General features: G+C 63.9%; 52 protein-coding genes (2 of these 52 running past the window's edge). 22 read left to right on the forward strand and 30 right to left on the reverse strand.

Translation table 11 applies throughout. From position 1 onward, the window contains the following. Positions 1 to 53, reverse strand: partial view of a DUF748 domain-containing protein gene (locus tag KU43P_RS06930; RefSeq protein ID WP_317661780.1) — the beginning only. Its footprint begins 1,021 nt before the window's first position; only the first 53 of its 1,074 coding nucleotides appear in the window; the start codon lies at positions 51 to 53; its stop codon lies off the left edge, out of view. Between the two features lie 131 nt (positions 54 to 184). Here KU43P_RS06930 and cysK point away from each other — a divergent pair, with 131 nt between their 5' ends. The 4 genes from cysK to KU43P_RS06950 all read left to right on the forward strand — a co-directional run bounded on the left by cysK (position 185) and on the right by KU43P_RS06950 (position 3,587). Next, positions 185 to 1,159 (forward strand): cysteine synthase A, encoded by a 975-nt coding sequence (cysK, locus tag KU43P_RS06935; RefSeq protein WP_317661782.1) that lies wholly within the window; start codon positions 185 to 187, stop codon positions 1,157 to 1,159. A gap of 172 nt (positions 1,160 to 1,331) precedes the next feature. Then, positions 1,332 to 2,267, forward strand: coding sequence for an aspartyl/asparaginyl beta-hydroxylase domain-containing protein (locus KU43P_RS06940; protein WP_317661783.1), 936 nt, complete (start codon positions 1,332 to 1,334; stop codon positions 2,265 to 2,267). 162 nt (positions 2,268 to 2,429) lie between these two features. Next, positions 2,430 to 2,591: a hypothetical protein gene (locus tag KU43P_RS06945; protein ID WP_317661784.1), complete on the forward strand. Its 162-nt coding sequence runs from the start codon at positions 2,430 to 2,432 to the stop codon at positions 2,589 to 2,591. 114 nt (positions 2,592 to 2,705) lie between these two features. Continuing rightward, entirely contained in the window at positions 2,706 to 3,587 is an 882-nt protein-coding gene (locus KU43P_RS06950; RefSeq protein ID WP_317661786.1) for a DMT family transporter, read from the forward strand. 6 nt (positions 3,588 to 3,593) lie between these two features. On the opposite strand, the gene KU43P_RS06955 is transcribed toward KU43P_RS06950, so the two are convergent. The 17 genes from KU43P_RS06955 to KU43P_RS07035 all read right to left on the reverse strand — a co-directional run bounded on the left by KU43P_RS06955 (position 3,594) and on the right by KU43P_RS07035 (position 19,556). After that, entirely contained in the window at positions 3,594 to 4,064 is a 471-nt protein-coding gene (locus KU43P_RS06955; RefSeq protein WP_317661787.1) for a DUF4265 domain-containing protein, read from the reverse strand. 160 nt (positions 4,065 to 4,224) lie between these two features. Continuing rightward, complete coding sequence (locus tag KU43P_RS06960; RefSeq protein WP_317661789.1) at positions 4,225 to 5,454, reverse strand: hypothetical protein; 1,230 nt, start codon at positions 5,452 to 5,454, stop codon at positions 4,225 to 4,227. Positions 5,455 to 5,875: 421 nt separating this feature from the next. Then, entirely contained in the window at positions 5,876 to 6,835 is a 960-nt protein-coding gene (locus KU43P_RS06965; RefSeq protein WP_317661790.1) for a PDR/VanB family oxidoreductase, read from the reverse strand. A gap of 14 nt (positions 6,836 to 6,849) precedes the next feature. After that, positions 6,850 to 7,884, reverse strand: a complete 1,035-nt coding sequence (locus KU43P_RS06970; RefSeq protein WP_317661792.1) for an aromatic ring-hydroxylating oxygenase subunit alpha — start codon at positions 7,882 to 7,884, stop codon at positions 6,850 to 6,852. 20 nt (positions 7,885 to 7,904) lie between these two features. Beyond that, a complete protein-coding gene (locus tag KU43P_RS06975) occupies positions 7,905 to 8,132 on the reverse strand; it encodes a recombinase-like helix-turn-helix domain-containing protein (protein ID WP_317661793.1) in 228 nt (75 codons plus the stop codon). Positions 8,133 to 8,142: 10 nt separating this feature from the next. Continuing rightward, positions 8,143 to 9,111 carry a VOC family protein gene (locus tag KU43P_RS06980; protein WP_317661795.1) on the reverse strand — a complete coding sequence of 323 codons (969 nt, stop codon included), beginning with the start codon at positions 9,109 to 9,111 and terminating at the stop codon, positions 8,143 to 8,145. Further along, positions 9,108 to 10,586 (reverse strand): aldehyde dehydrogenase, encoded by a 1,479-nt coding sequence (locus KU43P_RS06985; protein ID WP_317661796.1) that lies wholly within the window; start codon positions 10,584 to 10,586, stop codon positions 9,108 to 9,110. The genes KU43P_RS06980 and KU43P_RS06985 overlap by 4 nt, the downstream gene beginning before the upstream one ends. 10 nt (positions 10,587 to 10,596) lie before the next feature. Beyond that, positions 10,597 to 11,400, reverse strand: a complete 804-nt coding sequence (locus tag KU43P_RS06990; protein WP_317661797.1) for an aspartate dehydrogenase — start codon at positions 11,398 to 11,400, stop codon at positions 10,597 to 10,599. 10 nt (positions 11,401 to 11,410) lie between these two features. Beyond that, a complete protein-coding gene (locus tag KU43P_RS06995) occupies positions 11,411 to 13,093 on the reverse strand; it encodes a thiamine pyrophosphate-binding protein (RefSeq protein WP_317661798.1) in 1,683 nt (560 codons plus the stop codon). Next, the gene (locus tag KU43P_RS07000) at positions 13,086 to 13,883 is read right to left on the reverse strand and encodes an SDR family oxidoreductase (protein ID WP_317661799.1); all 798 of its coding nucleotides are present in this window, start codon (positions 13,881 to 13,883) and stop codon (positions 13,086 to 13,088) included. Before KU43P_RS07000 ends, KU43P_RS06995 begins: the two co-directional genes overlap by 8 nt. Position 13,884: 1 nt before the next feature. Beyond that, on the reverse strand, positions 13,885 to 14,703 hold the full coding sequence (locus tag KU43P_RS07005) for an IclR family transcriptional regulator (RefSeq protein WP_317663755.1): 819 nt from the start codon (positions 14,701 to 14,703) through the stop codon (positions 13,885 to 13,887). Positions 14,704 to 14,708: 5 nt separating this feature from the next. After that, a complete protein-coding gene (locus tag KU43P_RS07010) occupies positions 14,709 to 15,557 on the reverse strand; it encodes an alpha/beta fold hydrolase (RefSeq protein WP_317661801.1) in 849 nt (282 codons plus the stop codon). Positions 15,558 to 15,561: 4 nt separating this feature from the next. Next, positions 15,562 to 16,101 (reverse strand): cupin domain-containing protein, encoded by a 540-nt coding sequence (locus KU43P_RS07015; protein ID WP_317661802.1) that lies wholly within the window; start codon positions 16,099 to 16,101, stop codon positions 15,562 to 15,564. Between the two features lie 15 nt (positions 16,102 to 16,116). After that, on the reverse strand, positions 16,117 to 16,884 hold the full coding sequence (locus KU43P_RS07020) for an SDR family oxidoreductase (RefSeq protein WP_317661803.1): 768 nt from the start codon (positions 16,882 to 16,884) through the stop codon (positions 16,117 to 16,119). Next, entirely contained in the window at positions 16,881 to 17,657 is a 777-nt protein-coding gene (locus KU43P_RS07025; protein ID WP_317661804.1) for an ABC transporter permease, read from the reverse strand. Before KU43P_RS07025 ends, KU43P_RS07020 begins: the two co-directional genes overlap by 4 nt. Before the next feature lie 29 nt (positions 17,658 to 17,686). After that, positions 17,687 to 18,688 (reverse strand): ABC transporter substrate-binding protein, encoded by a 1,002-nt coding sequence (locus KU43P_RS07030; protein ID WP_317661806.1) that lies wholly within the window; start codon positions 18,686 to 18,688, stop codon positions 17,687 to 17,689. A 31-nt stretch (positions 18,689 to 18,719) separates the two neighbouring features. After that, a complete protein-coding gene (locus tag KU43P_RS07035; RefSeq protein WP_317663757.1) occupies positions 18,720 to 19,556 on the reverse strand; it encodes an ABC transporter ATP-binding protein in 837 nt (278 codons plus the stop codon). Positions 19,557 to 19,837: 281 nt separating this feature from the next. On the opposite strand from KU43P_RS07035, the gene KU43P_RS07040 reads away from it, so the two are divergent. Further along, the gene (locus tag KU43P_RS07040) at positions 19,838 to 20,389 is read left to right on the forward strand and encodes a hypothetical protein (RefSeq protein WP_317661807.1); all 552 of its coding nucleotides are present in this window, start codon (positions 19,838 to 19,840) and stop codon (positions 20,387 to 20,389) included. Between the two features lie 84 nt (positions 20,390 to 20,473). Here the strand turns inward: KU43P_RS07040 and KU43P_RS07045 are convergent, their stop codons facing one another. After that, the gene (locus tag KU43P_RS07045; RefSeq protein WP_317661808.1) at positions 20,474 to 21,355 is read right to left on the reverse strand and encodes a DMT family transporter; all 882 of its coding nucleotides are present in this window, start codon (positions 21,353 to 21,355) and stop codon (positions 20,474 to 20,476) included. Positions 21,356 to 21,577: 222 nt separating this feature from the next. On the opposite strand from KU43P_RS07045, the gene aceK reads away from it, so the two are divergent. Further along, entirely contained in the window at positions 21,578 to 23,287 is a 1,710-nt protein-coding gene (gene aceK / locus KU43P_RS07050) for a bifunctional isocitrate dehydrogenase kinase/phosphatase (protein ID WP_317661810.1), read from the forward strand. A 74-nt stretch (positions 23,288 to 23,361) separates the two neighbouring features. Here the strand turns inward: aceK and KU43P_RS07055 are convergent, their stop codons facing one another. Next, complete coding sequence (locus tag KU43P_RS07055) at positions 23,362 to 24,222, reverse strand: DUF6279 family lipoprotein (RefSeq protein WP_317661812.1); 861 nt, start codon at positions 24,220 to 24,222, stop codon at positions 23,362 to 23,364. Between the two features lie 130 nt (positions 24,223 to 24,352). Here KU43P_RS07055 and KU43P_RS07060 point away from each other — a divergent pair, with 130 nt between their 5' ends. Next, positions 24,353 to 25,189: a S1 RNA-binding domain-containing protein gene (locus tag KU43P_RS07060; RefSeq protein ID WP_317661814.1), complete on the forward strand. Its 837-nt coding sequence runs from the start codon at positions 24,353 to 24,355 to the stop codon at positions 25,187 to 25,189. A 2-nt stretch (positions 25,190 to 25,191) separates the two neighbouring features. Here the strand turns inward: KU43P_RS07060 and KU43P_RS07065 are convergent, their stop codons facing one another. Next, positions 25,192 to 25,572, reverse strand: coding sequence for a hypothetical protein (locus tag KU43P_RS07065; protein ID WP_317661816.1), 381 nt, complete (start codon positions 25,570 to 25,572; stop codon positions 25,192 to 25,194). A 174-nt stretch (positions 25,573 to 25,746) separates the two neighbouring features. Continuing rightward, the gene (locus KU43P_RS07070; protein ID WP_317661817.1) at positions 25,747 to 27,216 is read right to left on the reverse strand and encodes a nitrous oxide reductase family maturation protein NosD; all 1,470 of its coding nucleotides are present in this window, start codon (positions 27,214 to 27,216) and stop codon (positions 25,747 to 25,749) included. A 242-nt stretch (positions 27,217 to 27,458) separates the two neighbouring features. On the opposite strand from KU43P_RS07070, the gene KU43P_RS07075 reads away from it, so the two are divergent. The 3 genes from KU43P_RS07075 (at position 27,459) to def (ending at position 29,272) form a co-directional block, all read left to right on the forward strand. Then, positions 27,459 to 27,638, forward strand: coding sequence for a CsbD family protein (locus KU43P_RS07075; RefSeq protein ID WP_016711918.1), 180 nt, complete (start codon positions 27,459 to 27,461; stop codon positions 27,636 to 27,638). A gap of 147 nt (positions 27,639 to 27,785) precedes the next feature. Next, positions 27,786 to 28,739, forward strand: coding sequence for a YihY/virulence factor BrkB family protein (locus KU43P_RS07080; RefSeq protein WP_317661820.1), 954 nt, complete (start codon positions 27,786 to 27,788; stop codon positions 28,737 to 28,739). Further along, positions 28,736 to 29,272: a peptide deformylase gene (gene def / locus KU43P_RS07085; RefSeq protein ID WP_317661822.1), complete on the forward strand. Its 537-nt coding sequence runs from the start codon at positions 28,736 to 28,738 to the stop codon at positions 29,270 to 29,272. The genes KU43P_RS07080 and def overlap by 4 nt, the downstream gene beginning before the upstream one ends. Here def and KU43P_RS07090 read toward each other — a convergent pair. Further along, positions 29,227 to 29,676 (reverse strand): GNAT family N-acetyltransferase, encoded by a 450-nt coding sequence (locus KU43P_RS07090; RefSeq protein ID WP_317661824.1) that lies wholly within the window; start codon positions 29,674 to 29,676, stop codon positions 29,227 to 29,229. The two genes, def and KU43P_RS07090, sit on opposite strands and share 46 nt — an antisense overlap. 270 nt (positions 29,677 to 29,946) lie before the next feature. On the opposite strand from KU43P_RS07090, the gene KU43P_RS07095 reads away from it, so the two are divergent. Continuing rightward, the gene (locus KU43P_RS07095) at positions 29,947 to 30,204 is read left to right on the forward strand and encodes a DUF2790 domain-containing protein (RefSeq protein ID WP_317661826.1); all 258 of its coding nucleotides are present in this window, start codon (positions 29,947 to 29,949) and stop codon (positions 30,202 to 30,204) included. Positions 30,205 to 30,352: 148 nt separating this feature from the next. Here KU43P_RS07095 and KU43P_RS07100 read toward each other — a convergent pair whose 3' ends face one another. Further along, positions 30,353 to 31,720: a PLP-dependent aminotransferase family protein gene (locus KU43P_RS07100; protein WP_317661828.1), complete on the reverse strand. Its 1,368-nt coding sequence runs from the start codon at positions 31,718 to 31,720 to the stop codon at positions 30,353 to 30,355. 91 nt (positions 31,721 to 31,811) lie between these two features. Here KU43P_RS07100 and KU43P_RS07105 point away from each other — a divergent pair, with 91 nt between their 5' ends. The 6 genes from KU43P_RS07105 (at position 31,812) to KU43P_RS07130 (ending at position 36,424) form a co-directional block, all read left to right on the forward strand. Beyond that, entirely contained in the window at positions 31,812 to 32,777 is a 966-nt protein-coding gene (locus KU43P_RS07105) for a threonine dehydratase (protein WP_317661830.1), read from the forward strand. A 242-nt stretch (positions 32,778 to 33,019) separates the two neighbouring features. After that, the gene (locus KU43P_RS07110) at positions 33,020 to 33,664 is read left to right on the forward strand and encodes a LysE family translocator (RefSeq protein WP_317661831.1); all 645 of its coding nucleotides are present in this window, start codon (positions 33,020 to 33,022) and stop codon (positions 33,662 to 33,664) included. Positions 33,665 to 33,864: 200 nt separating this feature from the next. After that, a complete protein-coding gene (locus tag KU43P_RS07115) occupies positions 33,865 to 34,290 on the forward strand; it encodes a YybH family protein (RefSeq protein ID WP_317661832.1) in 426 nt (141 codons plus the stop codon). Positions 34,291 to 34,334: 44 nt separating this feature from the next. After that, positions 34,335 to 34,679, forward strand: coding sequence for a YciI family protein (locus KU43P_RS07120; RefSeq protein ID WP_317661834.1), 345 nt, complete (start codon positions 34,335 to 34,337; stop codon positions 34,677 to 34,679). A gap of 21 nt (positions 34,680 to 34,700) precedes the next feature. Continuing rightward, a complete protein-coding gene (locus KU43P_RS07125) occupies positions 34,701 to 35,186 on the forward strand; it encodes an SRPBCC family protein (RefSeq protein WP_317661836.1) in 486 nt (161 codons plus the stop codon). Continuing rightward, complete coding sequence (locus KU43P_RS07130) at positions 35,186 to 36,424, forward strand: RNA polymerase sigma factor (RefSeq protein WP_317661838.1); 1,239 nt, start codon at positions 35,186 to 35,188, stop codon at positions 36,422 to 36,424. Before KU43P_RS07125 ends, KU43P_RS07130 begins: the two co-directional genes overlap by 1 nt. A gap of 112 nt (positions 36,425 to 36,536) precedes the next feature. Here KU43P_RS07130 and KU43P_RS07135 read toward each other — a convergent pair whose 3' ends face one another. Both KU43P_RS07135 and KU43P_RS07140 read right to left on the reverse strand, forming a co-directional pair. After that, positions 36,537 to 37,007, reverse strand: coding sequence for a MaoC family dehydratase (locus tag KU43P_RS07135; RefSeq protein WP_008098003.1), 471 nt, complete (start codon positions 37,005 to 37,007; stop codon positions 36,537 to 36,539). Between the two features lie 33 nt (positions 37,008 to 37,040). Continuing rightward, a complete protein-coding gene (locus KU43P_RS07140; RefSeq protein ID WP_317661841.1) occupies positions 37,041 to 37,985 on the reverse strand; it encodes an alpha/beta hydrolase in 945 nt (314 codons plus the stop codon). Between the two features lie 208 nt (positions 37,986 to 38,193). Here KU43P_RS07140 and fadD2 point away from each other — a divergent pair, with 208 nt between their 5' ends. Then, entirely contained in the window at positions 38,194 to 39,882 is a 1,689-nt protein-coding gene (fadD2, locus tag KU43P_RS07145) for a long-chain-fatty-acid--CoA ligase FadD2 (RefSeq protein WP_317661843.1), read from the forward strand. A 370-nt stretch (positions 39,883 to 40,252) separates the two neighbouring features. Continuing rightward, positions 40,253 to 41,950 carry a long-chain-fatty-acid--CoA ligase FadD1 gene (gene fadD1 / locus KU43P_RS07150; RefSeq protein WP_317661845.1) on the forward strand — a complete coding sequence of 566 codons (1,698 nt, stop codon included), beginning with the start codon at positions 40,253 to 40,255 and terminating at the stop codon, positions 41,948 to 41,950. Between the two features lie 98 nt (positions 41,951 to 42,048). Here fadD1 and KU43P_RS07155 read toward each other — a convergent pair whose 3' ends face one another. Further along, positions 42,049 to 43,356 (reverse strand): NAD(P)/FAD-dependent oxidoreductase, encoded by a 1,308-nt coding sequence (locus KU43P_RS07155; protein ID WP_317661847.1) that lies wholly within the window; start codon positions 43,354 to 43,356, stop codon positions 42,049 to 42,051. A 30-nt stretch (positions 43,357 to 43,386) separates the two neighbouring features. Then, entirely contained in the window at positions 43,387 to 44,751 is a 1,365-nt protein-coding gene (locus KU43P_RS07160) for a glutamine synthetase family protein (protein WP_317661849.1), read from the reverse strand. Between the two features lie 532 nt (positions 44,752 to 45,283). On the opposite strand from KU43P_RS07160, the gene hrpA reads away from it, so the two are divergent. Together hrpA and KU43P_RS07170 are read left to right on the forward strand one after the other, a co-directional pair. Beyond that, positions 45,284 to 49,189 carry an ATP-dependent RNA helicase HrpA gene (hrpA, locus tag KU43P_RS07165; RefSeq protein WP_317661851.1) on the forward strand — a complete coding sequence of 1,302 codons (3,906 nt, stop codon included), beginning with the start codon at positions 45,284 to 45,286 and terminating at the stop codon, positions 49,187 to 49,189. Between the two features lie 195 nt (positions 49,190 to 49,384). After that, positions 49,385 to 50,506 (forward strand): beta-ketoacyl-ACP synthase III, encoded by a 1,122-nt coding sequence (locus KU43P_RS07170; RefSeq protein ID WP_317661852.1) that lies wholly within the window; start codon positions 49,385 to 49,387, stop codon positions 50,504 to 50,506. A gap of 172 nt (positions 50,507 to 50,678) precedes the next feature. Here the strand turns inward: KU43P_RS07170 and KU43P_RS07175 are convergent, their stop codons facing one another. Continuing rightward, complete coding sequence (locus KU43P_RS07175) at positions 50,679 to 51,923, reverse strand: putative porin (RefSeq protein ID WP_317661853.1); 1,245 nt, start codon at positions 51,921 to 51,923, stop codon at positions 50,679 to 50,681. Positions 51,924 to 52,150: 227 nt separating this feature from the next. On the opposite strand from KU43P_RS07175, the gene KU43P_RS07180 reads away from it, so the two are divergent. Next, positions 52,151 to 53,278 (forward strand): GNAT family N-acetyltransferase, encoded by a 1,128-nt coding sequence (locus KU43P_RS07180; protein WP_317661855.1) that lies wholly within the window; start codon positions 52,151 to 52,153, stop codon positions 53,276 to 53,278. 113 nt (positions 53,279 to 53,391) lie between these two features. Here KU43P_RS07180 and KU43P_RS07185 read toward each other — a convergent pair whose 3' ends face one another. Beyond that, positions 53,392 to 55,074, reverse strand: partial view of an ABC transporter ATP-binding protein gene (locus KU43P_RS07185; protein WP_317661856.1) — the 3' portion only. It continues 150 nt past the right edge of the window; only the last 1,683 of its 1,833 coding nucleotides appear in the window; the start codon falls outside the window, past its right edge; its stop codon occupies positions 53,392 to 53,394.

A 55,074-nucleotide genomic window follows, 5' to 3' on the forward strand; every position in this document is an offset into this window, starting at 1 on the left:
AGCACGACCAGGCCGGCGAGGCCGAGCAGCGGCCAGCGGTAGCGAGCATTCATCGCAGGCTCTCCAAGGCAGGATGCTCGGTTGACCGCACACGCTGGCGTGGAGTTCGAACAGGCTTTACTGGCTTCGGGGGCAGGCTTACCCTTTAAGTCTTTCCCTGCTCATTCATGTCAAGGATCCTGCCATGAGCCGTATCTACGCAGACAACGCCCATTCCATCGGCAATACGCCGCTGGTGCAGATCAACCGTCTCGCCCCGCGTGGTGTGACCATCCTGGCCAAGATCGAGGGGCGCAACCCGGGTTACTCGGTGAAGTGCCGGATCGGCGCGAACATGGTCTGGGACGCCGAGAGCAGCGGCAAGCTCAAGCCGGGCATGACCATCGTCGAGCCGACCTCGGGCAACACCGGCATCGGCCTGGCCTTTGTCGCCGCTGCCCGCGGTTACAAGCTGATCCTGACCATGCCGGCCTCGATGAGCCTGGAACGGCGCAAGGTGCTCAAGGCCCTGGGCGCCGAGCTGGTGCTGACCGAACCTGCCAAGGGCATGAAGGGCGCTATCGAGAAAGCCAACGAGATCGTCGCCTCCGACCCTGCCCAGTACTTCCTCCCGGGGCAGTTCGACAACCCGGCCAACCCGGCCATCCACGAGAAGACCACCGGGCCGGAAATCTGGAACGACACCGACGGTGCGGTCGATGTGCTGGTGGCGGGTGTGGGTACCGGCGGCACCATCACCGGTGTGTCGCGCTACATCAAGCACACCCAGGGCAAGTCGATCCTGTCGGTGGCGGTCGAACCGGTTGCTTCGCCGCTGATCACCCAGACCCTGGCCGGCGAGGAGCTCAAGCCCAGCCCGCACAAGATCCAGGGCATTGGTGCGGGCTTCGTGCCGAAGAACCTCGACCTGTCGATCGTCGATCAGGTCGAAACCGTGACCGACGAAGAATCCAAGGCCATGGCCATTCGCCTGATGCAGGAGGAGGGCATCCTCTGTGGTATTTCCTGTGGTGCGGCCATGGCGGCCGCAGTGCGCCTGGCGGAGAAACCAGAGATGCAGGGTAAGACCATCGTCGTAATCCTGCCTGATTCCGGCGAGCGTTACCTGTCGAGCATGCTGTTCAGCGACATGTTCAGCGAGCAGGAAAACCAGCAGTAATCCGCCCGGCCGCTGATCCGGCGCAATACTCGGCGGCCTGGTTTATTGCAAAATCTTCATGACTGAGATCCTGCCCAGGTTGTTTTTACCTGGGCGGGATGGGTTTATGATGGCCGGATGATTTTTTTGGCAGCAGGCAGCGCTGGCCTGTTTCCATTCCAAGGAGTGTTGCATGACCTTATCCTTCCTCGCCAAGGCGGGTGTCCTGCTGGTGTTCTTCGCCAGTGTGCTGTTCGTGCACCTGCGCGGCAAGGCACGCCTGCCGGTGTTGCGCCAGTTCGTCAACCATTCGGCGCTGTTCGCGCCCTATAACACCCTGATGTACCTGTTCTCTGGCGTGCCGTCCAAGCCCTACCTGGACCGCCAGCGTTTCCCGGAACTGGATGTGCTCAAGGACAACTGGCAGGTCATCCGCGAAGAGGCCATGCGCCTGTTCGACGAGGGCTACATCCGCGCCGCCGAGAAGGACAACGACGCCGGTTTCGGTTCGTTCTTCAAGAAAGGCTGGAAGCGCTTCTACCTGAAGTGGTACGACAAACCGCTGCCGTCCGCCGAGGCGCTGTGCCCGAAGACCGTCGAACTGGTCAGTAGCATCCCCAACGTCAAGGGGGCGATGTTCGCCTTGTTGCCCGGCGGCAGTCACCTCAACCCGCACCGCGACCCGTTCGCCGGCTCCCTGCGCTATCACCTGGGCCTGTCGACGCCGAACTCCGACGACTGCCGCATCTACGTCGACGGCCAGGTCTATGCCTGGCGCGATGGCGAAGATGTGATGTTCGACGAAACCTACGTGCACTGGGTCAAGAACGAAACCGACGTGACGCGGGTGATTCTGTTCTGCGACATCGAGCGCCCACTGAGCAGCCCGTTGATGACCCGCATCAACCGCAAGGTCAGCGCCTTCCTCGGCCGCGCCACCGCGCCGCAGAACACCGATGATGAGCGCGTGGGCGGGATCAACCAGGCGTATGCCTGGAGCAAGCGCTTCAGCAACAAGATCAGCACCCGGGTGAAGCAGTTCAAGCGCGCCAACCCCAAGGCCTATCGCATTCTGCGGCCGGTACTGGCGGTGGTGGTCGCTTACCTGCTGTATCGCTGGTTGTTCTGATTGTCTGTTGCGCCCTATCGCCGGCAAGCCGGCTCCTACATGACCTGTAGGAGCCGGCTTGCCGGCGATAGGGCCCGGTCAGGCAACCCAAGGTGCAGCTATTGCCCACCACCCGATACACCGCTATAGTCCGGTGCATTCACTTCCTCGAAGACCCTGTTCATGCCAGCCATCCCTTCCACCACAAGCTTTGCCATCGCGCCAGTCGCGGGCATTGTCGTGCGTGGCAGCCAGCAGCCGGCCATGGTCAGTCATTACCCACCACCTGTCAGTGGCGTCGTAGGCGGCGTAGCTCCGCCTCTCTGCGTGGTCGTGCTGGGCTGATCGGCTTCTGGCCGCATCCCTTCGCACACGCAACCTACTGAACACGGTCGGCTACTTCCCTTACTGAAGCACACGCCCACCGTTCGGCTCATTTGCCCGAATACAGGTGCATACATGTCTGTCTTTTCCAAAGCATCCGTGGCCTCGGCGGCCACCACCAGCCTGTTCGTCCTGCTGTGGGGCAGCGGCGCAATCGTCTCCAAGCTCGGCCTGGCCCACGCCAGCCCCTTCGCCTTCCTGCTGTTGCGCTCGGCGCTGGCACTCACCGGGCTGTTGCTGATCGGCCCCTTGCTGGGCCTGCGCTGGCCGCGTAGCCGGGGGGCGATCCTGCGCGCCCTGGGTACCGGCTGCGTGCTGCTCGGTGCCTACCAGATCTTCTACCTGCTGGCGCTCGATACCCATGTCACCCCCGGCGTCATGGCCACGGTGATGGGCGTGCAACCCATCCTCACCGTGGTGCTGATGGAGCGGCAGCGCTCGTGGAGCCGGCTGTTCGGCCTTGGCCTGGGGCTGGGTGGGCTGGTGATGGTGGTCTACCAAGGCATCAACCTGGGCGGCGTGTCCCTGCTTGGCATGCTGTTCGCCTTGCTGGCACTGGCCAGTATGACCTTCGGTTCGATCCTGCAGAAACGCATCACCGACAACCCCATGGGCACGCTGCCGCTTCAGTATCTCGCAGGCTTTGCCATGTGCGCGGTGTTCGCGCCGCTGCAACCGCTGCATGTGGAGTGGAACGCCAGCTTCATCGGCGCGCTGCTGTGGATGGGCCTGGTGGTTTCGCTGCTGGCGACCCTGTTGCTGTACCGGCTGATCGCCAAAGGCAACCTGGTCAACGTCACCAGCCTGTTCTACCTGGTGCCGGCGGTGACTGCGGTGATGGATTTGCTGATCTTCGGTAACCGCCTGGCGCCACTCAGCCTGCTGGGCATGGGCCTGATCGTGGTCGGCCTGCTGTTCGTGTTCCGCAAGCCGGCGTCGCGGCTGGCCGAAGCGTAGGGCGCGCTAGCGGAATTCTTCGGGGATGGTGTGGCGCAGCACGCCTTCCTCGAAGTCGAGGGTGCCGGCTTCACGTTGGGTCAGCAGGTAGTAGAGGAGGGTGTCGAGTGTATGCGTAGGCGGCACTTCGACGGCCAGCATCCTCACGGCCTTCTCGACCTGGCTGGGGCAGCCGAAGTCCTCGAGCGCTGCACGCACCTGTTCCAGGTCGCCAGCGGCCTTGACCAGGATACGGAGCACCGACGCGCCGCCACTGTGCTGCAGGGCTGCAAACCACGACTGCTCGCCATCCTCGCGGATGCTGATGGTGTCGCCGGGAGCGATGCCATAGGCATAGAAGGGGATGCTGTCGACCTGGTAGCCAGCGTCGGTGCGTTTCGCCCAGAGGCCTTCGACCGAAGCGGGTGGGTAGCCTTGGGCATCCTGCTCCAGGCGCCAGAGCACGATCTTGTAGGCTGAGGTTTGCTCAGGGGGCATGGGGCGTTACGGGTCAGGAGGGCTGCCTATCGTAATGCGCTTTGGCTGTGTTGTCTGTACTGGCCTCATCGCCGGCAAGCCGGCTCCCACAAGGACAGCACTGACCGCCTGTAGGAGCCGGCTTGCCGGCGATGAGGCCAGTACACACAGCATCAAGATTTCAGAAGTAGTAACCGATGTTGATATTGGTCCGGTAATACCAGTCATTGCTACCCACCGAGCTGGTGCTGGTCCACCCCGTACCATTCTCCGCTCCACCAAACGGGTTGGCATTTCGTGCCCAGGTCAGGTCGACCCAGGCCATGATCGGCATGGCCAGAAACTGCGCGCCGACGGTGAACATCTGCGAGTCGTCCCAGCCATGCTTGTCCTTCATCATCCGGCTGTAGTCGGTGTACAGCTTGATCTTCTTCAACTGCCCCAGTTTCGGCGTGAACACGTCATAGCCGACGTTGAGCGCACCGATGGTCGCCTTCGAGGCAATCAGGTACGCCGGGGTCAGGCCATTGCCGCCCATCAGCACCGCATCGTCGCTGACGCCGGCCGGGTTCTTCGGGTCGTACTCATAGCGGATCGCCTGCCCTGTCACGGTCCAGGGCCCCTGGTTGAACAGTGCGTGCACGCCGCCCGCCCAGTAGTCGCCGTCATCATGGGTGGTGGCGTTGTACAGCTCGGCGGCTGCCAGGGAAGCGCCGAGCTCGGTCTTCCAGCCATCGCCGCTGAAGGTACGGGCCACGCGGGCGTTGAGCTGGTTGCGCTTTTCGTTGTCCTGGCGCGATTGCGTGAAGGGCACGGCATTGTCGTCGAGGTCGGCATAGCGGCCGACCTCCGGCGAGTAGCGCAAGCTCGAGGGCAACATGCGCGGGAAGTAACCGAGCTGCAAATCCCATTGGGCATCCTTGTAGCTGTATTTCAGCCCGGTGCCGGCGCTGACGCCATAACCCATGAAGAACGGAATGTGGTAGCTCCAGCCGAACTGTGGGTAGGGCTCCAGGCCGAATGGCTTGAACGGCGCGCCGAATTGCAGGTTGGCTTGCGGGCTGAAGCGGTAGCCGATGTAGCCGCGGTCGATGGAACGCTTGCCATCGTCCTGGAACCAGTAGCCGACATCGCTGAACAACTGGCGATGGCTGGCCTGCACGTCGAGTCGGAAGGTGTCGAAAAGGAAGCGGCCGTTGTTTTCGGTGGTGTCCCAGTGTTCGTCGCGGTAGTTGACGCGCAGCGCGCCCCCGATGTCTAGGCTGCTCTGGCCGTCGTCACTGCGCCAGGCAATGTGCGGGAAGGGCTTTTTCGCGGTGGGTGGCTGGTCCGGGGCCGCGGGGCCGGGTTCGGAGGCGAAGCTTGTGCAACTGCCGAGAATGAGACCGAGGCTTATCACATATCTGTTCATGCCGTGCCCTGCAAGGTTGGGTGGTTTTCCGCAGGCAAAGGGGGAGCGTCGCCCTGAGTTGCGGGTTTATTGTTTTATGGGTGATATGTTGTTTTACGCAGGGAATAGAGCAGGTTCTGTGCCAAGCACTTCGATTAATAAAATAGTGAGTAAAAACAATTATTTATATTTGAAACAAAGCAGTTTGTGCCGTATCTGGAACGGGCCGAAAGTTGGGTTACCGTTATGCCCACTTGTTGTGCAAGTGTGCCTTTGTTTGTATCAGTGAGGGCCTCATCGCCGGCAAGCCGGCTCCTACAGGGTTCCAGGCCTGTGGTGTACCTGTGGGAGCCGGCTTGCCGGCGATGAGGCCCACTGAGCAGGCCAAAAAAAACCGACCCCAAGGGGCCGGTCAAGGTTACGCGTGAGCAACGCATTCACATCAAAGATCAAGCACCAACCGCCGGCTCTTGCACCCGGACACACACACCATCATCGATCGGTTCGCCGCTCGTTCGGCCTTGGTCAGCACGCCATCGCGGTGGTCCACGTCGCCGTCCAGCACCCGCGTCTCGCAAGAGCCGCACACTCCCTCGCGGCAGCTGTGCTCGATGTCACAGCCCGCTTCGAGCAGTACATCCAGCAGGTTCAGCCCAGGCTCGACGGTCACGGTCTTGCCGGACTTGCTCAACTCGACGCTGTAGCTGGCTTGTGCATCTGCAGACGGCTCCACCTGCACGGCGGTGAAGCGCTCGATATGCGCATGCGGGTAGCCCAGCCGTTCGCAGGCCTGCTCGAAGGCATCCAGCATCGGCGTCGGCCCGCAGCAGTAGAAGTGCGTATCGGCAGGGCGACCCTGCAGGTAGCCGGCCAGGTCCGGCAGGCCGCCCTTTTCGTCGTTGAAGTGAGAGATCACCTTGGCACCAAGCCCGCTGATCTCCTCCAGCAGCGCGGCTTCGGCGCGCGAGCGGGCGCAGTAGATCAACTCGGCCGAACGCCCCATGGCCAGCAACTGGCGGAACATGCAGTAGATCGGCGTGATGCCGATGCCGCCGGCCACCAGCACGCTGTGGCTGGCGCGGGTGTCGAGGGCGAAGTTGTTGCGCGGCGGGGAGATCTGCAACTGCGTACCCACCCGCAGTTGCTCGTGAACATAGCGCGAGCCCCCGCGGCTGGCGCGGTCACGCAGGATGCCGACCACATAGCGGCCCTGGTCGCTCGGCGCGTTCAGCAGCGAGTAGCTGCGCACCAGGCCGTTGGGCAGGTGCAGGTCGATGTGCGAGCCGGCCTCGAACGGCGCGAACACGGTATCGCCCCAAGGGCGCAGCTCGACGCTGATGATGCCTTCGGCTTCATGGCGCAGGGTATGCACCAACGCGCTGATGGTGGAGGAGTTGGACATCGGTCACCTCAAGTTCAGGCCAGTTGCCGGGTTTCGATCAGGGCCAGTTGTTCCTTGGCCTTGCTTTTGAGGTAACGGCGCAGGCGCACCACGCCCAGGTCGTGCTGGTACAGGTTTTCGCGCTGGTTGGCGTCGAACTCCATGAATTCCAGCAGCACCCGGTCCTGCTCCAGCACCGCCCAGTGGCGCGCCTCCAGGCGGTTCTTGTAAAGGAAGCGCCAGGTGTCGCGCTGCCAGCCGGTCAACGGCCGTGCGCGCCAGTGGAAAACCGCCGACAGCGCGCGGCTGCTCGGGGTGTAGCTGCCGATGATGGTGAAGTTGCCGCCTGGGCCACCGGTCTTCGGGTAGGGGATTTCCAAACGCAGCCAGTGGCAGCCGTTATCGAGGAATTCGGTCCAGTCGAAGTTGACCCCGCGCTGGCCTTCCTTCTCGAAGAAGAAGCCTTGTTCGGTGTCGCGGGTGACGAACTTGGCGGTGGCTTCGCCCTCGCTCATGGAGTGCGACATCTTGTGCAGGTAGGTGCCGTGCATCGGGTCCATGACGTTGTCGAGCACGTAGCGGTAATCACCTTTCCACTCGGTGTAGCAGAGGAAGCTGCTCCACTCGGGCGAGGTCAGCTGCTCGGGCAGCACCAGCTCGGGCGGTGTGTCCAGGTGCGGGTCGGTGGCGTTGAACAGGAAGATCGCGCCGGCGGCCTCGCGGGTATGGAACATTCGCGTCGGGCGGCTGCCTTCGAGCTTGCAGCCCGGGCTGCCCGGCACCTTGGTAACGGTGCCGTCGCAGCGCACTTCGACGCCGTGGTAAGGGCATTGCAGGCGGTCGCCCAGCACCGGCCCCTGGGACAGCGGGGCACCACGGTGCGGGCAGTGGTCTTCGAGGGCGTGGACGCTGCCATCGTTGTCGCGCCACAGGGCGATCTTGTAGCCCAGGCGGCGAATCGAGACGGGTTTTTCGCTCAGCAGCTCCGACGGCAAGACCGGGAACCAGAGGTCTTTCAGGCCATTGGCCAGGTGTTGTTCAACAGGGTCGACGGTGATGTGCATGTTCATCTTGTTTTACCTCCGGAGGGTCATTCGCCCAGCCGTGCCATCAGGGTTTCAAAGGCTTCTTCGGTCCATTCTCCGCGGGTGAGCGGGCAGGGTGGGCCGGCCAGGTTGAGGTGGGCGAGCAATTCGCCAAGCTCGCTCACGCCATTGCCGTAGGCGCGTTCGATCGAGTCGCCGAGCAGGTCCTCGAACGGCGTGCTGGGGCGTTTGCGTGCCTGGTGGGGCTGCAGGTAAACCTCGGTTGTGCTCATGGGATCGACCTCAATCTTGTTTGGGCTTGTCAGTGAGGAATTTGCCTTGCGGCGCTTCGGCGTGCTGCTGGCGCCGGGTGTTGCCATCGATGCCGCCGGCGATCGCCCATTCGGCGAACACCGTCGGGCCGGGTTCGAACTCGCGCGGCTGCCATTCGCCGGTCAGTTGGTCTTCGTCGGCGTAGTACTCGACCAGCGCGCCGGCGGGGTTCTTGAAGTACCAGAAGAACGCCGACGACACCGGGTGACGGCCAGGGCCGATCTCGGTGGCCCAGCCGCAGCGTGAGATGTGCATGCCGCCGCCGAACACCTCGTGCAGATCGCGCACGGTGAACGCCACGTGGTTGAGGCCGGCGCGCGGGGCTGGCAGTTGCAGCATGAACAGGTCGTGGTGGCCACCCTCCTCGGCGGTGCGCAGGAAGGCGCCGCGGTTGGGGTAGCGGTCCGAGGCCTGGAAGCCGAAACGTTCGTGGTAGAACGCTTCGCAGGCATTGACGTCTTTCACGAAGAACACCACATGGCCCACTTCGATGGGCGTGGCGCGTTCGTAGACGGGGGCTGGCTTGTTGATGCGGCCCTTGGTCTGCCAGGTGTTGTGGCCGCTGCACTCAAGGTCCAGGGCGCGCTTGCGGGTGACCTGCAGGCGGATCGCCAGGCCGTTGGGGTCGGTGCAGCCGATGCGGCCGTTGCCTTCGACGAAACCAGGGTCGTTGGCGATGCGCTGGCTGTACAGTGCAAGGTCGGCCTGGCTTTCGACGCCCCACACCACTTCGCGCACGGTCGAGCCGGGCTCGATCGCTGGCGGCAGGCCGGGTTTGTCGATGGCCGCCAGCACCACACGGCAGCCGTTGAGGGTTTCGAAGATCACTTCGTCTGGCTGCTCGCTGACCTTGTTCAGGCCCCAGTCGGCGAAGAAGCGCGCGCAGGTGGCGAGGTCTTCTACGCCGTAGGTGACTTCATCGATGCCCAGTACGCTCATTGCCCTGCCTCCACGCCGGCCCAGGCCAGCGGTTGTTGGTTCATGCCCCAGTAGAGGCTCTTCTGTTCCATGTACTGCAGGATGCCCAGGCGGCCTTTTTCGCGGCCCAGGCCGCTGTCACGCCAGCCGCCGAACGGCGTCGAGATGGAAAACTGCTTGTAGGTGTTGATCCATACCGTGCCGGCTTGCAGCCTGCGGCCCAGGGCCCAGGCGCGTTTGTAGTCGCGGCTCCAGATGCCGGCGGCGAGGGCGTAGAGGCTGTCGTTGGCCTGGGCCAGCAGTTCTTCTTCGCTGTCGAACGGCATTGCCACCAGTACCGGGCCGAAGATTTCTTCCTGGCACACCTGCTGGTGGTTGGCCAGGCCTTCGAGGATGGTGGGCGGATAGAAATAGCCCGCGCCACTCGGGCGCTCGCCGCCCAGACGCAGGCGGCCACCTTCGGCCAGGCCCAGGGCCACGTAGCGCTCCACCGATTCGCGGTGGGCGGCGCTGATCAGCGGGCCCATCTGCGTGCGCTCGTCGGCCGGGTCGCCCAGGCGCAGTTGCGCGGCGGCGGCTGTCAGGCGCGCCATGAACGGCTCGTACAGGGCGCGCGCGACGAACAACCGGGAGCCGGCGATGCAGGCCTCGCCGGAGGAGCTGAAGATGCCGTAGAGCACGCCGGCGACCGCGTGATCGAGGTCGGCGTCGTCGAGGACGATGGTCGGCGACTTGCCGCCCAGCTCCAGCGACACCGGCATCATCTTGTCGGCGGCAATATGGGCGATGTGCTTGCCGGTGCGGGTGCCACCGGTGAACGACACGCGCTTGACCAGCGGGTGGCGGGTCAGGGCATCACCGAGCAGCGAGCCCTTGCCCGGCAGCACGCTGACCAGGCCCTTGGGCAACCCGGCTTCTTCGCAGATGCGCGCCAGTTGCAGGGCCAGCAAAGGCGTGATTTCCGCCGGCTTGATCACCACCGCATTGCCGCCGGCCAGGGCCGGGGCAACCTTCTGCGCTTCGCTGGCGATCGGCGAGTTCCACGGGGTGATGGCCGCGACCACGCCCATCGGCTCGTACACGCTCATGCTGACGAAATCGCCGCGCGACGGGGTGATGGTTTCTTCCAGCGTCTCGCAGGCAGCGGCGAAGAACTGGAAGGTGCCGGCCGCGCTGGCGACCAGGGCACGGGTTTCGTTGATCGGTTTGCCGTTGTCCTGGCGCTGCAGTTGCGCCAGTTCCTCGGCGCGTTCGCGGATCAGTCCGGCAATGCGATACAGCACGGCGGCGCGTTCGTGCGGTTTGCGCTGGGCCCAGCCGCTGTGCAGGAAGGCCTGGTGCGCGCCCTGCACGGCGGCCTCGACATCGTCCAGGCTGGCGGCGTTTAGCCAGGCCACTGGCTCGCCGGAGGCCGGGTAGCAGGTGGCGTAGCGTTCGCCGCCGCCCAGGCGCCAGGTGCCGGCGATGCAGATGGGTAAGGTCTGTTCCAGAGTCATTGGCAGTCCCCTAGATGGAAATGGCATGGGCGTGGTTGCCGAGGGCGCGCACCACGCTGTAGACAGTCAGTGCCGAAGTCTTCGGGTTGGCCGCCAGCGGCTTGCCGCGCAGGCTCATCTCGAAGCGGCCGAAGGCGCCGCGGGCTTCGACCTGGTGCACGTTCTCCTCGCTCAGCGGGTCGGCGATCAGGGTCACGCGGGTGCGGTCCAGGCCCAACCCCGCCAGCGACAGCGTGGCGGCGACGTTGGCGTTCTTCGGGTACAGCCGCGCTGCCTCGCGGGCGCTGCCGTCGAAGATCACCATCGCCTCGCCCAGCGTGTCCAGGTTGCAGACCTGCTCGGCTGGGGTGTTCTTCCAGGCCCGCGCCGGCTTGCGGCCGATGTAGGTGACCGCATCCAGGCCGCCGACCTTGGCCGCCGACAGCGCATCGATGCCGCCAATGGCGCCAGGCAGCAACTCGATGCGCGTGTTGCCACGTGCCGCAGCCGCCTCCAGGCGCTCGACCAGGCCCGGCTCGGAGAGCGCGCCCACCGAGACGATCAGGCACGCGATACCGCGTTCCAGCGCCGGCAGCACGTGCTCTTCGATGGCCATGTGGCCGGCGCACTCGACCAGCAGGTCGGGGTGTGCATCGGCGGGCAGGGCGGTGAGTACCCTTGGCGGCTGGCGGAAGCTGGCCAGGCGCTGGCGCACCAGGTCTTCGGAGCCGGCCGAGGCGATCACCGCATCGACGCACAGTTGCGGGTCGTTCTCCAGCAGTTCGAGCACGCTGACGCCAATGGCGCCGCAGCCGATCATGGTGATATGCAACATGGCGATGTCCTCAGGCCGTGGCCTTCTGCGCCTTGGTTTCGCTGTTGGGCGGGCCGGCGAACTGGGTGGCGAAGCCGCCGACGCTGAGCATGTCGACTTCCAGCAGGAACGGGCCTTGCTCGCCCAGGGCGCCTTCGAGCACGTTGCCGAAATTGTTGAGGTCGCTGACCAGGCCATGGCGCAGGCCGAGCGACTCGGCGAGCTTGGCGTAGTCCGGGGTGTGCAGTTCGACATAGGCATGACGGGCGCCGTAGATGGCGTCCTGGATGTTGCGGATCACACCGTAGCGCTGGTCGTTCATCAGCAGGATGACCACGTTGGCGTTCTCCTGCACCAGGGTCGCCAGCTCACCCAGGTTGAGGATGAAGCCACCGTCGCCGGCCAGGGCGAACACCTTGCGCCCGGGGGCGGTTTCCGCCGCTGCCACCGCTGCGCCGATGCCCATTGCCAGGCCTTGGCCGATACCGCCACCGAGGGCGTGCACGCCCGACAGCGGGTGGTACAGGTTGAGCAGGCGGTTGCCCCAGATGCTGTTGGACAAGGTCACGTCGCGCACCCAGGTGAAGTTGCGCCCGGTCTGCGCCTGCAACTGCTCGACCAGCGCTGAGTACGGGCCCAGGTCGGCAACCAGTTGCTTGCGTGCCTGTTCACGCACGGCCTTGAGCTCAGGCAGGAAGTTCGGGTCGATATTCAGGCGGCCCTGCAGGCGGTCGGCCAGGCCTTCCAGGGCCAGCGCGGCATCGCCGCAGATGAACAGGTCGCTGGGGTAGCTGCGGCCTTCGATGGCCGGGTTGACGTCGATGCGCAAGGTGGTGCGCGGCAGCTTCAGGGCGTACTTGAATGTCTCGTTGCTGCGCAGGCGCGAGCCGGCCACCACCAGGGCATCGCAGGTCTGCATGAAGCCTTCGACCAGCTTGTTCTGCGAGAAGGCGCCCAGGCAGCGGGCGTCGTCTTCGTTGACCACGCCGCGGCCCTGGGTCGAGGTGATCACGCCGACGCCCATGTCGAGCAGACGCTTGACCTGCGCGCCGGCATGCCGGGCGCCACCGCCCAGCCACAGCAGCGGGCGGGTGGCGCTGGCCAGGCGCTCGGCGACCAGGTCGAGTGCTTCGGCGGCCGGCGCGGCGACCGGAATCGGCAGCGGCGACAGGTCGGTCGGCATGGGGATGAAGGCCGACTGGATATCGATCGGGATCTCCACGCTGACCGGGCCGGTGGGGGCGGTCAGGGCGGTCTGCACGGCGAGCTTCAGGGTGCTCAGCGCGGTCTCCACGCTGCGCACGCGGAAGGCCGCCTTGGACACTGCCTTGAGCATGGTCAGCTGGTCGCGTGCTTCGTGGATGTAGGCCAGCTCCTGGTCCAGATAGGGGGTTTCGATCTGCCCGGTGAGGTGCAGCAGCGGGGTGCCGGCGGTCAGTGCCTCGACCATGGCCCCGGCAGCATTGCCGGCTGCAGTGCCGGTGGAGGTCAGGCAAACGCCCAGGCCACCGCTGCTGCGGGCATAGGCGTCGGCCATGTTGGTCGCCCCGGCTTCGCCGCGGGCCATGACGAAGCGGATGTTGCCGCGCACGGCGAAGGCATCGAGGATCGGCATGTTGTGGATCGAGATCACCCCGAACGCCGCCTTGACGTCGCATTGCTCGAGGAACGCGGTGATGACGGCACCGACGGTGACAGTGTTTTCGTTACGCATGGCGGGACAGGCCTCCGGATACATCGATATGACTGCCAGTGGTGTAGGCCGACAGGGGCGAAGCCAGGAACAGGATCGCCTGCGCCGCTTCCTTCGGCAGGCCAAGGCGGCCCAAGGGGATTTGTTTGCGTTGCGCCAGTTGCGCGGTCCATTGCGACCAGTCCAGCTCGCGCGCTTCGCGGGCTTCGAAGCGGCGCCGCCATTGCCCGGATTCGACCAGGCCGATGAGGATGCCGTTGACCCGGATGCCGTGTTCGGCGAATTCGAAGGCCATCGAGCGCACCAGGTTCTTCAGCCCGGCGCGAGCGGCCGAGGTGGCGACCATGTGGGGCTCGGGCTGGCTGGCCAGCAGCGAGTTGACGCAGACGATCGAGGCGTTCGCTTGCCCCTGCAGTTGCGCCATGAAGGCGCGTACCGGGTGGATGACCGAGAAGAACTTGAGCTGCAGTTCATCGCTCCAGGCCTGGTCGGTGGTGTCGGCGAAGGTCGACACACGGCCTTGGCCGGCGTTGTTGACCAGCACCTGGGCCGGGCCGAGCGCTTCCAGGCTGGCGGCGGCGAAGGCCTGCACGGAGGAGGCGTCGAGCACGTCGCAGACCTGGGCCAGCAGGCGTGCCTCGGGGAAGTGTTCGCGCAGCCGCGCTTCGGCGCTGCGCAGGCGTTCTTCGTTGCGCCCGCAGAAGGCCACCCGGGCACCGGCTTCGAGCAGCAGTTCGACGCAGGCGTAGCCGATACCGGACGAACCGCCGGTGACGATCACGGTGCTGTCTTGCAGTTGGTAAGGGTTCATGTTAGTCCCTCATCAACGCAGTGACGCGGCCGTGGCCTGCGTTGGGCGTGTAGTTGAGCAGCCGCGACAGCTCATCGGCGCTGGTGCGGACCTGCCCCAGCAGGTTGTCGAAATTGACATGGCCGATCTGCACGGTCGGGATGGTCAGGCCGAGCGCCGCGACCACCTGGCCGCTGGCATCGCGCACGGGGGCTGCGACCGTGGAGATGGTCGACTCGAAGAAGCCTTCGCCGCTGACATAGCCGCGCAGGCGATCGGCCTGGACCAGGTCGAACAGCTCCAGCACGGTCTTCGGCGTGCACGGCGAAAACTGTTCCAGATGTTCCTCGGGGTAGAGCTCGCGCAATTCGCCCAGGCTCAGGTCAGCCAGCAGGATGCGCCCCAGTACCGTGGCGTGGGCCGGCAGGCGGGTGCCGACGGTGACGGCGCTGGAGAACACCGAGGGTGGCGAGACCTTGGCCACGTAGACGATCGAGCGGCCGTCGCGCACCACCAGGTTGCTGGGGTAGTTGAGGTGATCGCACAGTCGGGCCAGCAACGGTTGGCCAAGCTCGGTCAGTTCCAGCGAGGCCAGGTATTCGAAACCCAGGCGCAGTACCGACATGCCCAGGCGGTACTCGTTGCCGCTGCGGGTGACGAAGCCCATGGTTTCCAGGGTGGTCAGCAGGCGGAAGATGGTCGAGCGTGGCAGCGACAGGCGCCGCGCCAGTTCGGGGGCGGTCAGGGTGCGGTTCTGCCGGCTGAATTCGCACAGCAGCAGCAGGCCGCGTTCCAGGCCGGGGACAATGTACTTGTCCTGGTTTTCCTTCAACGGATCCATATCGTTCATAGCACGCTACCTGTTTCAGAGGCGTCCAGGGCGCGGGCCAGCAGGCCCGTTACCGTGTCAGGTTGTTCGATGGCGCAGGCATGGCCGGCGCCGGGTATCAGCTTGAAAGGTGCCCCGAGTGCGGCGGCCAGGGCCTGGCAGTCGTCTGGGCGAGTGATAGCGTCGGCACTGCCGCAGTGCACCTCGCAAGGCACCGCTTGCGGTGCATGGCGCAACAGGTCGTCACCGCACAGCAGCTCGATGGCCTGGCGGTAGCCGTGTGGCAGCAGCCGCGCCATGTTCCACTGCACCCAGGCCAGCGCTTGGCTGCTGGCGCTGGCGGACAGCAGATGGGCACTGCGTTCGCGAGCCATCTGCGCGATGCCCATCTGCGCCAGGCTGTGCAGGCGCTTGCTGCGCACCGCCTGGCCTTGTTCGGGTTGCGCGCCATAGCCACGCGCCGGGCTGAGCAGTACCAGGCGGCTGACGCGATGCGGGTGGGCCTGGGCGAACGCGGCGGCGGTCAGCGCGCCGAGCGAATGCCCAACCAGCACGCAGCGCTCGATCGCCAGGGCGTCGAGCATGTGCAGCAGGCGCTCTGCGTAATCGCAAGCGTCTGGCGCAGCCACCGGCAATGGCGTGGACCGGCCGTACCCTGGGGCGTCCCAGGCGATCACCCGCGCCCGCTCGCTCAGGCCCAAAGCCACCTGCAACCAGCTGGCCGCGCCCGAGCCGATGCCGTGCAGCAGCACGATGGCGGCGCCGCTACCGGCTTCGCGCACGGCTTGCTGGCCTTGGCCCAGGCGCAGCAGGCGCTCGCCAAAGCGCTGGTCGAGCTGGCCGTGCAGCGGGGTGATCGGCTGCATCGGCTTACCCGCGCTTGATCGAGGCCAGCGGGTGCGCTGGCGGGTAGGTCGGGGTCACCGGCTTCTTGGCGCCGAGCATCACGCACATCAGCGCGTCTTCATCGCCGATGTTGATCTCTTCGCGGTACACCCCCGGCGGCACCGAGATCAGGTCACGGTCGGTAAGGACGGTCTCGAAGCGCTCGCCATCCTTCTCGATGATCACCTTGAGCTTGCCGCGCAACACGAAGAACACTTCCTCGACGTCGGTGTGCAGGTGGGGCGGGCCCTCGTGGCCGGCCGGGATGACCATGGTGGAGAAGGTGAAGTGCTCGGACGGGATGGTGTTCATGTCGCTGCCCACGCCCGTGCCGCCGGTGCCCACGTAACGCATCTGCGCGCGGCGGAACTTGGGGTCGTAGTCGGCCTGGAACTTCAGCGCGTCCCAGTCGTAGCGGCGGGTTTCATAGCGGGCGATGCGGGTCTGCATCCAGCTGGCGAGGTCGGCGTCGGCCGGGCGGTCCCAGGATTTCGGGGCTTCGTTTTGCACAGAGAGGTCGGTCATGAAGGTCTCCTTTGCTCAGGGCATGACGAACCCGCCGTTGACCGGCAGGGTTTGTCCAGTGATGAAGCGCGACAGGTCGGACAGGGCGAACAGCACCGCCCCACTGACGTCATCGGGCAGTTGCGGGCGCTGGATGGCCCGTTGTTCGGTGTACAGGCGGTGGCGGGCCTCGGGCACGTAGGCGGTGGCCTCGACCAGTACCAGGCCGGGGGCGATGGCGTTGACGGTGATGTTGGCATTGCCCAGCTCGCGGGCCAGGCTGCGGGTCATGGCGATCACCGCGCCTTTGCTGGCGACATAGGCCAGCAGGTTGGGCGCGCCCCACAACGGGGTGTCGGAGGCCAGGTTGATCACCGCGCCACGGCCGCTCTCACGCAGTGCCGGCAGGGCGGCGCGGGTCATCAGCCAGGTGCCGCGCACGTTGACCTGCATGACCTGGTCCCAGGTTTCGATATCCAGCTCTTCGCAGCTCTTGCCGCCGGAGTTGGTGATCGAGGCGTTGTTGACCAGCCCGTCGAGGCCGCCCAGGCGCTTGACCGTGCGTTCGATGCAGGCCTCGATGGATTCGGGGCTGGCCAGGTCCAGGCTGACGCCGCTGACATCCAGGCCCATGCCGCTCAGCTCGCAGGCGGCCTGTTGCACGCGGCCGGCCAGCACATCGGCGATCACCACCCGGGCACCGGCCTGGGCGATGGCCTGGGCGAAGGCATAGCCCAGGCCGCGGGCGCCACCGGTGACCAGCACGCGGCGGCCTTCGAGAAGGTTGTTGAAGCTGCTCATCATTGGCTACTCAGCATGGCTTTGGGGAGGTAGTGCAGGACGCGCTTCTCGGCCCAGACCACGGCGCCATAGGCGAGCACGCCGATCAGGGTGAGCATGACGATGGCGACGAACACCCCGGCGGTGTTGCCCTGGCCTTCGGCATCCACCAGCAGGAACCCCAAGCCCTGGTTGCCACCGACCAGCTCGCCGACGGTCACCCCGATCACCGCCAGGGTCGAGGCGATGCGCAGGCCGGAGAACAGCGCGGCCATGGCCGAGGGGAACTCCACCAGGCGGAAGATCTGCCAGCGGCTGGCGTTCATGGTGCGCACCAGGTTGATCATGTCCGGGTCGACGGTGCGTATGGCCGAGAGCACGTTGATCATCACCGGGAAGAACACGATGAGGATGGCGATGAGGATCTTGGGGTAGATGGTGTAGCCGAGCCACATCACGAACAGCGGTGCGAAAGCCACCTTGGGCGCGATCTGCAGGGCCAGGATGTAGGGCGAGAGCATGGCTTCGGCGGAGGGCGAGAGGCCCAGCGACACACCGATGGCCACGCCCAGCAGGGCACCGAGGGCGAAGCCGACGATGATCTCGAAGGCGGTGATCAGGGTGTGTTCGAACAGGCCACCGGACTGCCACATGACCAGGCTTTCCTGGGCAACGCGGCTCAGTTGCGGCATGACGAACTCGGGCATGCCGACCAGCCCCGGGCCCCATTGCCAGAGCACCAGGAACAGGACCAGCAGGGCGACGCTGCCGGCCACGGACGGGTTGAGGTTTCTCATCGGGCGATTACCTTGTTATGGCCACGGCTTCACTTGGCCGCAGTGTTGGTTTCGATGAACTGGTTGCTGTAGAGCTCGTCGAGCTTGGGCTCGCGGGTGACGATGCCTTCGCTGACGTAGAACTTGCGCACGGTGTCCAGGCGCGCTGGGTCGATGCGCCCGAGCACCGGCTGGCCGGCGTAGACGTACTCCACGTACAGGCGCAGGGTTTTCTCCAGTGAGGCTTCCTTGCCGGCATAGGCGGGGACGGCGCGGGCGAAGGTGGCGGCGGCGGCCTTGGGGTCGTCGATGATGTCCTGCAACCCGTGCAGGGTGGCCTGGACCACACCGCGGACGATCTGCGGGTGATGTTCGATGGCGTCGTCGGAGGCGAGGATCGCCTGGGCCATGCTTTCGAACACCTGCTCACGCGGGATCAGCGCGTACTTGAGCCCGGCGTCCTCGGCATTGACCACCCAGTCCGGCACCCCGGCCATGGCCTGGGCCTTGCTGGCCGAGAACAGTTGCCACACGCCCGACGGGCCGGCGGCCTGGATATCCACGTCGTCCTTGCTCAGGCCCGCCTTGCGCAGCGAGGCGAGCAGGGCGTAGTAGGTGGTGTCGGAGTAGGACATCACGGTCAGGGTCTTGCCCTTGAGCTGCTGGATCGACTGGATGTTTTCGCCGGCGTTGGTGGCGATCATGGTCACGCCGCCGCCTCCGAGCACAGCCACCGCGCGCACCGGGATGCCGTTGGGGCGAACGATGATCGGCGTGTCGCCGATGGCTCCGCCGACCAGGGCGTTGCCGGCGCCGATCTGCTTGGCCACATCGACCCCGCCCTTGGCGGCGATGAAGGTAAGGTCCAGGCCCTGCGCCTGGTAGTAGCCCTTTTCCTTGGCGATGATCCACGGCGCGAACGCCGGCAGGCTGGGCGGGGCAGGCAGCAGGTAGGTGACCTTGGTCGGCTCGGCCTGGGCCTGGGTGGCCAGGCCCAGGGCGAGGGCGGCCAAGGCGCTGTATGCCACGCGCTTGAGGTGTGTGGTGAACATGCTAACTCCCGGGTGATGTGGGGGGCGTCGGTCAGTGCAGGTCGAGGTCTTCGCCGACCTTCAGCAGATCCATCAGGCGGCCGGCCAGCGGGCCGATTTCCGGCAGCTTGCGGCGCTCCAATGGGTTGTTGCGGTAGGGCAGGTCGATCTCGATTTCCTCGATGATCGTGCCGGGGCGTGCACTCATCACCAGCAGGCGGTCGGACAGCGCAATGGCCTCGACCAGGTCGTGGGTGATGAACAGCGCGGTCTTCTTTTCCTCGAACAGCATCTGTGCCAAATCCTGCTGCAGGATCATCTTGGTCTGTGCATCCAGGGCCGAGAACGGCTCGTCGAGAAACAGCACCTGCGGGTCGATGGCCAGGGTGCGGGCCAGCGCGGCGCGCTGGCGCATGCCACCGGACAGCTGGAACGGGTAGTGGTCGGCAAAGCCTTGCAGGTGGCAGCGCTTGAGCAGATCCTCGGCGATGACCTTGCGCTGGGCGGCGGGCATGCCCTGGATCTCCAGGCCCAGTTCGACGTTGCGGCGGATGCTGCGCCACGGCATGAGCAGGTCTTTCTGCAGCATGAAGGCGACCTTGGGCACCGGGCCGTTGACGGCTTCACCGCTGACCAGCACCTCGCCTTCGGTGGGGCGGTACAGGCCGGAGCCCATGTTGAGGATGGTGCTCTTGCCGCAACCGGATGGGCCGATGATGGACACCACTTCGCCGCGACGGATCTGGAAGTTGACGTTGCGAATGGCGAATGGCGCATCCGGCTGACCTTTGGCGGGGAAGGCCTTGCCGACGTTGCGGAATTCGATTTCCGTCGGCGCCTGGTCGCTGTTGCGTTGCGGCTCGTGCCACTGCGGAGCGATTGCGTACATCTCTTTCACAGCCATGGGAGCGTTCTCTGGTCTGTTTTATAGGTGATACGCCGTTTAGTGCATGAACAATGCCAGCTGTAAAATTTCCCTCAAATATTTAGAAATTACTTATTTATTAACAAGTTGCAGAGTTTTGTGAGTTTTGTTGTTGTTTTATATATGAAACAAGGTTTTCTATATGGCACGAAAATGCCCAGCAACTGAGCATGAGGCGATGCTCGTGCGTGGTTGCTGGGCATTTTGGGTAACGTGAAAAGTGGCGTGGTTTCGCAGGTGAAACAGTGCTGGATTCATCGCCGGCAAGCCGGCTCCCACAAGGGCAGCGCTGGTCTTTTGTGGAAGCAAGGGCAGCGCTGGTCTTTTGTGGAAGCAAGGGCAGCGCTGGTCTTTTGTGGAAGCAAGGGCAGCGCTGGTCTTTTGTGGAAGCAAGGGCAGCGCTGGTCTTTTGTGGAAGCAAGGGCAGCGCTGGTCTTTTGTGGAAGCAAGGGCAGCGCTGGTCTTTTGTGGAAGCAAGGGCAGCGCTGGTCTTTTGTGGAAGCAAGGGCAGCGCTGGTCTTTTGTGGAAGCAAGGGCAGCGCTGGTCTTTTGTGGAAGCAAGGGCAGCGCTGGTCTTTTGTGGAAGCAAGGGCAGCGCTGGTCTTTTGTGGAAGCAAGGGCAGCGCTGGTCTTTTGTGGAAGCAAGGGCAGCGCTGGTCTTTTGTGGAAGCAAGGGCAGCGCTGGTCTTTTGTGGAAGCAAGGGCAGCGCTGGTCTTTTGTGGAAGCAAGGGCAGCGCTGGTCTTTTGTGGAAGCAAGGGCAGCGCTGATCTTTTGTGGAAGCAGTGGCAGCACTGATCTTTTGTGGAAGCAAGGACAGCAATGTCTTTTGTGGGAGCTGGCTTGCCAGCGATTGGGCTGCACAGCAGCCCCTACGATCGATCAGGCACTACGCCGCGCAGGCTTGAGCACCAGCCATAGCGCCGCAGCAATCAGCAACCCGCCATACAGGTGCCCCATCGACAGCGGCTCATCCAGTAGCCATGCGCCCCACAGCACGCCGAACACCGGAATCAGGAACGTCACGGTGCTGGCCTTGACCGGCCCGATCTCGGCCAGCAGGCGGAAGTACAGGATGTAGGCGAAAGCGGTGCACAACAGCCCCAGGCCCAGCAGTGACATCCACACCTGCCAGCCGCCCCAGCTGGCAGGTGGCTGGGTCAGTGCGCTCCAGGCGAACAACGGGGTCATCATCAGCGTGGCGCCGAGCATGCTGCCCAAGGCCGAGAGGCGGCTGTCCAGGCCACTGATCCAGCGCCGGGCGAGGAACCCGGCAAAGCCGTAGCAGGTGGTCGCCGCCAGGCAGGCCAGGGCGCCTTGCAGCAACGCCATATCCACGGCCACCGGGCCGGCGCCGCTGAGGATGCCGACGCCGAACAGGCCAAGGAAGATGCCGCACAGTTTTGCCGGTGTCATCGCCTCACGGAAGAACAACGCGCCGATCAACACGCCCATCAGCGGTGTGGTGGCATTGAAGATCGCCGAGTAGCCCGCCGGCAGCACCTGCGCTGCCACCGAATAGAAGGTGGCCGGGATCCCTGAGTTGATCATGCCCAGTACCAGGCAGGCGCCGAGTTTGCCTTCGAAGTTCCAGCGCACGCGGGCGGCGGCGAGCATGGCGATCAGGCCCAGGCAGGCGATGGATACGCGGAAGAAGGCGGTCGGCACGGTGCCCAGTTCGGGGGCGATGATGCGCATGAACAGGAAGCTCGCCCCCCAGACAGCGGCAAGGGTCAGCAGGCGGGTCAGGGCGATGGGGCTCACAGCGGTCTCCAGGTACAAGGCAGGGCGCGAGTGTACGCGAGGGGGGGAGGTGGGTTCTTGTGCTTTCTTGCGGTGTGAATCTGTTCCCCACGGGTACAACGCAAGCCTCAAGGGTGTGATCTCCCTGCGGGAGCCGGCTTGCCGGCGATGAGGCCTCCAGGCCTCGCAAAACGCCAGGGGCGACTAAGCTGTCTATCTCACCCCCTCAGCGAGGTGTCTCGCATGACCGAGCACTGGCCTGCCGGCGAAATCGCCCGGATGATCCTCGACGGCTTCGACGACTACCGCGAGCACTTTCGCCGCATCACCCTCGGCGCCCGCGAGCGCTTCGAGCAGGCTCGCTGGCAGGAGAGCCAGCGGGCAGCCGCTGCGCGGATCAACCTTTATGAGCGCAAGGTGCGGGAGGTCAATGGCTGGCTGCGTGATGGCTTCGATGACGAGGTGCTGCTGCAGGTCGAGCAATGGCCGCTGGTCAAAAGCGCCTACATCCGGTTGATCGACCCGCGCCTGGACGATGAGCTGGCGGAAACCTGGTACAACTCGCTGTTCTGCAGCCTGTTCAGCCACGACCAAATCAGCGATGGCTGCATGTTCATCCACACCACACGGCCCTCGATGCGTGGCCATGAGCGGGCTGCGCAGACCCGCACCTACCGGCTTGAAGCCAACCTCAATGGCCTGCTGCGGGCGATCTTCGCCGACCACGCGTTCGCCTACGGTGACCTGGAAGGCGACCTGTCACGCCTCGAAGAGCAGTTGCGCGAATGCCTGCCGGACTGGGTATGCAAGGACCGGGCGCTGGCCGTGGAGCTGTTCGTGCCGGTGCTGTACCGCAACAAGGGGGCCTACTTGGTCGGCCGGCTGTACAACGCCGACGAGCAATGGCCGCTGGTGATTCCGCTGCTGCACCGTGAGGGCCATGGCATCGAGGCCGATGCGCTGATCACCGACGAGGCTGAGGTGTCGATCATCTTCTCCTTCACCCGCTCGTATTTCATGGTCGATGTGCCGGTGCCGGCAGAGTTCGTCAACTTTCTCAAGCGCATCCTGCCGGGCAAGCACGTTGCCGAACTGTATACGTCGATCGGCTTCTACAAACATGGCAAGTCGGAGTTCTATCGGGCGCTGATCAATCACCTGGCCAACAGCGACGACCGTTTCGTCATGGCTCCCGGGGTGCGCGGGATGGTCATGAGCGTGTTCACCCTGCCGGGCTTCAACACCGTGTTCAAGATCATCAAGGACCGCTTCTCACCGTCCAAGACTGTCGACCGCGCCACGGTGATCGACAAGTACCGCCTGGTGAAGAGCGTCGACCGTGTGGGGCGCATGGCCGATACCCAGGAGTTCGCCGATTTTCGTTTTCCGCGTGGCAAGTTCGAGCCCGATTGCCTGGCCGAACTGCTGGAAGTAGCGCCGTCCACCGTGGCCCTGGAAGGCGATACGGTGCTGATCCGCCACTGCTGGACGGAGCGGCGCATGGTGCCGCTCAACCTTTACCTGGAACAGGCCAGCGAGGCCCAGGTACTTGAAGCGCTCGAGGATTACGGGCTGGCGATCAAGCAACTGGCGGCGGCGAACATCTTTCCCGGCGACATGCTGCTGAAGAACTTTGGCGTTACCCGGCATGGCCGCGTGGTGTTCTACGACTATGACGAGATCAGCTACCTGACCGAGGTTAATTTCCGCCACATTCCGCCGCCGCGCTATCCAGAGGACGAGATGTCGGGTGAGCCGTGGTACTCCATCGGGCCGCACGATGTGTTTCCCGAGGAATTCCCGCCGTTCCTGTTCGCTGATATCGGCCAGCGGCGGTTGTTCAGCCGCTTGCATGGGGAGCTGTATGACGCCGATTACTGGAAAGGGCTGCAGGCGGCGATCCGGGACGGGAAGGTGATCGATGTGTTTCCGTATCGGCGCAAAGGGCGATGATTTTTGTTTGGCTGGGCTGGCCCTATCGCCGGCAAGCCGGCTCCTAAGAGGTACTGCGATAGGGCCGGGCCTGATCAACCCTTCATGCACTTGAGCTCACTGAAGTCGGTACGCACTTTGGCCAACTGCTCCTGCAGGAACTGACGCTGCGCCGGCGTGCTCTGGTGCAGCAGGTCGACCAGCAGGCTGCGTGACTGTTGCTCGCTGTTCTGAAAGGCGATGCGGTACTCCGGCGTCCATAGGCTTTCCTTGCGTTGCAGCAGTTGCGCCAGGCGCGGCTCGAAGCTTTGGTCGGTGCGCTGGTTCATCGCCAGCAGCAACTGCTGCTGCCAATGCGCGCGGTTGGCGATCGACTCGCGGTTCTGGTCACCCAGTGCCTGCGACCAGGCCAGCACCCGCAGGCGCTGGGCGGCAGTGAGCTCGCCGAACCAGGGGGTGAGGCGTTTTTCCATGCGCTCGGCGCGGCGGGCAATCTGCTTGGGCAGGGGCGTATCGGCGTACAGCTTCTGGCGCTCGCTGATGTCTTCACGGAACGCTTCGCGCATTTTCGTGACCTGCGCATCGCTCATCCCGCGCAGCAGCTCGGTGGCCGAAGGGGTGATCTGTTCGGCGACGCGGCCGATCGCCTGGCGGGCTTCGGCGGTACGCTGCTGCAGGGCCTGGTCGGTGACCTGGTCCTCGGCCACCATGTCGCGCACCCGGTCGAGCCAGTCCAGATAGCCCGGCAGTTGCGTCTGGCAATGCCAAGCGAGGTGTTTTTTCAGCCGTTCGTCGAGCAATGCCTTCTGCTCGCGGTTCATGGCCAGGTAGTCGCCCAACGACCAGGGCACCAACCGGTCAAGGTTGCGGTAGGCCAGGTCGATGCGAGTGCAGGCCGCCAGTGCCAGGGCGAAGCCTAGGATGATGAGCAGGGCTTTGGACAGGCGTAGAGGCATGTGCTGATCCTTGCAGTGGCTGGCCACTCGGTAGACGCAAGGACCACACGACGGTTCCGCCGAATCAGCGGTGGGGCATCGCGTGGGCTTCAGGTGTAGAATAGCCGCCTTGTCTTGAGGAACATCGGAAATGGCTCTGCTTGGGCGTTACAACAGTTTGCAAATCGTGAAACACGTGGAATTCGGCCTGTACCTGGACGGCGGCGCCGACGGCGAAATCCTGCTGCCTGGGCGCTACATCCCGAAGGACGCCGAAACCGAGGTCGACGACTGGCTGAACGTGTTCATCTACCTGGACAGCGAAGACCAGCTCATCGCCACCACCGAAAAGCCCAAGGTGCAGGTGGGCGAGTTCGCCAGCCTCAAGGTCAAGGACATCAACGGTGCTGGCATTTTCCTCGACTGGGGCCTGTCCAAGGACTTGCTGATGCCGTACTCGGAAGAGGCGCGTCCGCTGAAGGTCGGCGACTACTGCGTGGTGCACGTCTACCTCGACAAGCGCACCCGGCGCATCACCGCCACTTCACGCCTGGACCGCTACCTGGACCGCACCCCGGCCGACTACCCGATTGGCCAGCCGGTGGAACTGCTGGTGGCCGGGCAGACGCCCATGGGCTTCAAGGCGATCATCAACAACCGCCACTGGGGCCTGATCCACAAGAACGAAGTGTTCAAGTTCCTGCGTTCGGGCATGCACGAGAAGGGTTACATCAAGGAAGTGCGCCACGACGGCAAGATTGCGTTGAGCCTGCAGCCGGTCGGCCAGGCGCTGGCCGAAGGCCTGCATGAGCAGATCATGGCGCGCCTGGAGGCCGAAGGCGGTGTGTTGCCGGTGTGCGACAAGAGCGACCCGGAAGTGATCAGCCGCATGTTCAATGTCAGCAAGGGCAACTTCAAGAAGGCCATTGGTGCGTTGTTCAAGCAGGGCCGGATCGTCATCCATGACGATCGCATCGAACGGGCCTGAAATCAGGCCTGCACGAAGGGTTTGAAGTCGAGCTGCTCGCCACCAGGGCGGGTGTCGCGCAGCAGCGAATCGCGGTCGGCGCTCAGGGCCAGGCTGATGGTCGAACGGCGCTTGCCGGGGTTGCGCACTTCCATCTGCTCCTGGTGAGCCTTGAGGAAGTTGGTGGGCACCTTGAGGTGCTGCAGTTCGTCGGTTTCCGGGGTGTGCAGCAGCAGGTTGACCCAGTCTGGCTGGCCTTTGCGCAGCAAGGCCACCGGCACATCGAACCACCACAGGTTGCGCTTGCGGTCGAGGATGGCGAACAGGGTGTTGGCGCTGCTGAGTACCGGATTGGCCAGCGCTTGGTTGCGCCGGGCGATGGCGGCGGGTTTGTCGAGTTTCATGCAGGTTCCTGCGGGTTGACGCTTGATTAGGGCTGCATTGTGAGGGGTGGCGGGTAGCGGGGCAAGGTTTGCCGGCCTGATCGCCGGCAAGCCGGCTCCCACAGGTACCCCGCAGCGTTAAGTGACTGTGGCGTACCTGTGGGAGCTGGCTTGCCAGCGATTGGGCCAGCTGCCTCAACGACGAATCGGCAGGCTCAATTCGGAAGTCGCCCCATCGGTGGTCGTCACGGTCGCAGTGAAGCTGCGCAGTTCACCGTCGTTTTCCAGGGGCTGGGCAAACCGCGCCAGGCCTTTCTCATCGCTGTTCACCAGCACTTCCCCCAGATACTGCTCGGCTTCAGTCCCCTCGGCCTGGGCATTGCCAAACACCTCGACCCGCAACAGGCTCGACACCGGCCCTTGTACCTCGCCACGCAGCACATTGCCCTCCAGCGCCAGCAGCCGTGGTGCCGACTGATTGTGGTTGGGCAGCGGCTGGCACGGCTTGGGCTCGCCTTGGGCATCGCAAATGATCGCCTGGTCCTTCGCCGGCAGGTCCGCCCCCACGCCACGCGAGCCCACATACAAGGCGTGGGCCTGGGCCGGCACACCGAAGACGATGGCCCCGGTGCGCTGGTTGGCCACGCATGAACCGCCTGCCTCGCAGCGGCGGATGTCCTGGCTGTTACCCCAGATACGGTTGCCCGTCAGACGCGTGGCGGTTACCTCCGGCTCCGGGCGCAGGGCCACGCCAATGCGGTTGCCATGGATCAGGTTGCCGTCGAGGATGTTGCCTTCGCCGGTCACGCTGACGCCGATCGAGTTGCCGCTGAAGGTATTGGCACCCAGGTAGTTGCGCTTGCCCCAGTTGATTTGCAGGCCGTCCGAGTAATGCTCGAAGCGGTTGCGCACCACCGTGTTGTCGTTGCCCAGCAGAATCTCGATGCCTTGCGACGGCTCGGGGTTGGCGGCGGTTGAACGGAACAGGTTGTCGGCCACCAGGTTGAACGCCGCGCCACGGGTCAGTTCCAAGCCATCGCCATTGTCGATGAGCTGGTTGCGCAGCACCTTGTTGTTGATCGTGCTGGTGGCCGTGGGGTTGCCGGCGCCATCGTCGCCGGTGAGCATGATGCCTGCACCGCCCTTGTTGGCGGCGATACGGTTGTCTTCGATGACGTTGTGGCTTGCGCGGTTGACCAGGATGCCGATGCAGAAGTTGCGCACCTCCAGGCCGCTCAGGTGCACACCTTGGGTATCACGCAGTACCAGCCCGGGGTTGGTGGTGGTGCGCACGTTGGTGCCGAACTGGCCGGGCAGGGCGCCGGGGCAGGTGCGTACACCCTGGTCCTTGATGTAGCCGGCGCCATCGATGGCGACGTATTGCCCATCGCGCGCCCAGGGCAGGCCGGTGATGCTCACCGGGCCTTCGATTTCCGGCAGGGCGCGGGTCGGGCGGATGACATACGGGGCCTGGCCGACTGCGGCGATTTCGATGCGGTAGTGGCCGGGTTGCTGGTTGCTGGTCTCGATTGCCCAGCGCAGTGTGCCGGGCTGGCCATCGTCGGTATAGCGGTTGACCAGCAAGGTTTCACTGGCCGGTGCGGCGGCGAGTGCAGGCAGGGGCAACAGCGGCAGCAAGGCCGCGAGCAGAGGCATGAGGCGCATGGGTGCGGGTTTCCGAAATCTGTTGTTGTTATCTCTGGCAACCTGCTTCGGGCTGCCGTTTGCCGCGATTCTAGGGAGCCCGCTGGCCTTGCGCAGCGGCTTGTGGCTAATTCGGTGCGGTATTCGCCCGCAGAATTACCGCTCGGCTTGAGCCATGCAAATTGTTTGAAACTCCTGCGCAAGTGCTCCGGTCCACCGACTGTCGACACGGTCCCCGTGTCTCCATTTGCAGGAGATTTGCCATGAGCGGCACTAAAGACAAAGCGAAAGGCTTGGCCAATGAAGCTGTAGGCAACATCAAGCAAGGTGTCGGGAAGGTGACCGACAACGACAAGCTGCGCGCTGAGGGCAAGGCCCAGGAACTCAAGGGCGAAGCGCAGCAGATCAAGGGCAACGTCAAGGATGCGGTGAAGAAGCCTTGATCTTGAACTGACCGTTCCGGCCTCTCACAGGGAGGCTGGAACGCTTTCATGTAGGTATTTTCTTCAAGTTCGGTAGGGAGCGGTACATCAGTCGCGTGGTCTATTAGACTCCCCTGTTGTATTGATCAAGCGGCGAAAGGAGACGCTATGATATTTCCCGACCTGCGCGGCCTGCCCTTGCACCGCGTGCTGGTACGCACCGTTCAGGAATTTCTCGACGACGAGATGTCGACTTACGCGTCAGCCCTGGCCTACCAGATGCTGTTTTCGCTGTTCCCGTTCCTGCTGTTCCTGATTGCCTTGATCGGTTTCCTGCACCTGCCCGACTTCTTCTCCTGGCTGCGCCTGCAGTCGGAGCTGGTGTTGCCGCCCCAGGCCCTTGAACAGGTCAACCCCGTGATCGACCAGTTGCAGCAGTCCAAGGGGGGCTTGCTGTCGGTAGGTATCGTGATCGCCCTGTGGACCGCCTCGGCCGGTGTGCGCCTGATGATGAGCGCCATGAACGCTGCCTACGACGTGCCCGAGGGCCGCCCGGTATGGAAGCGCATTCCGCTGTCGATCTTCTACACCATCGGCATCGCCGGCATGCTGCTCTCGACGGCGGCGTTGATGGTGCTGGGCCCCCAGGTCATGGAGTGGATCGCTGCCCAGGTCGGCATGCAGGAGGTGGTGGTCACGGTGTGGACCATTCTGCGTTGGCCGGCGATCATCATCCTGATGATGGTGGCAGTCGCGCTGATCTATTACGTGATGCCGGATGTGAAGCAGAAATTCCGCTTCATCACACCCGGCTCCGTGCTGGCGGTGGTGGTCTGGATCATCGCCTCCCTGGCTTTTGCCTACTATGTGAAGACCTTCGCCGACTACAACGCCATGTACGGCAGCATCGGTGCAATCATCGTGCTTTTGCTGTATTTCTACATCTCCGCGGCCGTGTTGCTACTGGGCGCAGAAATGAACGCCGTGATCGAGCACATGTCGGCCGAGGGCAAGAACCCCGGCGAGAAGGATTTCGAGGGCACCCAGCCCAAGGAGACCATCACCGTACTCGGCCATGAGCATCCCGCCGAGCCCCAACCGTCCGAGCCGAACCCGCGATGATCCGTGACATCCTCAAGATGGGCGACGAGCGCTTGCTGCGCATCGCCCCACCGGTGCCCGACCACCTGATCGGCAGCGCTGAACTGCAGCAACTGATCGACGACATGTTCCAGACCATGCGCCATGTCGGCGGGGTAGGGCTGGCCGCGCCGCAGATCGGCATCGACCTGCAACTGGTGATATTCGGTTTCGAGCGCAGCGAGCGCTACCCGGATGCCGAGGCGGTGCCGCAGACCATTCTGATCAACCCGGTGATCACGCCGCTGAGCACCGAGGTCGAGGACGGCTGGGAGGGTTGCCTGTCCGTCCCGGGGTTGCGTGGCGTGGTACCACGCTACAAGCACATCAGTTATGCCGGCATCGACCCGCAGGGCAATGCGATCGATCGGGTTGCCGATGGCTTCCATGCACGGGTGGTACAGCATGAATGCGATCACCTGATCGGGCGGCTGTACCCGTCACGCATCCAGGATTTTGCCAAGTTCGGTTACACCGAAGTGCTGTTCCCCGGGCTGGACCCCAGCGACGACTGAGCACGCACCAGGGCGACCAGCTGCTTGCTGCTTTGGTAGCGCAGCAGGCGGCTCGCCAGGGCTTGCGGCAGCGTGGCCGCGTGTTCGAAGCCAAGGCGCTGATACAGCGCCACCAGGTCGGGATGGCAGAACAACCACGTATTGCCGAGGGTCTCTGCCAGCGCGGCATTGACCAGTTGCCCAGCCACGCCCTGGCCGCGCTGCAGAGGCGCGACGAACAGGCCCGTGAGCCAGTGGCCACCCTCGAGCGGCCTGAGGCACAGACCGGCCACGATGCCCGTTGCCCGTGCCACCCAGAGTTGCCCTTCATTGTCCGCACGCATGCGCGAACCGTGCTGGCGGTAGAAGTGGTCAAGCAGGCGGCGCTCGGCGCCGATCAATTGTGTGCAGTGCAGCGAAATCATGGGTATTCCGGGAAAAGGGCGGCTGAGGCTCTGCAGCGGTACTTTCGGTCAGTTTTGTTGCAGATTGTTGCAAATCGTACAAGGGTGAATGTCCGACTTCGGGGTTCAACTATTCCTATCGGGGAGTAGAATTTTACTCATCCCCCCTGGCAGTACGACGAAGCGGGATCGGTACTTCGTGTCATCTTCGCAGTCGATGACAACTTCTCCGCGCCAATGACGGCATATGAAGTCAATCGATCAGCTTGATTGCTTTGAAGGCCCAACACCATGAAACCATTACTGATTCTTGCACTGGTCGGTATGTCCTCGCTCGCCCTGGCGGATGAGGCCAAGCCTGTCTCCACCGAGCCTGTGGCCCAGCAGTACGACTATTCCATGAACCTGGACATCAAACGGGTGATCAACCTGTCGACCATCCCCAATGTCTGCGAAGTGGTGCCTGCGACCATGACCTATGAAGATCATCAAGGCCAAGTGCACACCATTCAGTACCGGGCGATGGGCGAAGGTTGCCAGCAAGGCTGATCGAGTCGAGCTGTAAATGCTAGCCCAACCCCCTGTGGGAGCGGGCTTGCCGGCGATGAGGCCGGATCAGGCAGAAGGCTGTCGTGATGAATAGCCTGTTCGGGCCCTATCGCCGGCAAGCCGGCTCCCACAGGGGGCGCTGCAGCTGTCAAGAGCTGTGGGGTAGCGGTGGGGGCCCTGCCAACACCTGCCGCACCACCTCCAGCCCCCGTTTCAACGTCGCCCGACTGCTCGCCGCCGACAGGCTGATACGCACCGCCTGCACCTCGCTTGCGCCAATGGCGAAAACACTCGCTGGCACCACCTCCACCCCCTGCGCCCTGCACCCGGCCACTACGTTGTCAGCCCCCCGCGAAGCTGCCACCCACACATGCGGTGAAGGCTCGCTCGCATTGTGTATCGCCCCCCCCAGCAACTGGCGCGCAAGGCGCCAGCGCACGGCAACTTCCTCACGCTGCCAGGCCAAACGCCGCGCCGCCGTACCGTCTTCGATCCATTGGCAGGCGATCTGCAGGTTCAAGGGCGACACCGGCCAATGGCTGGCCCCGGCATGCGGGTCGACCTGCTCCAGCAGGCCAGGGTCTGCCACGATCCAGCCTAGGCGCAACCCGGCGGCCACCGTCTTCGACAGGCTGCTGATGAGGATGCCGCGCGTGCCCAGCAGCGGGTAAAGCGGGGTGTGGTCGCTGAGTGCGCCATACACATCATCCTCGATCACCAGCAGCCCCAGACGCTCGACCACCTCGGCGATGGCCTGGCGGCGCGCTTCACCCATGCACGCACCGGTCGGGTTGTGCAGGGCTGGGGTGGTCACCAGAACCCGTGCGCCACTGGCCCTGGCAGCTCGGTCAAGGTCCTGCGGCAGCAGGCCCTGGTCATCCAGAGCCACACCGTGGACCGGCAGGCGCAGTTGTCGGCAGGCCGCCTTGATACCGGGGGCAGTGAGCGATTCGAGCAATACCGGTTCACCGGCCTGGCAGAACGACTGCAGCAGCAAGGTCAGGGCCTGCTGGGCACCGCCGCAGGGCAGCAACTGCTCAGCCGACAGCGACAGGCCGCGGTTGCTCAACCAGCGAGCGCCCTGAATGCGACCCAGCAACAGTTGTTGTGGGCCGAGGTAATGATCGAGCAGGTGCGTCTGCCCCTGCGCCAGCAAAGCCTGCAGGCTCGCTTGCAAGTCCTGGTTGGCAGGGTCGGCTACCGGCACATTGGTCGACAGGTCAACCAGCATGCCTTGGCTATCGTGCTGCTTGAGGCGAAACAGCGTGGCCTCTCGGCTGCCCGCCAGCACATAGGTGCCGCGCCCGACTTCACCCGCCACCAGGTGGCGGGCCGCCGCTTCGCGATAGGCCTGTTGGGTGGTGCTGGGGTTGAGCCCCAGCTTCCAAGCCAGGCGGCGCTGGGGTGGCAGGCGCTCACCGACCTTGAGCGTGCCGCTTTCGATGGCGCGGGCGATGGCGTCGACCAGCGCCAGGTAGCGGGGCTGGCCATCGTCGGCCAGTTCAGGCGTCCACATGAAATTGCTACCCATGCAATATAAGGATTTACCCATACAATGCCCGGCGCCTAGGATCGGTTCAACCTCGTACCGATAAAGGATGACCACCATGTTCGACCTTGCCGCCCTGCGTGAAGCCGCTGCATTCGTCCACCTGCACGTTCCCGCCACCCCGCAGTACCGCTGGCCCCTGCTGGCAGATCGGCTGGGGTGCGAGGCATGGGTCAAGCATGAAAACCATGCACCGACCGGCGCCTTCAAGGTACGTGGCGGCCTGGTGTACGTGCGTTCGCTGCTGGCCACGGGCAAGCCGCCGCGTGGGCTGGTCACCGCCACCCGTGGCAACCACGGCCAGAGCATGGCGCTGGCCGCTCGCCAGGCGGGCGTGCCGTTGGTCATCGTGGTGCCCGAAGGCAACTCGAAAGAGAAGAATGCCGCCATGCGTGCACTGGGTGCCGAGCTGGTGGAATACGGCGTGGATTTCGATGTTGCCCGCGAGGAGGCCGCGCGGCTGGCGGATGAGCGCGGTTATGCCATGGTGCCTTCGTTCCATCCGGAACTGGTGCGTGGCGTGGCCACCTATGCCCTGGAGCTGTTCGAGGCCGTGCAGGACCTGGACTGCGTCTATGTGCCGATCGGCATGGGGTCAGGTATCTGCGGGCTGATCCAGGCGCGCAACCTGCTGGGGCTGAAGACCGAGATCGTGGGAGTGGTGTCCAGCGCGGCCGATGCCTACGCGCAGAGTTTCGAGCAAGGGCGCATCGTCACTACCCATACCGCCGAGACCTTCGCCGATGGCATGGCCTGCCGGGTGCCGCATCCGGATGCGTTTGCTCTTGTTCGCCAGCATGCTGCGAGGATCGTGCGAGTTACCGATGGCGAAGTCGCCGACGCCATGCGGCTCTACCACGAGGCTACCCACAACACGGCCGAAGGGGCGGGGGCTGCCGCGCTGGCGGCGTTGATGCAAGAGCGTGAAAGGCAGCACGGCAAACGAGTGGCGGTAGTGTTGAGCGGAGCCAATGTTGATCGGGCGCGTTACGCGCAGGTGTTGGCGGGTGACGAAAAGTCGTGAAAGGACTTCGAGGAAAAGGTGCTATCTAATTTTGATAGCATCTTTCCACGCTCCGAACAGGGCATCACGCCTGAAAAGCCCGGCCAGAGGTTCCCCTCGTGCAGTCGGTTAAAGCCTGAACCAGTGGGCAGATGAAGTGTTCGAGCAAGCGGCCTTTGCCTGATCGAAACACGGCCCTTTCAATCCTCTGTTCACTCGTGGCAGGCTCTACCGCGCTTCATTGGCCAGCTACCGAGTATTCAATGCCTTTCTCCAACGGTTTCCTCCTCAGCCTGTCGTTGTGCCTCGATATCGGTATAGCCAATATCGCCATGATCACCCTGGCCATGCAGCGTGGCTTTCTGCAAGGTTTCTGGCTAGGCCTGGGCACCTGTGTCGGTGACCTGGTGTATGCCATTGCGGCACTGGCCGGCATGACCGTGCTGTTGCAGTTCGAGGGCGTGCGCTGGGCCCTGTGGCTGGGTGGTTCGGCGTTGCTGGTGTGGTTCGCGCTGAAAATGCTGCTGGCCGCCTGGCGTGGCGGGCACATGGAGGCGCGAAGTGAGGTAGTGGTGGAGTCGGGGTGGCGCGAGTTTCTGCGCGGCATCTTCCTGGCCATGTCCTCGCCCAGTGCGATTCTGTGGTTCGCAGCGGTCGGCGGCGTGCTGATTTCCCGCTCCGGTGGCGGTAGCTTGCTGGATGCAGGGTTGTTTCTTGGCGGCTTCTTCGCTGCCGGGTTGGTCTGGTGCATGAGCCTGTGCGGCATTGCCAGCCATGGTGGGCGCTTGCTGGGTGATCGGCTGCTGACCTGGTCGTACCTGCTGTCGGCGGCGATTTTCTGCTACTTCGCGGTGTACGTCATTGTTTCGGGGTACCGGGAATTCATTCTGGCGAGCCCGATTGCCTAGGTGGGCGATGGCGGTGTGATTGGAGGTTCATGACGGGAGTGCTCTGGCGCCCACGAGATCAAGCGCCGCCCGCGCGGCGCATCGCGGATGAATCCGCCTTTGGCTGAGCACCACCGTCGATCGACCATCTCGGCACGCGCTGTCGATTTGCGGCTCTCCCATTCGACCAGTGTTGAATGCCCCTCAACGTGGAGAGCCCCATGAACCGCCAAGCCGAATCCGAAATCCGCCAACTCATCGACCGTTGGATGCAGGCCGTGCGCGACCGCGACATCCCGGCCATCGTCGCGCCCTATGCCGACGACATCGTCGCCTTCGATGCCATCAAGGAACTGCAATTCAAGGGCAAGGCCGTGTACCAGGCCCATTGGGAGATGTGCATGAACATGTGCTCCGGCCCGATGGTCTTCGAACAGGCCGAACTCACCGTGCAGGCCGATGGCGACCTGGGCCTGGCCCACTGGCTCAACCGTTGCGGCCCGTCGGACGACGAAAGCCAGTGCGGTTTCATGCGCGCGACCGTGGCCTATCGCAAGTCAGGCGGCCAGTGGCAGGTGATCCACGAACACTGGTCGGCACCGTTCGACATGCAGACCCAGAAAGCACTGTTCGATCTCAAACCCTGAGCCACTATCGCCAAACGCACTTTGCCAATGCCCTGGAGACGACCATGAAATACCTGTGCCTGGTCTATTGTGACGAAGGGCTGCTGCACAGCCTGCCCGACAGCCCGGAAGACGCTGAATGCATGGCCTACGCCGAAACGCTGCAGGGCTCCGGGCGCATGATCGCCGCCGAGGCGCTCAAGCCTGTGCAGACTGCCACCACGGTGCGCATGCGGGCCGGGCACATGAGCCTGACCGACGGCCCGTTCGCGGAAACCAAGGAACAACTGGCGGGCTTTTACCTGGTCGATGCCCGCGACCTCAACGAGGCCATCAATATCGCCAAGGGCATCCCCGCCGCGCGGGTCGGCAGCGTTGAAGTGAGGCCGGTGCGCGACCTGCAACCCTGACAGCCACGGAGAACCTCCAGCATGAGCCTTGCCCAACCTGCGCCAGCGCAGCACGAGTTGTCTATCAGCCGCCTGATCGATGCCCCGCCCGCTAAGGTATTTCGTGCCTGGACAGAGCCCGAATGGCTGATGCAGTGGTGGGGGCCGCACGGCATGACCACCCCGGAATGCGAGATGCAGCTGTGGGTTGGTGGGCTGTTTCGGACCTTGATGCGCGCGCCGGATGGCACCGAATACCCGACCCAGGGCGTGTTCCTGGAGATTGCCGCGCCGCGCCGGCTGGTGTTCACCGATGCCTTCGGCCCGGGTTGGGTGCCCTCGGACAAAGCATTCATGACCGCGGTCATCACCTTTGACGAGGAGCACGGCAAAACCCGTTACACCGCCCGTGCCTGGCACTGGAACGCCGCTGATAGCCGCGCCCATGAGGAAATGGGCTTTCACCAAGGCTGGGGAGAAAGCCTGGACCGCCTGGTGGAGGTCGTGACCCAGCGGATGCCCGACTGATGGCGCAGATGAGCACCGTGCGTGCCGAAGTCGAAGCGGTGTACCGCCGCGACTCGCGCCGTATTCTGGCGACGCTGATTCGCCTGCTGGGCGATTTCGACCTGGCCGAGGAGGCCATGCACGATGCCTTCTTCATCGCTGTGGAGCGTTGGCAGCGCGACGGTATCCCCGACAACCCGCGCGCCTGGCTGGTGTCGACCGGCCGTTTCAAGGCCATCGACGCGTTGCGCCGGCGCGCACGTTTCGACCGCTCGCAGGCGGACTTGATCATGCTCATCGAGGGCCAGGAACGCGACCCCAGCGAGGAGGAGCTGCTCGCCGACGACCGTCTGCGGCTGATTTTCACCTGCTGCCACCCGGCCCTGGCCGCCGATGCCCAGGTGCCATTGACCCTGCGCGAAGTATGCGACCTGACCACCGAGCAGATCGCCCGGGCGTTTCTGCAGAGCCCGGCGACCATCGCCCAGCGCATCGTGCGCGCCAAGGCCAAGATTCGCGATGCACGCATCCCGTATCAGGTGCCTGAAATGAACGAACTGCCGGAGCGCCTGGAAAGCGTGTTGCGGGTGATCTACCTGGTATTCAACGAGGGATATTCGGCGTCATCCGGCGAGGAGGTGCTGCAGCAGGCGCTGAGCGATGAGGCGATCCGACTCGGGCGCTTGCTGGTGCAGCTGTTGCCCGACCCGGAAGCGGTGGGCCTGCTAGCGCTGATGTTGCTGCAGGCATCCCGGCAGCGGGCGCGCAGCGATGCCGAGGGTAATCTGGTGCTCCTCGACCAGCAGGACCGCAGCTTGTGGGACCGCGAACAGATTGGTGAAGGCGTTGAGCTGGTGCGGCTGGCGTTGCGCAGCAGGGTGATTGGCGCCTATACCGTGCAGGCGGCGATCGCGGCGGTGCATGCCGAGGCACCGAGCGCAGCCGAGACGGACTGGGCCGAGATCGTCGGGCTGTACGATGTGCTGCAGCAGCACTGGCCATCGGCGGTGGTGGCGCTCAACCGTGCGGTGGCGCTGGCCAAGCGTGATGGGCCGCAGGCGGGGTTGCGGGAGGTCGAGGCGATTCTGGGGGCAGGGGAGCTGCACGAGTATCACCTGGCACATGCGGCGCGGGCCGAGCTGCATCAGCAACTGGGGAATGTCGAGGAGGCGCGGGCGGCCTGGCGGCGGGCGTTGGAGCTGACAAGGCAAGCGCCGGAGCGGCGGCATATCGAGCAGCGTTTGCAGGCCTTGGGGTGAGGTGGCCGTCCTGGCCCTATCGCCGGCAAGCCGGCTCCCACAGGTATCAAGAACGGCGACATCGCTGTGGGAGCCGGCTTGCCGGCGATAGGGCCAGGGCAGATCGAATCAATCAGCTAGCGACGAAGTTCGGTGGCGATACCAGCTCAACTGTCTGCTGCTTGCGCGGCGCCAGGATCTCGGCCTCGCCTTCGACCACCAGCTCGTCGTTCTGGTTGTACACGTTGGTGGCGATGCGCACCTTGAACTTGGGTAGTTTTTCGAGAATTTCCAGGCGCACGGTCAGGGTGTCACCGATTTTCACCGGCTTCTGGAAGCTCATCTTCTGGCCCAGGTAGATGGTGCCAGGGCCAGGCAGGGTACAGGCCACTGCGGCGCTGATCAGCGCACCGCTGAACATGCCGTGGGCAATGCGCTCGCGGAACATGCTCTTGGCGGCGAATTCGGCGTCCAGGTGCACCGGGTTGTGGTCACCCGACATGGCGGCGAACAGCTGGATGTCGCGTTCTTCCACGGACTTTTCGTAACTGGCCGTCTGGCCCACTTCAAGAGCTTCGTACGGCGTGTTGGTGACCTGGGTCATTGGCGTTTCCTTGATGGACGGACGAGGCCGCTATCATTCACTGCGGGCTGGGCGGCCAAGGGCCAGCGCCTGCTCCAGCCAGGCGAGGATATCGGCGGTGACCTCGTCTCGGTTGAGTTCATTCAGCACTTCATGCCGCGCCTGAGGATAGACGCGCAGCTGTACATGTCGATTGCCAGTCGCGCGCAGGGCGTCGGCCAGATGGGTGAGACGCTTGCCGGCACTCACCGGATCACATTCGCCGCCAGTCACCAGCAACGGCAGGTTCGGGTCGATCTGTGCCAGGTTCGCGGGCTGGCTGATCTGTGCCAGGCCTTGGAGCAGATCCAACCATAGCTGGTTGCTGCAGTGAAAGCCGCACAGCGGGTCTTCGACATACTTGTCGACTTCCACAGGGTCGCGGCTGAGCCAGTCGAAGGCCGTGCGATTGGGCTTGAAGGCCTTGTTGAACGAACCGAACGACAGCCAGTCGATCAGCGCACTCCTGCCCATCGGCCCCTGGCGCCAGGCCTCCATCCGGGCGATCAGGCGCGCCGCGCGGTACAGCGCCGGTGGTTGCAGGTTCGAGCCGCTGAGAATCGCCCCGTGCAGGCTGCCACTGTGGTGCATCAGGTAGGCTTGGGCGATGTAGCTGCCCATGCTGTGGCCGAACAGGAACAGCGGGGTGCAGGGAAACTGCTGGCCGATGTGCTGGGCCAGCAGGCCGAGGTCGTTGACCACGGCATTCCAGCCATGCTGCCGGGCGAACAGGCCGAGGCTGCCTAGCTCGGCGGTGCGCCCGTGGCCGCGCAGGTCAGGCGCCAGCAGTGCATAGCCGGCGTCGTTCAAGGCGTGCCCCAGGCGCTGGTAGCGCCCCGCATGCTCGGCCATCCCGTGCGCCAGCAGCACCACGGCCTTGACCGGCGTGGTCGGCAGCCATTGGTGCACGTAGAGGCTGCAATGCTCGCTGGCGGGCAGCCAGAAGGCGTCGTGGGGCATGGCGATTCCTTTGCGCAGGGGTACGAGCACAGTGTATGCACAACCCCGTGGATTGCAGGAAGGGCACAAATAAGATTCACAATGTTAATGGCGGCACTTGGCGTATATGCCACCTTGGGCTTACCTGCTAACGTCGGTTCAACGCCTTTTTGCCTCCAGGCAAACAGGGCAAGGGATCAAGCAGGTCAAGGCAGAGGAATAACAATAAATGCAAGCCGACTTCTGGAATGACAAACGCCCGGCGGGCGTACCTTCCACCATCGACATTCATGCGTACACCTCGGTCGTCGAGGTGTTCGAGCGCTCTTGCAAGCGCTTCGCCGACCGCCCGGCGTTCAGCAACCTGGGCGTGACCCTGACCTACGCCGAACTCGAGCGCCATTCCGCGGCCTTCGCCGCCTGGCTGCAACAGCATACCGACCTGGTGCCGGGCGACCGCATCGCGGTGCAGATGCCCAACGTCCTGCAATACCCGATCGCAGTGTTCGGCGCCCTGCGTGCCGGGCTGATCGTGGTCAACACCAACCCGCTGTACACCGAGCGCGAGATGCGCCACCAGTTCAAGGATTCCGGGGCCCGTGCACTGGTGTACTTGAACATGTTCGGCAAACGCGTGCAGGCGGTGCTGCCCGATACCGGTATCGAGTACCTGATCGAGGCCAGAATGGGCGACCTGCTGCCGACGGCCAAGGGCTGGCTGGTCAATACCCTGGTCGACAAGGTGAAGAAGATGGTTCCGGCCTATCAGCTGCCGCAGGCCGTTTCTTTCAAGCAGGTGCTGCGCGAGGGCCGCGGGCTGGGGCACAAGCCGGTGCCGCTGAGCCTCGATGCCATCGCCGTGCTGCAATACACCGGCGGCACCACGGGCCTGGCCAAGGGGGCGATGCTCACTCACGGCAACCTGGTAGCGAACATGCTCCAGGTGCTGGCCTGCTTCTCGCAGCATGGCCCGGACGGGCAGAAGCTGATCAAGGACGGCCAGGAGGTGATGATCGCGCCGCTGCCGCTGTATCACATCTATGCCTTTACCGCGAACTGCATGTGCATGATGGTCACCGGCAACCACAACGTGCTGATCACCAACCCGCGGGATATCCCCGGTTTCATCAAGGAACTGGGCAAATGGCGGTTCTCCGCGTTGCTGGGCTTGAACACTTTGTTCGTCGCGTTGATGGACCACCCCGGCTTCCGCCAGCTGGACTTCTCCGCACTCAAGGTCACCAACTCAGGTGGTACGGCACTGGTCAAGGCCACCGCCGAGCGCTGGGAAAGCCTCACCGGCTGCCGCATCGTCGAAGGCTATGGCCTGACCGAAACCTCGCCGGTGGCCAGCACCAACCCCTATGGCCAGCTGGCGCGCCTGGGCACCGTGGGCATCCCGGTGGCGGGCACGGCGTTCAAGGTCATCGATGACGAAGGCAACGAGTTGCCGCTGGGGGAGCGGGGTGAGTTGTGCATCCAGGGCCCTCAGGTGATGAAGGGGTACTGGCAGCAACCCGAAGCCACCGCCCAGTCACTGGACGCCGAAGGCTGGTTCAAGACCGGCGACATCGCGGTGATCGACCCGGACGGGTTCACCCGCATCGTCGACCGCAAGAAGGACATGATCATCGTGTCGGGCTTCAACGTGTACCCCAACGAGATCGAGGACGTGATCATGGGCCACCCGCAGGTGGCCAATTGCGCGGCCATCGGTGTACCGGACGAACGTTCCGGTGAGGCGGTGAAACTGTTCGTGGTGGCGCGCGAGGGTGGGGTTAACGTGGATGAGCTCAAGGCCTACTGCAAGGCCAACTTCACGGGATACAAGGTGCCCAAGCACATCGTGGTGCGCGAGTCGTTGCCGATGACGCCAGTGGGCAAGATCCTGCGGCGCGAGTTGCGCGACATCGCCTGATGCTCCAAGGCCCTATCGCCGGCGAGCCGGCTCCCACAGGTACCGCGCAACCTTCAGGTTTCGCGCAGAACCTGTGGGAGGAGGCTTGCTGGCGATCAGGTCGGAGTCGCTCTGCAATGCCGCTCACAGCCTGGATTGCCAGCCCATATGCGACATTTTGGATAAATACTCTAAAAATGACCTGTATCGTTCATTGAGTCATATTTGTGACCATAAAGGCCAGATTTGGCCTCTAGGCGACCCCAAGCAAAGCTGTTACTCTCGGGCCGCTTTCAGATGATTCGGTTTGCAACGAACCGCCATCACATATCAATAATAAACGCATCGACGCGTGAATCGAACTTCGCTGTTGCTGAAGGAGTGGGCTTCCATGATCGAACATTTTTGGAAGGATAAATACCCAGCCGGGATTACGGCGGAAATCAATCCTGACGAATTCCCCAATATCCAGGCGGTACTCAAGCAATCCTGCCAACGCTTTGCCGACAAACCGGCCTTTAGCAACCTGGGCAAGACTATCACCTACGGCGAGTTGTATGCGCTGTCCGGCGCCTTCGCGGCCTGGCTGCAGCAGCACACCGACCTAAAGCCGGGTGATCGCATTGCCGTGCAACTGCCCAATGTCCTGCAATACCCGGTAGCGGTTTTCGGCGCCATGCGCGCCGGGCTGATCGTGGTCAACACCAACCCGCTGTACACCGCTCGGGAGATGGAGCACCAGTTCAACGACTCCGGTGCCAAGGCCCTGGTGTGCCTGGCCAACATGGCTCACCTGGCCGAGAAAGTGGTGCCCAAGACCCAGGTCAAGCATGTCATCGTCACCGAAGTGGCCGACCTGCTGCCGCCGATCAAGCGCCTGCTGATCAACAGCGTCATCAAGTACGTGAAGAAGATGGTACCGGCCTACAACCTGCCGCGTGCCGTGCGCTTCAACGACACCCTGGCGCTGGGCAAGGGCCAGCCGGTGAGCGAAGCTAACCCGCAGCCCAACGACGTGGCGGTGCTGCAATACACCGGCGGTACCACGGGCGTGGCCAAGGGCGCGATGCTGACCCACCGCAACCTGGTCGCCAACATGCTGCAGTGCCGGGCACTGATGGGCTCGAACCTGCACGAAGGCTGCGAGATCCTCATCACCCCGCTGCCGCTGTACCACATCTATGCCTTTACCTTCCATTGCATGGCCATGATGCTGATCGGCAACCACAACGTGCTTATCAGCAACCCGCGTGACCTGTCGGCGATGGTCAAGGAGCTTGGCAAGTGGAAGTTCAGCGGCTTCGTCGGCCTCAACACCTTGTTCGTTGCCCTGTGCAATAACGAAGCGTTCCGCGCCCTGGACTTTTCAGCGCTGAAGATCACCCTGTCCGGTGGCATGGCCCTGCAGTTGAGCGTGGCCGAACGTTGGAAGGCGGTCACCGGTTGCGCTATTTGCGAAGGCTATGGCATGACCGAGACCAGCCCGGTGGCTGCGGTCAACCCGGCTGAAGCCAACCAGGTCGGGACGATCGGCATTCCGGTGCCGTCGACCCTGTGCAAGGTCATCGACGACAACGGCAATGAACTGCCGTTGGGCGAAACGGGAGAGCTGTGCGTCAAGGGCCCGCAGGTGATGAAGGGCTACTGGCAGCGTGAGGATGCGACCGCCGAGATCCTCGACGCCGAGGGTTGGCTGAAGACGGGGGACATCGCCCTGATCCAGCCTGACGGCTACATGCGCATCGTCGACCGCAAGAAGGACATGATCCTGGTCTCGGGTTTCAACGTGTACCCTAACGAGCTGGAGGATGTGCTGGCAGGTTTGCCGGGCGTGCTGCAGTGCGCAGCGATTGGCGTACCGGACGAGAAATCGGGTGAAGTGATCAAGGTGTTCATCGTGGTCAAGCCGGGTATGACCCTGACCAAGGAGCAGGTGATGGAGCACATGCGTGCCAATGTCACTGGCTACAAGGTGCCGCGCTACATCGAGTTCCGCGATGCCCTGCCGACTACCAACGTGGGCAAGATCCTGCGCCGCGAGCTGCGTGATGAGGAACTGAAGAAGCAGGGGTTGAAGAAGATCGCTTGATCGTCTTCGCTGCCCTCATCGCCGGCAAGCCGGCTCCCACATGGGTTGTACAAAAACTCGATGTGGGAGCCGGCTTACCGGCGATAAGGCCATCGATATCAGCGCAGTTTTTCCAGCATCTGGTAGTACCACATCCCCGCCGCCAACAGCGGATTCCCCAGCAGATCCCCCATCGGCACCTTGATGTGCTTGCACGCGGCAAAGGTATCGAACTTCTCCAGCGTCCCGGTCAGTGCTTCGGCCATGATCTCGCCCATGATGTGGCTTGTGGCGATGCCATGCCCCGAATAACCCTGGCAGTACCAGACGTTGTCCGACAGCTTGCCCAGTTGCGGAATGCGGTTGACCACGATGCCCATCGCGCAGCTCCATTGGAACTCGATCGGCACGCCCTTGAGCGCCGGGAAGGTGCGCTCGATGCAGGGGCGCAGCTCGCCTTCGATATCGCGTGAATCCTTGCCCGAGTAGTTGGCGCCGCCGCCGAACAGCAGGCGCTTGTCCGCCGTCAGGCGGTAGTAGTCGAGGACGAAGCGGCAGTCGTACACCGCCAGGTCCTGCGGGTTGATCTGCTCGGCCAGCTCGCCCAGCGGCGCTGTGGTGACGATGCCGCCCATGGCCGGGAAGATCTTGCCCTTGAGCTGGCGCTTTTCGAGCTTGTGGTAGACGTCGCCGGCCAGCATCACCTGGCGCGCCTCGACCCGGCCGTGGGCCGTAACCACGGCCGGACGCGGGCCGTGGATAATGTCCAGTACCTCGGAGTTCTCGAAGATCAGTGCACCCAGGCTGTGCGCGGCGCGGGCTTCACCGAGGCACAGGTTGAGTGGGTGCAGGTGCAGGTTGCGCATGTTCTTCAGCGCGCCCAGGTAAAGCGGGCTCTGCAGATGCTGGGCAACGGCATCGCGGTCGAGCAGTTGCACCTGGTCACCCATGCCGCGGCGCTGGGCCTCGGCCTCGAAGTTGCGCAGTTCGTCCATGTGGGCCGGCTTCATTGCCGCATGCAGGTGGCCGCGCTTGAGGTCGCAGTCGATGCCATAGCGCTCGACCCGCTGCTCGATGTTCTGGTGGCCGCGCCAGCGCAAATGCCAGATGAAATCGTCAACCTCGTTGCCCAGGCGTTTGCGCATCTGCGTGCGCATGGCCTCGTCGCCCGACAGGCTGCCGGTGACTTGCCCACCGTTGCGCCCGCTGGCGCCCCAGCCGATGCGGTTGGTTTCCACAATGGCGACCTTCAGGCCGCGCTCGGCCAGCTCGACCGCGGTGGCCACACCGGTGAAGCCGCCGCCGATGATTGCCACGTCGACCTGCACCGTGCCCTTCAATTGCGGATACTCGGTGTGGTCGTTGAGCGAGGCGCTGTAATAGGACGGCGCGCGCTGGGCCGGGCCGTTGTTCACTGCTGCGTTCATGGGTATTCCTTGTTCTGAATAGGGTAGGGCTCAGGCCTGGTGCAGGTACCAGCGCCAGTCCTGTTCGCTGACTTCGGCCATGAACTGGCGGTACTCGGCACGTTTGACCTTCAGGTACACGCCGAGGAAGGCCTCGCCGAGGGCTTCGCGCGCCCACTCCGAACGCTCCAGCGCGTCGAGGGCGGTCAGCCAGTCGGTGGGCAAGTGCTCGGTGGCCTGGGCGTATCCGTTGCCTTCAACCGGGGCGCCTGGATCGAGCTGCTCGCGGATGCCGCGGTGGCTGGCGGCGAGGATGGCCGCCGCAGCCAGATAAGGGTTGGCATCGGCGCCGCAGATGCGGTGCTCCACATGGCGGCTGTTGGCCGGCCCGCCGGGCACGCGCAGGCTCACGGTACGGTTGTCGACACCCCAGGTCGGTGCCAGCGGTGCATAGCTGTTGGTTTGGAAGCGGCGGAACGAGTTGGCGTTGGGGCAGAACAACAGCAGCGAGTCACGCAGGTGACGCAGCATGCCGGCCACTGTCTGGCGCAGCAGCGGGGTGCCGGCCTTGTCGTCGCTGGCGAACAGGTTGTTGCCAGCGCTGTCGGCAATGCTCAGGTGCATGTGCATGCCGGTACCAGCCAGATTGGCAAAGGGCTTGGCCATGAAACAGGCCTGCATGCCATGGGCATGGGCCACGCCCTTGACCAGGCGTTTGTAGCGCACCGCCTGGTCCATGGCCTCCAGTGCATCGCCATGTTCCAGGGTGATTTCCACCTGGCCCGGGGCGTATTCTGAGATGGCCGTGCGGGCCGGGATGCCCTGGGCCTTGCAGGCGGCGTAGAGGTCGGCGAGGAACGGCTCGATCTGTTCCAGCTCGCGCAGGCCATAGACCTGGGTGCTGCGCGGGCGGCCACCGTCGTTGTCCAGCGCCGGTTGCGGGCGGCCCTGGGCATCGCGTTTCTGGTCGAGCAGGTAGAACTCCAGCTCGCAGGCCATCACCGGGTGGTAACCGTCGGCCTTCAAGGCCTCGATGGTGCGCAGCAGCACATGGCGTGGGTCGGCGACGCTGGCCGGCAGGCCTTCGCTGGGGTGCATGCTGACCTGCACGGCGGCGGTCGGCACCCGGCGCCAGGGCAGGCGCACCAGGCTGCCTTCCAGCGGATAGGCACGGCAGTCGATATCGCCCACGTCCCACACCAGGCCGGAGTTCTCCACGTCATCGCCATTGAGGGTCAGTCCCAGGATGGTGCTGGGCAATGGACGACCGCTTTGGTACACGGCCAGCAGTTCGTCGCGGTGCAGCAGCTTGCCGCGGGGCACGCCGTTGGCATCGAGGATGAACAGTTCGAACAGCTCGATATCAGGGTTGTCGGCGAGAAAACGGCTGGCTTGCTCTACGGGTGCAAAGTGCATGATGGATTCGCTCGTGGGCACACAGGACCGCCGCTTGGCTGCGGTCCGGCTGAGTCAATCGGCCGAGGGTGGCCGGGTTCATTCAGAGAGGCGAGAGCGAAGTGTCCGGTGGGCGGGCGTGACGGCAGTGCCACAGGGCCCAGAAGGCGAGGATCACGTGGACCAGCGGATTCTCACCGGCGCGGGTCCGGGCCTTCGGTAGCGAAGGGCGGGGCAGCGGCGGGGCGATGGTCGGTGCGGGGGTCATGCCTTTGATACTCACATGCGGCTTAAGGTTGATTAAAGCAGTGAATGGCAACCTTCAGATCGCACTTGGCTAAACATTCGTGATGTCGCCACTGGCCCTATCGCCGGCAAGCCGGCTCCCACAGGAACACCTCAGGTTTCCAATGCTGCGCCACGCCTGTGGGAGCCGGCTTGCCGGCGATAGGGCCGGTACAGACAGCAAATAACCGGCAAATCTGCGACAATCGCGCCTCCATCGAATGCCGATCATGAAAAAGCAGGCCCACCTGCATCACTAAAAAGCCCCATGACTGACCACGCCATCGACAAACTGCTGCAAAACCTCGACCACGCCATGATCGCCGACCGCCACCGCCTGCGCCGGCAGATCCATGAACTGCGCAAGCGCCCCGACGAGGCGAAGCTTGCCCAGTGGGCGGAAAAGGTCCAGGCGTCCTGCGCCCAGGTCACCGCGCGCCAGAACAGCGTGCCGGTCATCCGCTATGACGACAGCCTGCCGATCGCCGCCAAGCGCGACGAGATCAAGAAGGCCCTGGCAGAAAACCAGGTATTGGTGATCGCTGGCGAAACCGGCTCGGGCAAGACCACTCAGCTACCCAAGATCTGCCTGGAACTGGGCCGCGGCAGCCATGGCCTGATCGCCCACACCCAGCCACGGCGGATCGCCGCGCGTAGCGTGGCGGCCCGTGTTGCTGAAGAACTGGCAACGCCCCTGGGTGGGCTGGTCGGCTACCAGGTCCGTTTCGAAGACCAGAGCGACGCCAACACCCTGGTCAAGCTTATGACCGACGGCATCCTCCTGGCCGAAACCCAGCATGACCGCTTCCTCGAACGCTACGACACGATCATCGTCGACGAAGCCCATGAGCGCAGCTTGAACATCGATTTCCTGCTCGGCTACCTCAAGACCTTGCTGCACCGCCGGCCGGACCTGAAGCTGATCATCACCTCGGCGACCATCGACCTGGAGCGCTTCTCCAAGCACTTCGATGGCGCGCCGATCATCGAGGTGTCCGGGCGTACCTACCCGGTCGAAACCTGGTATCGCCCGCTGACCAGTGAGCAGGACGAAGAGGGCAACCAAGTCGAGGACGACCTCACCGTCGACCAGGCCATCCTCGCCACCCTCGACGAGATTGCCCACCACGAACGCAGCGAGGGCAAGGGCCCGGGCGACGTACTGGTGTTCCTGCCAGGCGAGCGCGAAATTCGCGACGCTGCCGAGATCCTGCGCAAGGCGCAACTGCGCCATACCGAGATCCTGCCGTTGTATGCGCGCCTGTCACCGGCCGAGCAGCAGCGCATCTTCCAGTCGCACACCGGGCGGCGCGTGGTGCTGGCGACCAACGTCGCCGAAACCTCGCTGACCGTGCCGGGTATCCGCTACGTGATCGACACCGGCACCGCACGCATCAGCCGCTACAGCTACCGCGCCAAGGTCCAGCGCCTGCCGATCGAAGCCGTGTCCCAGGCCAGCGCCAACCAGCGTAAGGGCCGCTGCGGCCGGGTCGAGCCGGGCATTTGCATCCGCCTGTACAGCGAAGAGGATTTCAACGGCCGGCCGGCGTTCACCGACCCGGAGATCCTGCGCACCAACCTGGCCGCGGTGATCCTGCAGATGCTGCACCTGCGGCTGGGCGCCATCGATGCGTTCCCATTCATCGAACCGCCGGATGGCAAGGCCATCAGCGACGGTTTCAACCTGTTGCAAGAGCTGTCGGCGGTCAACCGCGAAAACCAGCTGACCCCGCTCGGCCGCCAGTTGGCGCGCCTGCCGATCGACCCCCGCTTGGGCCGCATGCTGCTCGAAGGCGCCCGCCAGGGCAGCCTGCAGGAAGTGTTGATCGTCGCCAGCGCGCTGTCGGTGCAAGACCCCCGCGAGCGCCCGCCGGAGCGCCAGCAGGCCGCCGACCAGGCGCACGCACAGTGGAAGGATGTGGATTCCGACTTCGCCGCGCTGGTCAACCTGTGGCGCGGCTTCGAGGAGCAGCGCCAGGAACTGACCGCCAACCCGCTGCGCAACTGGTGCCGCAAGCATTTCCTCAATTACCTGCGCCTGCGCGAATGGCGTGATGCCCATCGCCAGCTGGCGTTGATCTGCCGCGAGTTGCAGTTGACGGTGAACAAGGAACCGTCCGACTACCAGAAGGTGCACAAGGCCATCCTCAGCGGCTTGCTCAGCCAGATCGGCCACAAGACCGAGGAGGGCGACTACCAGGGAGCGCGCCAGCGGCGCTTCTGGGTTCACCCGTCGTCGGGTATCGGCCGCAAGCGCCCGCAATGGCTGATGGCGGCCGAACTGGTCGAGACCACCAAGCTGTATGCGCGCATGGTCGCCAAGATCGAGCCTGACTGGATCGAGCCCCTTGCCACCCACCTGGTGAAGAAGAACCACTTCGAGCCGCACTGGGAGAAGAAGCGCGGGCAAGTGGTGGCCTACGAGCAGATCACCTTGTATGGCTTGATTCTGGTCGGCCGGCGGCCGGTGCACTTCGGCCCGATCGACCCGGTCACCTCCCGTGAGCTGTTCATTCGCGAGGGCCTGGTCGGTGGCGAGATCCAGTCGCGGGCCAAGTGCCTGGCGGCCAACAAGCGCCTGCTCGAAGAACTCGACGAGCTGGAGGCAAAGGCTCGCCGGCGCGACATTCTGGCCGATGAAGAAACACTCTACGCCTTCTACGAGGCACGCCTGCCCGCCGAGATCCACCAGACCGCAACCTTCGATAGCTGGTACCGCATGGGCAGCCAAAAGGACGCCAACCTGCTGATCATGCGCGAGGAAGACGTACTGGCCCGTGAAGCCAGTGAAGTCACCGCAGCTCAATACCCAGACAGCCTGCAGGTAGGTGAACTGCGCCTGCCGCTGACCTACCACTTCGAACCGGGCCACCCCCGTGATGGCGTCACCGTGCGGGTGCCGGCCCCTCTGTTGCCGAGCCTGCCGGGCGAGCGCCTGGAGTGGCTGGTGCCGGGCCTGCTGGAGGCCAAATGCATCGCCCTGGTGCGTAACCTGCCCAAGGCCCTGCGCAAGAACTTCGTGCCAGTCCCGGACTTCGTCAAGGCCGCCCTGTCGCGCATGACCTTCGCCCAGGGCGCGCTGCCCCAGGCGCTGGGCCAGGAGCTGCTGCGCATGACCGGTGCGCGAGTGCCCGACGAGGCCTGGGAAGAATCCATCGGCCTGGTCGAAGGCCACTTGCGGATGAACATCGAGGTGGTCGACGGCCAGGGCAGGTTCCTTGGCGAGGGCCGCGACCTGGCCGAACTGACTGCGCGCTTTGCTGCTGCCAGCCAGGCTGCGTTGGCAGTGCCGCGCAACGAGAAGAGCGAGCAGCCGGTGCAGGCCAAGGCCTTCAGCGAGGTGAAGCAGACGGCCCAGCAGAAGATCGCCGGGTTGTCGATGACGGTGTATCCGGCGTTGGTGGAAGAAAACGGCAGCGTGCGCGAAGGGCGTTTCTCGACCCAGGCCGAAGCCGAGTTCCAGCACCGCCGCGCCTTGCAGCGCCTGCTGCTGCAACAGTTGGCGGAGCCGGCCAAGTTCCTGCGCGGCAAGCTGCCGGGGCTGACCGAGCTGGGCCTTTTGTACCGTGAACTGGGCCGCGTCGAAGCGTTGGTCGAAGACATCCTGCTGGCCAGCCTGGACACCTGCATCCTCGAAGGCGAAGCGAGCCTGCCACGCGATGGCGCTGCGCTCGCCGGGCTGGCCGAGCGCAAGCGCGGCAGTTGGGCCGAGCATGCCGAGCGCCTGGCGCGGCAGACCCTGGAGGTGCTCAAGCTGTGGCATGGCCTGCAGAAGCGCTTCAAGGGCAAGATCGACCTGAGCCAGGCCGTGGCCCTCAACGACATCAAGCAGCAGCTGGCCAACCTGGTCTATCCGGGCTTCGTGCGCGAGACGCCGAGTGCCTGGTTCAAGGAGTTGCCGCGTTACCTCAAGGCGGTGGAACTGCGCCTGGAAAAACTCGGCGCCCAGGTGCAGAAGGACCGGGTATGGAGCGGTGAGCTGAGCAACCTGTGGGCGCAGTACAAGGCCCGTGCCGACAAGCATGCCCAGGAAGGCAAGCGTGACGAGCAACTGACCCTGTACCGCTGGTGGCTGGAGGAATATCGGGTATCGCTGTTCGCGCAACAGCTGGGTACGAAAATTCCGATTTCCGACAAGCGCCTGAGCAAACAGTGGTCGCAGGTGGAAGCCTAAACACCCGAAGTTGTGGCAATATTGATGCAATTTGCGGCTTAACGCCGCCCCTCGCGAACACGCCCGCGCTCCTGTAAGGGGCGGGCTTGTTCGCGATCGAGGGTAACGCCCTCGCCTTCAAACTGGCACTAAAGTGCCATTATGCATTTTCCAGCCAGCGCCCCGTGGCGATGGCCTTTGACCAGAGGAACGACCGTGCATAACGTCGTGATCAGCGGCACCGGCCTGTATACCCCGGCCCAGAGCATCTCCAACGAAGAATTGGTGGAGTCCTTCAACACCTGGTCGCAGCAGTTCAACCGCGACAACGCCGCCGCCATCGAGCGCGGTGAGATCGAAGCCGCGCCGCTGTCCGATGCGGCTTTCATCGAGAAGGCCTCGGGTATCAAGAGCCGCTTCGTCATGGACAAGGCTGGCATCCTCGACCCGCAGCGCATGAAGCCACGCCTGCCCGAGCGCTCGAATGACGAGCAGTCGATCCTCTGCGAAATGGGCGTGGCCGCGGTTCGCCAGGCACTCGAGCGCGCCGGCCGTACTGCCGCCGATGTCGACGGCGTGATCGTCGCCTGCTCCAACCTGCAGCGCCCGTATCCGGCCATCGCCATCGAGGTGCAGCAGGCCTTGGGCATCGAGGGCTTCGCTTTCGACATGAACGTGGCCTGCTCGTCGGCCACCTTCGGTATCCAGACCGCCGCCAACAGCGTGCAACTGGGCCAGGCTCGCGCACTGCTGGTGGTGAGCCCGGAAATCTGCACCGGGCACCTGAATTTCCGCGACCGCGACAGCCACTTCATCTTCGGCGACGCAGCCACTGCGGTGCTGGTGGAGCGTGCCGACCTTGCCTCCTCGGCGCACCAGTTCGACATCGTCGGCACCAAGCTGAAGACGGCGTTCTCCAACAACATTCGCAACAATTTCGGCTTCCTCAACCGCGCGGCAGAAGAGGGCATCGGCGCGCGCGACAAGCTGTTCGTGCAGGAAGGCCGCAAGGTGTTCAAGGAAGTGTGCCCGATGGTCGCGGAGCTGATCGCCAAGCACTTGGGCGAGAACGACCTGCAGCCCTCCGACGTCAAGCGCTTCTGGCTGCACCAGGCCAACCTGAGCATGAACCACCTGATCGTCAAGAAGCTGCTGGGGCGTGAGGTTGCCGAGGAAGATGCACCGGTGATTCTCGACCGCTATGCCAACACCAGTTCGGCGGGGTCGGTCATTGCCTTCCACTTGTATCAGGATGATCTGGCCAAGGGCTCGTTGGGGGTGTTGAGCTCGTTTGGTGCGGGGTATTCGATTGGTAGTGTGATTCTGCGTAAGCGCTGACAGACAGCGTCGGCCCCATCGCCGGCAAGCCGGCTCCCACAGGTACCCCACAATACCTGTGGGAGCCGGCTTGCCGGCGATGGGGCCGACGCATTTCTGGAATGCAAAAAAGGCGGGAAATGCCGGATGGGGTCGGCATTTCCCGCCTCAAGCGAAGCAGAGGAGGTGTCGTTTAGAACTTGGCTTCCAGGTCCACCTGCAGCGTATCTACATCAGCATCGCTGTTCGGCAGGTTGGAGTAGTCGGTCTTGGCCATCATGTAGGCCGCGCCCAGGGCGAAGTTCTTGTCGATCTCGTAGCCAACCTTGAACTTGTGACCGCGCGAACCGGTGAAGCCGTTACCGAAGTCGGAGTCGGTAAACAGGCTGACTACACCGTTACGCTGCACGTCGCGGTAGTTGTAGTCCAGGCTCCAGGCACCGATCTTGCTTTTCAGGCCGGCCAGCCAGGCCTTGTCCTTGCCGTCGGTGCTTTCGGTGTTCTTGACGAACTGGCCATAAGCCGACAGCGGGATGGCGAAGCCGGTGAAGTCCAGTTGGCCGAAACCCTCCACCAGGTTGAACTCGTCGGTGGTGTTGCCCAGTGAGCGCAGGGCGGCCGAGGCCTTGTCGTTGTCGTAGGCATAGAGGCTGCCACCGACGGTGAGCTTGACGGTATCGACCACGTTGAACTTGGTGCCCAGCTGGGCGTGGTACAGCTGAGCGTCATGCTTGAACTGCACGCCGTCGCCGTCGACGTTGTCCTTCAGGTTGTAGTGGCCGGCGCTGCCGAACACTTCGGCCGGGCCGACGTTGGTCTTGTAGGTGACGGCCAGGCCTTCGGGGTTGATGTCGCTGTCCCAGATGATATCGCCCATGCTCACCCACGGCTGCATCATCTTGCCACCGATCAGGTGCAGGTTCGGCACGGCGGTGGGGTGCCAGTCGAGGTAGGCCAGGTCGACCCACAGCGATTTCTTCTCGAAGTAGTTGTCCAGGCTCTGGTTGGTGGAGCGGGCATCGGCGCTGCTGCCGGTGGCTACACGCACGCCGGCGTCGACTTGCGGGTTGATCTCGCTGTAGAAGCCGACACGGGCGCGGACGCGCTCACGGTCCTGGTTGCCGCTGCGAGCGATCGGGTTGTCGACGTTGACATCTTCGTAGCGCAGGCGCACATCACCCTTGATCTGGGTCTTGGCGGCCCATGCCACTTTCTGTTCAAACGCGCTCATGCGTTCGGATTGCGCTTTCTGGTCGGCCTTTTCCTTGGTTTCTTTTGCCAGGTCGCCTTGCAGCTCGTTGTACTGCGCCTGGTTGATCGATCCATTGGCGCGGAGCATTTCGAGCAGCTTGGCGTCGACAGCAGCACTGGCCGGAGTACTCAGAGCCAGCATCATGCCGGTGAGGCTCACTCCGGTAAGTGTAGAAACAAGACGCATAAGGTTCTCCCTACTGAAAAATATTGGGGAGGCTCAGCGCCCGCCCCCATGTTGGCATGTCTTCGGAAAGGGCCTGAATAGACAGGTTCTGGGGTTCCGGAAAACAGGCGCAAGTATTGCGAGGGCGAATGACAGAATAATGTCTAATTAGTGGCACTGCGGTTAAGTAATTGAGTATTAAAGGGTCATTCCGCAATACTGGTGGCGTTCAGCAACGAGTCGATAACGTGACCAGTCTCTACAGCCTTGCCCATCTGCGTGACCTGCCGGCGGCCACCTGGGACGCCTTGGTGCCCGAAGGCCAACCCTTCCTGCGTCATGCGTTTCTCAGTGCCATGGAAGACAGCGGGAGCGTGGCGCCTTCTGGCGGTTGGGCCGCCGAACACCTGGTGCTGGAGCGTGATGGGCAGGTGCGGGCATTGCTGCCGGCCTACCGCAAATGGCATTCGTTTGGTGAGTACGTGTTCGACCACGGTTGGGCCGATGCCTGTGAGCGAGCGGGTATCGCCTACTACCCGAAACTGTTGGGTGCGGTGCCGTTCAGCCCGGTCAGCGGCCCACGTTTGCTGACCACGGATCCCGCCGATGGCCTGCTGTTGCTGCAGGCGTTGCCGGAGTACCTGAACAAGGGCGGGCTTTCTGGTGCGCACATCAACTTCACCGACGCCAGCCTCGACGAGCAGATGGCCGGCTTGCCGGGCTGGCTGGAGCGGCTGGGTTGCCAGTTCCATTGGCGCAACCAGGGCTACCGCGACTTCCAGGATTTTCTCGACAGCCTGAGCTCACGCAAGCGCAAGCAGATGCGCAAGGAACGTGAGCAGGTGGCGGGGCAGGGCATCGACTTCCGTTGGTACCGAGGCGATGAACTGGACGAGGCGCAATGGGATTTCATCTATCTGTGCTACGCCAACACCTATGCGGTGCGCAGGCGTTCGCCGTACCTGACGCGTGAGTTCTTCAGCCTGCTGGCCGAGCGCATGCCCGAAGCGATACGGGTGGTGTTGGCCAGGCAAGGCGGGCGCGATGTGGCCATGGCCCTGAGCCTGGTCGGTGGCGACAGCTTGTTTGGTCGCTACTGGGGCTGCCTGGACGAATTCGATCGGCTGCATTTCGAAACCTGTTTCTACCAGGGCATGGACTTTGCCATTGCCGAAGGGCTGCAGCGCTTCGATGCCGGGGCACAGGGGGAGCACAAGCTGATTCGAGGGTTCGAGCCGGTGCTGACGCGGTCGTGGCATTACCTGCTGCATCCAGGGCTGCGGCGGGCAGTCGAGGATTTTCTGCGTCAGGAGCGGGAGGGGGTGATGGGGTATGCCGAGGAGGCGCGGGGGATGTTGCCATATCGCCGGGATTGAATGGTTTGTTTCCTGCCCGGGCCCTATCGCCGGCAAGCCGGCTCCCACAGGTACACCACAAGTGTCGATAACTGTGCAGAACCAGTGGGAGCCGGCTTGCCGGCGATAGGGCCTCAATCTACCCCAACGAACCCCCCGGTCTGGTGATGCCACAACCGGGCATACAACCCCTGCTGCTCCAGCAATTCACTGTGGCTGCCACTCTCGACAATATGCCCTTTGTCCAGCACCACCAGCCGGTCCATCCGGGCAATGGTCGAAAGCCGGTGGGCAATGGCGATCACCGTCTTCCCCTGCATCAAGGTCTCCAGGCTTTCCTGGATCGCCGCTTCCACTTCCGAGTCCAGCGCCGACGTCGCTTCGTCCATGATCAGGATCGGCGCGTTCTTCAACAGCACCCGGGCAATGGCGATGCGCTGGCGCTGGCCACCGGACAACTTCACCCCGCGTTCGCCGACATGGGCATCGAAGCCGGTGCGCCCCTGGGCATCGGAGAGCAGCGGGATGAAATCGTCGGCCCGCGCCCGGCGCACGGCCTCGCGTAGCGCCGCCTCGCTGGCATCGGGCCGGCCATACAGCAGGTTGTCGCGAATCGAGCGGTGCAGCAGCGAAGTGTCCTGGGTGATCATGCCGATCTGCGCGCGCAGGCTGGCCTGGCTGACGTCGGCGATGTTCTGCCCGTCGATCAGGATGCGCCCACCCTGTACGTCATAGAGCCGCAGCAGCAGGTTCACCAGGGTCGATTTGCCGGCGCCGGACGGGCCGATCAGGCCGATCTTTTCGCCCGGGCGGATATCCAGGCTCAGCCCCTCGATCACATTGCTGCCCTTGCCGTAATGAAAGTCCACATCGTCGAAGCGCACCGCGCCACGGCTGACCTTCAGCGGCGGGGCCTGGGGCTTGTCGGTGACGGTGACCGGCTGGGCAATGGTCTGCAGGCCGTCCTGGACCATGCCGATGTTCTCGAAGATGCCGTTGACCACCCACATGATCCAGCCGGACATGTTGACGATACGAATCACCAGCCCGGTGGCCAGGGCGATGGCGCCGACGGTGATCAGCGACTGGCTCCACAGCCACAGGGCAAGGCCGGTGGTGGCGACTACCAGCAGGCCGTTGAGGGAGGTGATGACCACATCCATGCTGGTGACGACGCGGGAGGCCAGCTGGGTTTTCTCGGTTTGCTCGCGGATCGCTTCGCGGGCGTATTGCTGTTCGTAGTCGGTGTGGGCGAACAGCTTGAGGGTTGCGATGTTGGTGTAGCCGTCGACGATACGGCCCATCAGCTTGGAGCGCGCATCGGAGGAGATCACCGAACGTTCCTTGACCCTGGGCACGAAGTAGAACAGCGAAGCGATATAGGCACCGATCCATACCAGCAGCGGCAGCATCAGGCGCCAGTCGGCCTCGGCGAACAGCACCAGCGAGGTGACGGCGTAGATCAGCACATGCCACAAAGCATCGACCGCCTGCACCGCCGAGTCGCGCAGGGAGTTGCCGGTCTGCATGATGCGCTGGGCGATACGCCCGGCGAAATCGCTCTGGAAGAAGTTCAGGCTCTGCTTGAGCACATAGGTGTGGTTCTGCCAGCGGATCAGGCTGGTCATGCCGGGGTTGATGGTCTGGTGCACCAGCAGGTCGTGCAGGCCGAAGAAGATCGGCCGCAACACCAGGATCACCACCAGCATCCAGATCAGCTCGCCACTGTGTTCGCTGAAGAAGTTGGCATTGGGTGTGCCCTGGGCCAGGTCGATGATGCGGCTCAGGTAGCTGAACATCGCCACCTCGATCAGCGA

Origin of the sequence: Pseudomonas sp. KU43P (assembly GCF_033095865.1) — a bacterium.
Classification (GTDB): domain Bacteria; phylum Pseudomonadota; class Gammaproteobacteria; order Pseudomonadales; family Pseudomonadaceae; genus Aquipseudomonas.

Excerpts from the sequence above, each read along its gene's own strand:
- KU43P_RS07115 (WP_317661832.1), top strand. The coding sequence starts at position 33,865 with ATGAACCGCCAAGCCGAATCCGAAATCCGCCAACTCATCGACCGTTGG.
- KU43P_RS06950 (WP_317661786.1), top strand. The coding sequence starts at position 2,706 with ATGTCTGTCTTTTCCAAAGCATCCGTGGCCTCGGCGGCCACCACCAGC.
- KU43P_RS07095 (WP_317661826.1), top strand. The coding sequence starts at position 29,947 with ATGAAACCATTACTGATTCTTGCACTGGTCGGTATGTCCTCGCTCGCC.
- KU43P_RS07065 (WP_317661816.1), bottom strand. The coding sequence starts at position 25,572 with ATGAAACTCGACAAACCCGCCGCCATCGCCCGGCGCAACCAAGCGCTG.
- KU43P_RS07175 (WP_317661853.1), bottom strand. The coding sequence starts at position 51,923 with ATGCGTCTTGTTTCTACACTTACCGGAGTGAGCCTCACCGGCATGATG.
- KU43P_RS07090 (WP_317661824.1), bottom strand. The coding sequence starts at position 29,676 with ATGATTTCGCTGCACTGCACACAATTGATCGGCGCCGAGCGCCGCCTG.
- KU43P_RS07140 (WP_317661841.1), bottom strand. The coding sequence starts at position 37,985 with ATGCCCCACGACGCCTTCTGGCTGCCCGCCAGCGAGCATTGCAGCCTC.
- KU43P_RS06955 (WP_317661787.1), bottom strand. The coding sequence starts at position 4,064 with ATGCCCCCTGAGCAAACCTCAGCCTACAAGATCGTGCTCTGGCGCCTG.
- KU43P_RS07025 (WP_317661804.1), bottom strand. The coding sequence starts at position 17,657 with ATGAGAAACCTCAACCCGTCCGTGGCCGGCAGCGTCGCCCTGCTGGTC.
- KU43P_RS07000 (WP_317661799.1), bottom strand. The coding sequence starts at position 13,883 with ATGAACCCTTACCAACTGCAAGACAGCACCGTGATCGTCACCGGCGGT.
- KU43P_RS07080 (WP_317661820.1), top strand. The coding sequence starts at position 27,786 with ATGATATTTCCCGACCTGCGCGGCCTGCCCTTGCACCGCGTGCTGGTA.
- aceK (WP_317661810.1), top strand. The coding sequence starts at position 21,578 with ATGACCGAGCACTGGCCTGCCGGCGAAATCGCCCGGATGATCCTCGAC.
- KU43P_RS07020 (WP_317661803.1), bottom strand. The coding sequence starts at position 16,884 with ATGATGAGCAGCTTCAACAACCTTCTCGAAGGCCGCCGCGTGCTGGTC.
- KU43P_RS06965 (WP_317661790.1), bottom strand. The coding sequence starts at position 6,835 with ATGTCCAACTCCTCCACCATCAGCGCGTTGGTGCATACCCTGCGCCAT.
- fadD2 (WP_317661843.1), top strand. The coding sequence starts at position 38,194 with ATGCAAGCCGACTTCTGGAATGACAAACGCCCGGCGGGCGTACCTTCC.
- KU43P_RS07070 (WP_317661817.1), bottom strand. The coding sequence starts at position 27,216 with ATGCGCCTCATGCCTCTGCTCGCGGCCTTGCTGCCGCTGTTGCCCCTG.
- cysK (WP_317661782.1), top strand. The coding sequence starts at position 185 with ATGAGCCGTATCTACGCAGACAACGCCCATTCCATCGGCAATACGCCG.
- KU43P_RS06940 (WP_317661783.1), top strand. The coding sequence starts at position 1,332 with ATGACCTTATCCTTCCTCGCCAAGGCGGGTGTCCTGCTGGTGTTCTTC.
- KU43P_RS07120 (WP_317661834.1), top strand. The coding sequence starts at position 34,335 with ATGAAATACCTGTGCCTGGTCTATTGTGACGAAGGGCTGCTGCACAGC.
- KU43P_RS07015 (WP_317661802.1), bottom strand. The coding sequence starts at position 16,101 with ATGACCGACCTCTCTGTGCAAAACGAAGCCCCGAAATCCTGGGACCGC.
- fadD1 (WP_317661845.1), top strand. The coding sequence starts at position 40,253 with ATGATCGAACATTTTTGGAAGGATAAATACCCAGCCGGGATTACGGCG.
- hrpA (WP_317661851.1), top strand. The coding sequence starts at position 45,284 with ATGACTGACCACGCCATCGACAAACTGCTGCAAAACCTCGACCACGCC.
- KU43P_RS07030 (WP_317661806.1), bottom strand. The coding sequence starts at position 18,688 with ATGTTCACCACACACCTCAAGCGCGTGGCATACAGCGCCTTGGCCGCC.
- KU43P_RS07100 (WP_317661828.1), bottom strand. The coding sequence starts at position 31,720 with ATGTGGACGCCTGAACTGGCCGACGATGGCCAGCCCCGCTACCTGGCG.
- KU43P_RS06960 (WP_317661789.1), bottom strand. The coding sequence starts at position 5,454 with ATGAACAGATATGTGATAAGCCTCGGTCTCATTCTCGGCAGTTGCACA.
- KU43P_RS07005 (WP_317663755.1), bottom strand. The coding sequence starts at position 14,703 with ATGGATCCGTTGAAGGAAAACCAGGACAAGTACATTGTCCCCGGCCTG.
- KU43P_RS07060 (WP_317661814.1), top strand. The coding sequence starts at position 24,353 with ATGGCTCTGCTTGGGCGTTACAACAGTTTGCAAATCGTGAAACACGTG.
- KU43P_RS07110 (WP_317661831.1), top strand. The coding sequence starts at position 33,020 with ATGCCTTTCTCCAACGGTTTCCTCCTCAGCCTGTCGTTGTGCCTCGAT.
- KU43P_RS07055 (WP_317661812.1), bottom strand. The coding sequence starts at position 24,222 with ATGCCTCTACGCCTGTCCAAAGCCCTGCTCATCATCCTAGGCTTCGCC.
- KU43P_RS07135 (WP_008098003.1), bottom strand. The coding sequence starts at position 37,007 with ATGACCCAGGTCACCAACACGCCGTACGAAGCTCTTGAAGTGGGCCAG.
- KU43P_RS06970 (WP_317661792.1), bottom strand. The coding sequence starts at position 7,884 with ATGAACATGCACATCACCGTCGACCCTGTTGAACAACACCTGGCCAAT.
- KU43P_RS06990 (WP_317661797.1), bottom strand. The coding sequence starts at position 11,400 with ATGTTGCATATCACCATGATCGGCTGCGGCGCCATTGGCGTCAGCGTG.
- KU43P_RS07075 (WP_016711918.1), top strand. The coding sequence starts at position 27,459 with ATGAGCGGCACTAAAGACAAAGCGAAAGGCTTGGCCAATGAAGCTGTA.
- KU43P_RS07160 (WP_317661849.1), bottom strand. The coding sequence starts at position 44,751 with ATGCACTTTGCACCCGTAGAGCAAGCCAGCCGTTTTCTCGCCGACAAC.
- KU43P_RS07130 (WP_317661838.1), top strand. The coding sequence starts at position 35,186 with ATGGCGCAGATGAGCACCGTGCGTGCCGAAGTCGAAGCGGTGTACCGC.
- KU43P_RS06945 (WP_317661784.1), top strand. The coding sequence starts at position 2,430 with ATGCCAGCCATCCCTTCCACCACAAGCTTTGCCATCGCGCCAGTCGCG.
- KU43P_RS07010 (WP_317661801.1), bottom strand. The coding sequence starts at position 15,557 with ATGCAGCCGATCACCCCGCTGCACGGCCAGCTCGACCAGCGCTTTGGC.
- KU43P_RS07105 (WP_317661830.1), top strand. The coding sequence starts at position 31,812 with ATGTTCGACCTTGCCGCCCTGCGTGAAGCCGCTGCATTCGTCCACCTG.
- KU43P_RS06985 (WP_317661796.1), bottom strand. The coding sequence starts at position 10,586 with ATGACTCTGGAACAGACCTTACCCATCTGCATCGCCGGCACCTGGCGC.
- KU43P_RS07155 (WP_317661847.1), bottom strand. The coding sequence starts at position 43,356 with ATGAACGCAGCAGTGAACAACGGCCCGGCCCAGCGCGCGCCGTCCTAT.
- KU43P_RS06995 (WP_317661798.1), bottom strand. The coding sequence starts at position 13,093 with ATGCGTAACGAAAACACTGTCACCGTCGGTGCCGTCATCACCGCGTTC.
- KU43P_RS07035 (WP_317663757.1), bottom strand. The coding sequence starts at position 19,556 with ATGTACGCAATCGCTCCGCAGTGGCACGAGCCGCAACGCAACAGCGAC.
- KU43P_RS06975 (WP_317661793.1), bottom strand. The coding sequence starts at position 8,132 with ATGAGCACAACCGAGGTTTACCTGCAGCCCCACCAGGCACGCAAACGC.
- KU43P_RS06980 (WP_317661795.1), bottom strand. The coding sequence starts at position 9,111 with ATGAGCGTACTGGGCATCGATGAAGTCACCTACGGCGTAGAAGACCTC.
- def (WP_317661822.1), top strand. The coding sequence starts at position 28,736 with ATGATCCGTGACATCCTCAAGATGGGCGACGAGCGCTTGCTGCGCATC.
- KU43P_RS07125 (WP_317661836.1), top strand. The coding sequence starts at position 34,701 with ATGAGCCTTGCCCAACCTGCGCCAGCGCAGCACGAGTTGTCTATCAGC.